Source organism: Paenibacillus sp. FSL P4-0081 (assembly GCF_000758565.1).
GTDB lineage: Bacteria > Bacillota > Bacilli > Paenibacillales > Paenibacillaceae > Paenibacillus_AQ > Paenibacillus_AQ phytohabitans.
In genome coordinates, this window is the sequence record NZ_CP009280.1 from 4,726,390 (window position 1) to 4,784,060 (window position 57,671).

Sequence of the window (57,671 nt, forward strand, 5' to 3'; positions counted from 1 at the left end):
ACGAACAGCACAAATGCGCCGCTGAGCACGATCATCAGCTTGGACACCCGGTCAGCAATGGTTAACGCAGGATTGCCCAGCAGATCATCTACTACATACTTCAAAATCATCGGCAGCGTCAGCGGAATACTGAATTTGATCATCCCGATAATTAATGTGAGCACTATCCATTTCATGTAAGGCCGTACGAAGGTATAATAAGATTTCCATTGTTTCACAGCCTCTTACGCCCTTTCCCGTTAATTGGTTTACCCGGACACTGTTGACATTTGCGCTCCGCAGTGTTTTTATAATTTTATTAGTTACGATCGCAGTACCTGAAATCCAGGAGGATAATGATGCCCAGACAATTTGTGACGGAAGCCGTCATGATGGCGATTTACGGCCAGCTTCTCGCACCGCGGAGCCCTGTAGAATATATAGTGCCTTACACTACTATTATGGAATTGTACGAACTACGGGACAGTGATGAGCCGGTGATGAGCCACGCTGACGATGACCAGCATGTGAAGCTGAGAATCCGCGAGCTGATCAACTATTTCGAGGAACCGCTCAATTCCAAGAAGATCAACCGCTGCCTCAATGTCCCGTGGGCCAAAAGCTCCGGCATTCTGCTCGGCGGACAGGCGCAGATTACCATCATCAACAGCCTCGACAACGCTTCCTACGGGGAAACCTTTGATCCGATCGAGACGGAGCTGCTGCTGGCCTCCCAGCGTGAGCAGGTACCGATTCTCACCGACCAGTTCGAGCTGATTCAGCGTATCATCGAAGGCGGAGTGCCGGTACAGGTGTTTGATATTGATGATTTCGAGTTCGCGATGGAAGAAGAAACATTCCGCAGCTCACCCTGAAGCCGCAGCAGCTGATGTAGGCAGAATGCCTATCCGCTATGCGTTCTCACGTAAAATCCCTTGCCACTTGGCAAGGGATTTTGACATCTTTCACCGTAACGGGGCCTGCACCATTCCTCACTTCCGGGTTATTCCTTTACGCCTCCGGCGACCGGCACAGGCTCATACTTATACTCGATATCATCCTCAGCCTCCGAATAGACAATCGACAGGCTATACCCCTCCATGTACCACAGATCCTGCTCTTCCATATAGAAAATAAGGCTTCCCTGCTCAAACTGAACAGCGGGACGGCCCGGCGGTTCTGTAGCGATTCCCAGCGAGAATCCGGGATGCAGTCCGCCCCCTGAGCTATACCGGGGAAACAAACGGACATACGCTCCATTCTGGAGGCTCAGCTCTCTCTTGAACCAGGCGGCAGCTTCCGTGCTAATTAACATGTTCATCTCTCCACTCCTCCCGATTAAGTTTATTTTATCATACAGCTTATTCGCTATTTGTTCAAAATTACATTTGACAATCCTTGAAGGGGGATGATAAACTCGGAACATAACGAAGCGTCTTCAAGTTATTACCAAATCAAAGAAAGGGTGAGCGCGGTGTTTACTATTGTTCCAGCATATTTCCTAACTATTGTCGGCAAATCCACACAACTGAATACCGAAGCAGCCCGAGTAATGGATAATTCCTGAGTATCATGCGTGTTACGCGTACCGTATGAATTCAGGCTAAGCAATTCTCTTCCATGTCTCTGTGCTGCGACAAGCACCGTGGACATGATAGTCGTAAATGACAGGCGTATCATCCGTTTTCGGATGGTACGCTTTTTTGCATGCTTTGAGAGAGTTATCCATTGTCCTGAAGCTTCATAATATCCTTACCCAAGCCGGCAAACAACATTCTCAACACGAAAGGAAGGGATTTCCCTTGTTCTCCGTTCTCCGCGATCTCGGCTGGTTCTTCCGCCGGGAAAAAAGGCGCTATGCTATAGGCCTTATACTGCTAATTGTGGTAGGTGTGCTTGAATTGCTGCCTCCCCGTCTCCTCGGTAACGCCATCGACGATATTGTCAGCGGCTCCATTACTGCAGGTTCACTAATGAAATATATAGGCATGATCGTGCTCATGCTGCTGGTAATTTACTGGATCACCTACATATGGATGCACAAGCTGTTCGGAGGTTCAAACCTGGTGGAGCGCCTGCTGCGCTCGCGCTTCATGAATCATCTCATGACGATGACACCGGCCTTCTTCGAGCGCAACCGCACCGGTGATCTGATGGCCCGGGCCACCAATGATATCCGTGCGGTATCAGCTACCGTAGGCTTTGGTATGCTGACCCTCGTCGATTCGACAGTCTATCTGACAGTAGTGCTGTTCGCCATGGGGTTCCTGGTCAGCTGGAAGCTGACACTTGCCGCAGTTATCCCGCTTCCGCTAATCGCGATAGCTATGGTCTTCTACGGCAAAGCCATTCACGACCGCTACAGTCTGGCGCAGGATGCTTTCGGTGACATGAATGATCAGGTGCTCGAATCCGTATCCGGTATCCGCGTTATCCGTGCCTATGTGCAGGAACGCCAGGATGAGAAGCGTTTCTCTGATATCACCGAAGATGTATACCGCAAGAATATGGCCGTAGCCCGGGTCGATGCCTTCTTCGAGCCGACGATCCGCTTTTGCGTAGGCCTCAGTTATATTATTGCACTGACCTACGGAATCTATCTGGTCTTCCGCAATCAGATCACTCTTGGAGACCTTGTCTCCTTCAATATGTATCTCGGCATGATCGTCTGGCCGATGTTCGCCATCGGCGAGCTGATTAACATTATGCAGCGCGGCGGCGCCTCGCTGGAGCGGATCGATGAGACACTGCATGCCATACCTGATGTGCAGGATGTTCCTCATCCAACCCCGGTAGAACATCCGTCATCTATTGAACTGAAGGATGTGACCTTCCGCTATCCGACCTCAACCATCGACAACCTGAGTGGAGTCAGCCTTTCCTTGTCGCAGGGCCAGACACTCGGTGTGGTCGGACGGACCGGCAGCGGCAAATCGACCCTGCTGAAGCAGCTGCTGCATGAATATCCGACCGGCCAGGGTGAGATATTGATCTCAGGTGTTCCGATCGGGCAGATTGCCCTGGATCAGCTGCACAGCTGGATGGGGTATGTCCCGCAGGAACAGATTCTGTTCTCCAAATCGGTACGCGAGAACATACAGTTCGGCCATTCGGGAGCCAGCGATGAGCTCATTATGCAGGCTATAACGGCTGCAGCATTCCAAAATGATCTCGGCACCTTGTCCGACGGGCTCGACACGATGGTTGGCGAACGTGGTGTCTCCCTGTCCGGAGGACAGAAGCAGCGGGTCTCGATCTCCAGAGCCTTCATCTCTAATCCGGATATTTTGATTCTGGATGATGCATTGTCTGCTGTTGACGCGAGGACAGAAGCCAAGATCATCGAGAACATCCGTGAAGAGCGCAGCGGTAAAACCACGCTCATCTCCACCCACCGCCTCTCGGCTATTGAACACGCCGATCTGATCGTGGTGCTTGACGGAGGACATATTACGGAGCGGGGTACCCACCAGGAGCTGCTTGAATTGAACGGCTGGTACCGTGAGCAGTTCGACCGTCAGCAGGTTGAGAATAACCTGACGAATGAATAACCCAAAAACAAGTTATAACGTGCATCATATCTATTATAATGTTCTGAAATATAGGAGGTGTCACCGTTGACACAGAGTACAGGCAAACGTCTGCTGCAGTACGCACTGACTGCCAAAAAAACATTCATAGCAGCCCTTCTGCTCCTCACCATCGGGGTAGCGGCTGAGCTGGCGGGGCCTTTCATCGCCAAGAGTATGATTGACAATCACCTGCTCGCGATTGAGAAGCCTTATTTCGAGACTGCTTCGCCTGAAGATGCTGCTGAATATAACAACAACTATTACAAGCGCGGTGACCGGTTTGCCGCAGATGAAGTCAAAGGCCAGGAAATCCGCCTGCTTCAGGCTGGCAGAAGCTTCTATTTCATTAATGAAGCTGTAGCCCAGACCGAAGGCGAACGGAGTTTCTCGGACGGGAGCCTGCGCATCCAATATGGCGACCAGGCAACGGTCTATCCGGCCGTCAGACTGTCGGCTGATGACCTGTTTTCATTTTACAAACCGGAGTTCCCCGGGATTTATAAACTGGTCGCTCTATACGCCATGTTCCTCGTCATCTCCATAATTGCGGAGTTCGGCAAAACCTACTGGCTGCAATCATCAGCCAACCAGGTTATCCGCAAGCTGCGGACGGATGTGTATGCGCATATCCAGCGCCTCCCGGTGCATTTCTTCGATAATCTGCCTGCAGGCAAGGTGGTGTCCCGGGTCACCAATGATACGGAAGCAGTCAAGGATCTGTTCATTGCTGTATTGTCCAACTTCGCAACAGGGATTATTAATATTACGGGTGTATATGTTGCCCTCTTCCTATTGGACGTGAAGCTGGGTCTTGTCAGCTTGTTCATCGTGCCGATTATCATTGTCTGGATTGTGCTCTACCGCAAGATTGCAACGAAATATAATACGATCATCCGCTCACGCCTTAGTGAGATCAATGCCATTATCAATGAATCCATTCAAGGGATGTCCATTATCCGGATCTTCCGCCGCCAGAAGCAGAGTAGTGCGGAATTCGAACAGCTGAATGATGATTATCTGAAATACCAGAACAAAATGCTTAACCTGAATGCCTTCACGTCCCACAACCTGGTGAACTCCCTGCGCAGTCTCTCCTTCGTGCTCGTGCTGTGGTACTTCGGCTTCGGCAGTCTTGACGGTTCAACCTTCGTCTCTCTGGGCGTCCTTTACGCCTTCGTCGATGTACTGGGACGGATGTTCCAGCCGATTACAGGGATGGTCAACCAGCTGGCGAACCTCGACAGCTCGATGGTATCCGCAGGGCGCGTCTTCACCCTGATGGATGAGCCTGGAGAGCCGGTAACCGACGGTTCGATGCCGCGTTATAAAGGTGATGTTGTCTTCAAGGATGTATCCTTCGCCTACAAAAAAGACTTCGTCCTGCGCGATATCTCCTTCGAGGCGCGTCCGGGCGAGACTGTCGCTCTGGTCGGTCATACCGGCTCGGGCAAAAGCTCGATCATCAATCTGCTGTTCCGCTTCTATGATCCGCAAGCCGGAAGCATCACTATTGACGGCCAGGAGGTCAAGGATCTGCCGAAACAGTGGCTGCGCAGCCATATGGGCATTGTGCTGCAGGATCCTTACCTCTTCACCGGAACGATTGCCTCGAATGTCAGTCTCGGGGATGAACGCATCAGCCGGGAACGTGTAGAGCGTGCCTTGCGTGAAGTAGGGGCTGACAAATTGCTGTCCCATCTGCCGAAAGGCTTCGACGAACCGGTAATTGAGAAAGGCAGCACATTGTCCGCCGGCCAGCGGCAGCTGATCTCCTTCGCCAGAGCGTTATCGTTCGATCCGGCGATCCTGATTCTGGATGAAGCGACCTCCAACATCGATACCGAAACGGAGAGCATCATCCAGCAGGCGCTGGAGGTGCTGAAGAAGGGCCGGACTACATTCATCATTGCCCACCGGCTGTCCACCATCCGCAGCGCAGACCAGATTCTGGTGCTGCACCGGGGTGAGATTGTTGAACGGGGCAGCCATGATGAGCTGATGGCACTTGGCGGACGTTACTTCCGCATGTATCAGCTTCAGCTGGGTGCCGGTGCCGGTAACGGTGCGGAGGCACCGGCCTCAGGCGCTGTCTCCTCTTCTACTTCCGCTGCCGGACTGCGTCCGTCACTGGAGCAGATTTAATCTTTGAGGATCAGCCAGCCTCTCTGCTGTTAACAAGCCCTCCTGATGCTGTAGAAGCTTCAGGGGGGTTCTTTCGCTTGAGTTCAGAACATTTGTTCCGTATAATGGAAAGCAATACATACGGATGGGGTGAAGGACTTGATGACCTATAGTCTGAGCAAGCGGCAAGCCCGGCTGTTCCTGCTGCGTCACCAGCGGCTGGTCACGGGAGGACTGAAGGAGGGCAAGATGAGCATCCACGAGTTCGTCCGCCACGTGGGCTGTATCCAATATGATCCGCTCAGCATCGCCGGACATAATCATGAGCTTGTGCTACAGGCCAGACTCCCGGGATTCCGGCCGGAAATGGCCACGGAGCTGCTCTATAAGGACAGGCTGCTGATTGACGGCTGGGACAAGAATATGTCGATCTACTGCACAGAGGACTGGCCTTATTTCCAGAGGCGCAGAGAAGCCGCCGCCAGGCATCAGGACAATGAAGCTATGGCTCCCATGGTCACCCATGTCCGTGAGGAGCTGAACTCGCGGGGTCCGCTCTCTTCGCTCGATCTGGAGAGCAAAGAGAAGATCGACTGGTCCTGGGCTCCGGCGAGACTATCCCGGGCAGCGATGGAGAGCATGTATTTCTGGGGAGAGCTCTCCATTCACCACCGGGTGCATACCCGCCGTTATTATGATTTTACGGCTAAGCTGCTGCCGGCCGGACTGCTCAGTGCAAGCGATCCGAATGTAACTATGGATCAGCACCATGACTGGTATGTACTGAGACGGATCGGCAGCATCGGTCTGCAATGGAACAAATCTGGGGACGGCTGGCTCGGAATCTCCGGCCTTAAGAGCAAGGAGCGGACAGCAGCCGTGCAGCGCCTGCTGCTAAGCGATAAGCTCCGCGAGGTACGGGTCGAGGGCATCAAGCTTCCGTTGTATATGCGGACAATAGATGCTCCCGAGCTGGAAGCGGTACTGCAGCTGGAAGACGCCGCTGATACAGGCACTGGCACACAAGAGATTACATTCGCAGCGGCGCTGGCTCCGCTCGACAACCTGCTGTGGGACAGAGAGCTGATCCGCCAGCTGTTTGGCTTCCATTACCGCTGGGAGGTATACAAGCCGGTGCTTGAGCGGGAATACGGTTACTATGTACTTCCCCTTCTATATGGCGACCGCTTTATCGCCCGGCTTGAACCGGTGATGGATAAGAAGAGCGGAATTCTTACCATTGTCCGCTGGTGGTGGGAAACCGGAGAATCGCTTGTTCCGGGCATGCTTCCCGCGCTCGTCAAGGCTCTTACTTCACTTGCCCGATCAACCGGAGCATCCGGTATCCGGTTTGCGCCGGAAACTGTCCAGTCCTGCGGGCTGCAGGAGCTGGAATCCGCGCTGTCCTCTCCACAATAACCGCACAACGTAAAGAGACTCCTCTTATCCGCAGGGTTTATCTGCGTAAAGAGTGAGTCTCTTTGGTATGAACTGATAGGATGGCGTTACTTGATATGCTCTTCTTCAAGACCCAGCTTGCTGTACATTTCTGTACAATAGCCCTGCAACTTAATCTCCAATCTGCTTGCCTTGTTCTTAAACCGTTTCAATTCGCGGATCATATGGGCCCGTCCCGCCGGAGTGAACGTTTCTTGAATCCGTTCCTTGAAATAATCATGGACAATGTGGTTGCGTTCTTTCCATACTGCCTGAAGCTGGCTCGTTTCTTCCTCCGAGAATGGAAAGTGATGCTGGATTTCTTTGATGAGCTGGCCGAGTGAATTGCTAAGCTTGCGTTGATACAATTCTGATATCTCTGCGTCGGTTGGCGTTTTGCCCTGTGACAGCTTGGTCAGCAGCAGCAGATTGGTCAATTGCTGCTCCAGCGCCTGGCAATAATAAACGGCCAGCCCGAAATAAGCAAATAGCTCTTTGGATTGTTCACTCTCCGGTACTTGTGTATCCTTCATCTTTCCTCCCGTTCCTGATCTGTTTATTAGCTCATGTTATTTTGTTATAGTCCATGCGGCCGGAGCGGTAAATGTAGAATCCGGTCAGCAATATTATGTATACCAGCGCGTGGGCATAGGCGCCAAGCAGGGTCGGCACCGGCAGCGTATCCGCATTCATCATTGCATCCATCACCGGAAATACGGGCGGCAGCAGCACCGGGACAACGGGTCCGGGCACCAGCTCAGCAACCTTGCTGGCGCTGATGGACAAAATGATGGTGATCAGCATCAAGCCGGCGGCGTAGCTGGTTCTGGACACCCACGAGGACTGCAGGTACAGGGAGACCGCAATACCCAACATCCCAAGTAGAGCATGTCCGGTAAAAGCAAGCAGGATCCGGTCCAGCCCGGCCGGTTCATTGAAACTCCCGGTCAACACCGGATAGATGACAATGAAGAGGTCCAGCAGCAGGGTGAGCAGACCCAATGTAAGTATACCGCCGATACTGTAGCGGCGGGCACTGCGGAGCTGGACGATAACCACCTGCTTCTGTACCGCATGCTCATGATTCAGAAAGCTTAACCCCAGCCAGCAGCAGGCTACAAATAGAAAGACTGCCGTAGCGGAGTAGCTGTTCATTACAGGATTAGGCTTATAGGAATACAAAATTAACACGGCTATAATAATGCCGGCAACCGGACCGAAATACCGCTGGGAGACACTGTAGCTGCGCAAAAAATATCCGATGAGAGCCTTCACCCGCGTCCACTCCCGTTCTCTTCCTTCGGGTCCATCCACTCTGTTATACCGCTTAAGCCCCCGAGACGTTCAACCGAAACAATTGAACCTCCTGCGGCAAGAATCTGCTGCAGGCAAGTATCCGACATCTTCTGCTCTACAGTCAATCCTGTACAGGCTGCACCTGCAGAATCCGGCACTTGCAGCATATGGAGCACACCAGGCAACGCCATTACCGCTTGTTGTTCCACTGGCGGAAGGTCTGTGTAGACGATATGTACTGACGGCACCGTCCGCAGGTTCTCTGCTCCATGGATTGTCCGGATAATCCGCCCTTCCTGCAGCACATACACGGCATCCGCCAGAGCTTCTACGGTCTGGGGCTCGTGCACGGAGAAGACCAGTGCCGTCCCTTCCGACTTCAGCTCCTGCAGCAGTTCGGTCAGCGTATGCTGCGCCGGAAGATCCAGCCCGGACATAGGCTCGTCCAGCAGCAGAAGCTGCGGACGGATCAGCAGGCTCTGGATCAGATTGACCTTCTGCAGCATGCCCTTGGAGAAGCCTGCCAAAGGGTGGCTGCGGGACGCTCCCAGCTTAAAGATATCCAGAAGTTCGCTCACCCGCGATACCGCTGCCGCCCGGGAGAGCCCGGCAATACGGCCCATGTCGTGCAGATAATCTTCTGCTGTTAATTTCAGTCCCGGAAACGCTTCGGGTGCATAACCCGTAGTCAGCCCTTGACGGCCGTATGTAAGTTCACCGGAGGACAGCCTCAGCAGTCCCGCGAGAATGGAGAGCAGTGTACTCTTGCCGGAGCCGTTCCGGCCGATGAGCGCCGTGGCCGTGCCAGGGCGGACAATCATTGATATTTCATGAAGAACCGGGCGGCCTCCATACCGCTTGGCTCCCCGGGTGAGTGTAATAAGCGGCGGTGCATCCGCCGCATCTTCCGGCCTATTAATTCTGTCTGTACTCTGAAGGAACATCCGCTTAAAGCCTCCATCAATTTACTTTAGGACACAGGCCGCATGGAATCACAGCCAAAGTTCTCTATTTACTACATTCGCCGGAAGTCTCCTTTTCTCCTGTTGGATTTCGCAGATTACTGAATATCGGATACAAAAAAGCCAGACAGGTGCAGAATGATTCCCGCACCTGTCTGGCCCCTGCTTTTATATAAGGAAGTGCTTAAATCTGTATTATGCGTATACCTCAACAGCTCCGCTTACCAGTCTGCAGGCCATTGCCGCACTGCGGCAGGCATCGATGCATTTCTGGCAGTGTATATGCTCATGTCTGCTGCTCGCATCCGCACAGCGCTCACAGATATCAGCACATAACCGGAGAATCTCCACCACGAACGGGCTCTGCCGGGTCATTGCCTGGATTGCGAAAGAACACATGTCAGCACATTCGCGGTCAAGCTGGATAGTCTCCCTTAGTGCTGCCAAATCATATTCTTTCAGGCTTGAGACATAGCTATAGTTACAGGCATCCATACATTTCATACAAGCATCAATGCATTCCTGATATTGAATTCGGGTCATAGCCTTAAACCTCCTGCAATTATTATAGGGTATGCCTATGTATTAACCTGCAAGAAAAGGAACGAACCAATCCCCCGGCTTCAGGGGAAGGTATTACAGGCTTCTTTTGACGGCAGCCGGTCTTGCCAGCAGACGTTTCTCCAACCGCAGAAGTTCCGTGCGCAGTTCGCTGGAGGAGAAATGTTCACCGATAAATACGGCAACATCAGGCACTTCGCCCTGGGGGGTGATTTTCATGAAATCCGCTTCCCGGTATGCATACTGAAACAGAAACCGGCTGGAGGTATCGTTAAAGGATACAATTCCCTTAGCCCGGTACACATCACGCGGCAAGTCCTTAACAAACCGTTCGAAGGCCTCGCTGTTCACGGAATTCTTGAAATAATGCGTGTACGCCATCACATGATCATGCGAAGCATGCATCTGCCTGGCATCTCCATCCTGTTCACTATGCTCATTCTCTTCTGTTACACCACGTTCTTCCGAATAGACTCCACCGATATTGCCGAGCAGGGCATCCGGCTCCAGCTCACAGCGTACAGCGGGCATTATCTCTGCATACGCATTCCATTTGCGCAGCACAACCGTGATCTCTTCAGCCTCTTCAGCACTGATCCGGTCTGTCTTATTCAGAATAAGCACGGATGCGCAGCGGATCTGCTCCTGCATGAGGCGGTAGGTAGCCCCCTGCTGGGAACGGTACAGCTCCAGGAGATGGGCGGCATCGACAACAGTAATCAGGCCTTTAAGCTCCACCTGCTGATACAGTGAAGTTTCAGTAACTGCATCGACAATCTCCAGCGGATTAGCTGCGCCTGTCGCTTCAATGACGACTACATCCGGTGATTCTTTTTTGACCAGAGTGGTCAGTTCTGTACTTAAATCTCCCCTGCTTGTGCAGCAGATACACCCGCCCAGCATCTCTGCCATCGGCACAGACTGCTCTACCAGCAGACCATCCAGATTAACCTCGCCAAGCTCGTTCATGATGACCGCCGGCCGGAGCCCTTGCGTCTTCCAGTGCTCCAGCAGCCGCTGCAGTAATGTAGTCTTGCCGCTGCCGAGAAATCCCGACAATATATAAACTGGTAATGACTGTTCCAAGTTCAATCGCTCCCCGCAAAAATCAGTTATGGTAGCGAGTGTACTACAATGACCGCCTCTGTGCAAGACACAGGCCCCTTCCGGCGCTTCTGCCTGTCCGGCACGAACTTGTCTTTGCTTCCTTCATCCCCTATCATGGGGGTTATAAAGCGTTCATTACAGACAAAAGGAGCTGGTTCGCATGACATCCGTAGAAGAACACCGGCGTGAAGCCCCCGATTCAGTAGCTTGTTATATCATTACGGTCTCGGACACCCGGACCCTGGAGACGGACACCGGCGGGCCGCTGATCCAGAATATGCTGGAGGAAGCGGGCTACACTGTTACCGGCCGCACGATCGTCAAGGATGATTATGAGGATATCCGTGAACTGGTCTACAAAAGCTCCGTCCATTCCGGCATTGAAGCCGTACTGCTGACTGGAGGGACAGGCATTTCACCCCGCGATACGACTTATGAGGCGGTTGCTTCACTGCTTGACAAATCGCTTCCGGGTTTCGGGGAGATTTTCCGGCTGCTTAGCTTCACGGAAGATATCGGCTCTGCCGCCATGCTTAGCCGGGCTATTGCCGGCACGATCGGCAGTACGGCAGTATTCTCGATGCCCGGCTCCACCGGTGCAATCAGGCTTGCCATGGAACGGCTGATCCTTCCCGAACTGCGCCATGTCATGCGTGAAATCTACAAACGTTCCTGATCTAGTGTACCGGATAGTCGTACGCCCATTTATCGGGAATATGGACAAATGAACAAGCAGACCCTTGTACAGCGCGTATACTGGCATAAGTCCAATCGCGAAAGAGCTGAATGTAATGAGAAATTGTCCAAAATGCCCTGTTCAAACGGTTACAGACCCTACAGAGGTCGTATATGAAGATTACTATCACCCCCAGGTAGTCCAGCTAGTCCACCATGTTGAAGTGGTCCGGCGCCATGTGTTCCGGTCCCGCAGCATATCTACACTTATTCCGTCCGGGATGAAATGTGCGGTATTTCCGGAATTAGCACGGCAGAAGAAGATAGAACTCCCTCCCCGCTTATACTTTACCGTTAACAGCAGAAGGCAGACCTGCCAACCGCGTCTCTAATGAGGCGCGCGCTGGCAGGTTTGCCTTTTTTGAGCTGCCCTCAAATGACATTGACAACTTCTGGAGTTGTAATTATACTATTGAACACTTTACGCGAAAGTGGTTTTTGATTAACCATATGGTTAACCGGAAAGGAAAGAGATGAGCTCACTCCAACGATTGCAACGCAAGATCAAAACCGTTGTCTGCCCCTATCACGAAATGCTGTGCAGCCTGCATGTGCTCTATCAGCCGGAGCATCACCCCAAACGCCTGCACTGGGCTAAGGAACTGTTAAGCAGAATGTCCCCTTCCCTTGTGGAGGGAATACAGGCGATCGGGAGGCTGTCCGACAGCTGGACGGGCCTCACGCTTATGGACCGCCTTGGCTCTTTCTCCTCCAGCCAGGAAGGCATCCGGGTGCTTAAGGCGCTGCCGGACACTGAGCTTATTCATGTGATGCTGAACGGCAGGATATCACTGGGTACGATTCTGGAATGGCAGCATGGACTGCCGCCGGGGCACGGCAAACCTGTAACTCCGCCGGATGAACCTGCCCGCTACCTGCTGCAGCATCTGGAGTCTGTACGCAACCTGCTGATCACCACCCTGGAGGATTACGAACAGGAATACTTCCGCAAGGAGTGGGAGTATATTCAGCCTTGGATCCATACCGCAGCGGCACAGTTTCAGGAAGCAGCCTCACGCTCTGCGGAGAAAGCGCTGAATTCGCTGCATCCCCGGCTGCAGGCCGCCGATGGGACCATTACTGCACAGAAAGCGTTCACCTATCATTTTGAATATGAACAATTGCAGCAGATCTTTGTGCTATCCTCCACCTTCATTTTCCCCCATCTGCTGATCGATTGGACCGGGGACAAGGGAAGGCTTATGCTGCCGCTTGCTGTTGATATTCCCGGGCTGGCCTTCAATGAAGCGCCGCCGGAAGATCTGCTGCGCCAGTTCAGGGGGCTCGGCGATGCAACGCGCCTGCGCATGCTTAAGCTGCTCTGGCAGGCACCGCACTGCACGAAGCAGCTCGCTCCGGTGCTTGGCATCTCGGAGGCTGCCGTATCGAAGCAGCTTAAGCTGCTCAGCGAAGCCGGACTCGTCACTTCGGAGCGCAAGGGAAATTATTTGTTTTACTCCAGCAGCAAGGAGGCGTTTGACAGCCTGATTGTTCTTCAGCGGCAGTATTTTGAACAATGAGTCTGATTCCCGAGTAAGGAGATGTCCGCCCGTGTGGCAAACCGCCATTGCAACCGCTGTAAGAAACCAGAGGTCCAACCTCAGAGCGTTTCCCTGGAATTTCACCCTGGGTCACATTATTGAAGGAGCCTATCTCGTCCTGGTCGCCTATTTCTCGTATGTTTATTTGATTCAAGGGGATTTGGATGACAAATTCGCCCTTTATACCGGAACAAATAACTATCTCGCATTTGCCATCATCGGCGGCACTTTGAATATTTTTTGCGTCAGCATGATGATGAATGTCTCCAGGTCACTAATCACCGAATGGAGGGAAGGCACTCTTGAGGCGCTGCTGCTCTCTCCTTCCAGCAGGAACGGCTATTTCCTCGGAACGGCCGTGCAGCAATTTTACCGCAGCGGGTTAATCCTGGCGGCTGTTCTCGCTTTCGGCATTCTGGCCGGCTTGCGGCTTCCAGCTCCCCATCTGCTGTCTGTGTTGGCCGGAGCCTTCCTCTTTATCCTGTCTACCTATGCAATGGCACTGGTGATGGGCAGTGTGATGCTGCTTACACGTGATACATACATCGTGCAGAATACGTTGTTCACCGTAATGACCCTGCTCTGCGGCTTCCAGTTCCCGCGCCAGTATCTGCCAAGGTTCCTGCAGATGGCGGCGGAGGTCTTCCCGCTTACCACTTCGCTCCAGCTACTGCGCGGTGCACTGCTGACCGGGGAGACGGTATCTTTGACGGACCTCCTGCCTGCACTGCTGCTTAGTCTGGTCTATATTACTGTAGGGTTATGGTGCATCTCCAGGGTGGAACGACGTTTATTCGAGCAATTCTAAATAAGGGAGGCTGATGTCCAAGTGATCCGCATGAATGAGGTTACCAAAATCTATCAGACCAAAAACAGGCTTGGCCTGTTCCGCTCTGAAATTAAGCTTCATACCGCTGTCAAGGCACTGTCGCTAACCATTGAACCGGGTGAGGTTGTCGGACTGCTCGGCCTGAACGGAGCAGGCAAAACCACAACCATCCGCATGCTCTCCACCTTGCTCGATCCGACTTCGGGGAGTATAGAGGTGGATGGCCTCTCTATGGATGATAATCGGAAAGCTATCCAATCGAAGGTGAACATGATTCCCGGCGGTGAACGGATGCTGTACTGGCGGCTAACCGGCAGGGAGAACCTGGAGTATTTCGGCAGGCTGTATGGACTCAGCAGCCTGGCAATCCGCCGGGAAAGCAGCAGGCTGCTGGAGGAGGTCGGACTGGCTGAAGCGGCTGACCAGCCGGTCGAGCAGTACTCCAAAGGGATGAAGCAGCGGCTGCAGATTGCCCGCGGATTAATCAATGATCCGGCTTACTTATTCCTAGATGAACCTACACTGGGGCTGGATGCACCCATTGCACGGCAGCTGCGCGGAACGGTACGGAAGCTCGCCAAGGAACAAGGCAAAGGCATTCTGCTGACCAGCCATTATCTGCAGGAGGTTGAAGAGCTGTGTGACCGGGTGTATATCCTGCGCCGCGGCGAGCTGCTGCTCTGCGACAAACCGGAGGCTATCGTCTCGCAGATTGCCGGTTCGCAGACCGCGCATCTGGATGTAAGCGGATGGGACGAGTGCCTCCGGCCGTTGCTGCTTGCCCATCTGGGAGCACTGGGTCATCCGGCGAAGCTAGCGGGCGGGCAACACGCTGCCGGACTAATCTCTTCCAGCCCGGAAGAAGCCTATCGAATTTCTGTACAAACTCCCCAAGCGGACAGGCTCATTACAGAGCTGCTTCCCTGGGTGAGTGATCACGGTCTGCACATCCACAGCTTTTCCTGCGAAAAGCCCACCTTGGAGGATGCTATTATACTCCTCTCCGAAGAGCGGGCCTCATGAGACCCGGCGGCCTATGGATGACAATTGCCGCTGAACTTAAGAAGCAGCACAGAAACCGCCGGAAGGGACGGGCTACCTTCTTCTCCCTGCTCTTCTGGCCTATCATCAGCTTCTTGACCTCTTATTACACGATGAAGCCCTACCGGACCGGGGAAGGCTCTGTGTTATCACGGGTCATCCCGGACGAACGTATCCCGTTGTTTTTGCTGAGCGGCTACTTAGTATTCCAGCTGTTCTGGACGGTGGTGGAAGCGGCCTGGATTTTTGAGCAGGAACGCAAGGACGGTACTGTTGAGACCGTCTTCCTCACTCCGGCATCCAAAATAGCCTTCCTGTATGGACGCTCCCTCTATTCCTTATTGCATGGAATATGGATGTTCGCGGCCTTCTCCATTCTGACGTTTGTGTTTGTTTCAGATACCGCTTCAGTTAATTGGACGGCGCTAACCCTTGCTCTGCTGCTGATTATAATTGCCGCTATCATCTGGGGGGCAATGCTGAGCGCGGTGTCGCTGTTCTCCCGGGAATCCTCATTTCTCTATTATATTTTTCAGACTCCTATGGAGCTGTTCGGGGGAGTCCGTATTCCTCCAGCCGTCTTCCCGGCCTGGGCAACGGGGCTGTCCGCCCTGTTCCCCGTGACATACAGTCTGATCCTTGTACGCGGAGCATTGTACGGCACTACCGGCCGGACCTGGTGGCTGGCGCTGACCGTTCTGGTGGCGGGCAGTCTTCTGCTTGCCGGATGCACCCGGTATATCCTGTACCGCGCTGAGCGCCATGCCCGCCTGAAGGGTAACTGGAGCATGTTCTAGACAAGATCCCCCCGCAAAGGGGGGCTTTAACTTCGAGGATGATCCAGGAACTTTACGGGGATCCCCAAACATAATAAGTCTTCACTTTCCGGTAGAAACGGCTACGCGTCCTTAAGAGGGTAGCCGTTTTCACCGAGTAATATAAGGAATCGGCTTCTGAGGAGGAATGAGATTCCGCTACTTGGCCAAATCTGCAGGAATTTGGGATCATCCTGACTGAGATTCCCTTAAGCGTCTTGAAATGCCTCATTTCAAGCTCTTTAGAACAAGTTAAAGGATTCTCAGTCCGCTTCAACATCTAAGACCTTACAGGGAAATCGGACGGGAATCCGAATATTGACCTGAGCCATAGCTCGATAACCGCCTTTTGACCAAATTCAACATAGCCATTTCAAAAAACTGAGCCCTGACCGAATGGTTATCACGCAATGAATCCAGCAGTGTAGGTATGTATTCTCCGCCCCTCAGCGTATTGGTGGAATCGCTTTTGGGAGCACAGCCGAATTGCATGACCTTGTAGCCTGCCACCCAACAGCGCAGTACTGATATTGGAAGTGATTGTCGACTTGCCGATTCCTCCTTTGCCGTAAATTGCGATCTGCTTCAACTTCTTAGTCATGTCCGACACTCCTTTGATGTAATATGCAATAATTCACTGCAGAATAGCACCCCTGCCTGAGCGGAGAAAATGCTCCAGACGCTTCAGCGCCTGTTCAATCGGAGCCTCGACCGCCATAGCCTGAATTCCCCGCTCGTAGAGCAGCGCTCTCGCTCCCGGTCCAATGTGGCTGACCAGGACAAACTGCAGTCTGCAAGGAGGGCGGCGGTATTCTGCATCGAATGCGTGTCATGGCCTGCTGCTTCCGCTTGCCGGTCATAACTCCGGTCCTCTATAATGCTGTAACTTCCCTCCGGCTCCATCCTATAGATCAGGAACCGGTCACATCGCCCAAAATGCTGATTGATGTGGATGCGTCCACACTTCCGATAGCAATCTTCCACGTCACTCCCATCTCCTCCTATTCTGCGATACACAAAGAGGCCAAACCGCTCACCTCCCAGGTGTATGGTTTGACCTCCGGATTGTGGTCCAGTCGGCCCAATCTCAGCAGATGCTGCGCTATACTCTTGGTGTATGCTTCCTGCTTAAGGCTGTTATGCAGTCATTGCTTTGTTGTGAACTTGTTCACATAGGTGTATAAAAGAAAAGGCCGGCACCCCACCCGCTTACGGATGTTGAGACCGGCATGCGGTGAACCGCTCGGCTAATTAAACAAATACCAATTGAATTACTTTGTATTAAAATACCTAACCGCTGCCTAAAAATTAATCCCCTGAATGGTGAATATTGTGTGATCTTTTAATGGGCGTGTGTACCCAGGTGCTCCAGAAGTCCGCTAAACAGGTCCTTTACCTTCTTCGAATACTTCCCCTTCTCTTTGCCCATGGAGGTATACACCAGAGAAGTATTATCCTTGTTATAGACCTCTGTTCTCGCCCCGGACGTCTCCGCCAGCTCTATACCGCCGTACCAATCCGTAATCCGGCTCACCCGCTCAGGGCGGCTGGTGAATACATGCAGCGTGATATTCTGCGCGGGCTGGTTGTTGATCAGGTACTGATAGCTTGTATTTCCGCGGTTGTCTTCGGTGAACTTCTCATCGGTCAGCGCAAGCTGTTCAATGGCAAAAGCCCGCCGCATCGCCTTGCGGAACCGGCCGTCCAGCCCTTTTCCCTGCGAGTAAGCCAGCATTGACCCGTCCTGATACGCTTGCATCGTATAGCTTCCCGCTTCCTTCTTGTTCTGCTCCCCGGAGCAGCCTGCGAGCAGTGTGCCTGCAGTCAATACCGCAGCCAGCATACCTGCTAATCGGCGCTTCATAACTATTCCCCCTTCACAAACACTCAGATTCTTCCTGTTGGGTATAGGATGGCTGAGTACGTGAAAAGTATGCAAAGAGCCGATTGTCTTACCGCAAATTGCTGGAATGATTCCGTGCACCGGGAGATTAACGTACTGGCGGGTCCGTATGCACATCGGTATCAGGAGCTGAAGCAGCCCACCGTGTGAAGGTTACCTGAAATCCCGGCCGGGTTGGAGCACACAGGAAGGGTCCTGCCTGCTTACCGGTCACATACGGAAAACGGGCGACCCGGATCGTCCTCCAGGGATGATTCTCCGTTCTGGCTCTGAGGATTACGGCATCCTTCATCCGCGAAGCCCGGAGGGTGATCACCTCACCCGTCCATTCCGGAACAGGTGACAGCGACCAGTCGGAGTAGCCATCGGTCACAACGGCGCCCACATGCGGAATACCATCATTCAGCTCAATACCGGCTTTGATCCAGACTTCCTCACTATACCACAGCATAATGCCTGCCTGATCATACAGCTCTGTGAACCCGTCCAGCGAAAAGCTGACCTCTATAGCTTCCGCATCCCCCCAGGGTGCGAGCAAGGCGTGCCCATTGTCATGCTGGAAGCCGTACATCGTTTTTTGCCAATAATCACTGCCTTCTGCAGCTTCCGCCACAAGTGCTCCTGCTACAACTCTGCTGGACACCGGTTCGTTACTCCATGCTCCATCCTGCCACGCTACTATTCTCATTACAGGCTCACCTCTTCTTTCCGTTTTTTCATCATACTGTTGATCTGCTCAGAGCTTAGAATCATAACAATAATATACCCGATCATCACCAGCGGAAGAATCATAAAGCTGCTGCGCGCTGCCACCCAGCCCAGAAGCGGGGGCAGAAAAGCTCCACCGGTATAGGCCAGAGCCATCTGATAGCCCATAATCTTCTGGGAGTTCGCTTGTCCGAACCGGGCTGGTGTCTCATGCAGCATACAGGGAAAGATCGGTGCCGAGCCCAATCCAATCAGGATAAATGCAACCAGTGAAAAGACCGCCGGAAGCGGTAAAGCCAGCACCAGCGCACCCAGCATGGATATAACCAGACCGCCGCGGATGAGCTCCTTGTTGCTGAACCGGAAGGTAATAAACCCGGTAAGCAGCCGCCCGGCCGTAATTCCGCCGTAATACAATGACACCCAGCCAGCAGCAGTTGCTGCTGAGACACCCTTGACATTAACCAGATAGCTGCTGCCCCAGAGTCCTACCGTGGCTTCCACTCCACAATAGAACAGGAAGGTAATCATCGCCAGCTTCACGCCTTTGATCCGCAGCACATTGCCGGAAGCAGCCTCCGCTGCCATTACCGTCTCTGGCTCATTCCTGACGTTCTCAGCCTGCGGACTGCCGCTCTTGCCTGCCCTTTTCCATAGCGGCAGACTGATGAACAGCAGCACCACAAGCGAAAACTGGATCATGCTGACAGTAAAGTATCCCGTTCTCCAGGAATCGCCGCCTGCGATATAACGCGACATAATGATCGGTCCGAGCATTGCCCCGATGCCCCAGAAGCAGTGCAGCCAGCTCATATGATGCGCCTTATAGTGGGTAGCCACATAATTGTTCAGCCCTGTATCGATAGAACCGGCACCCAGCCCCAGCGGCAAGGCCAGCACAGCCAGCCAAACTACGGAAGAAGAGTAAGAGAAGCCGAGCAAGGCCAGAGCCGTCACAGCCACGCTGATAAAAGTAACCATCCCCGTACCCAGCCGTTTCAGCACGGCACTGCTGGCTAAACTAGAAATAATCGTCCCCGCAACTACAATCATGGAGAGCAGTCCCGCTGTCTCAACCGGCGCCCCATAATCCAGCCTCATGATCGGCCAGGCCGCTCCCAGCATGGAGTCCGGCAGACCTAAGCTGATAAATGCCATATAAATAATGATCAAGAATACCGTTGCCATCTCTTCCCCGCCTAACCTTCTATTTTCGTTAAATACAGTCTTTGTTCCAAAGTGCCCAGCGTCTGCACAATCATGCCCTGAATATAGTCAGCAGCGAAATCGTCTGACATTCTCACCCTTGGAATTGCAGGATAAGGCAGCGAGGCGCTGCATTTCTTCTCCACGGATAGAAGATGCTCTTCCTTCAGGAAGCTGCCGTACAGCACAACAATATCCGGATTCAGCACACTGCTGACAGCAGCCGCCAGCTTGGCAATTGCATCCGTAAGTGCCTCAAAAGAAGCAATCAGTCCGCCATCTCCCCAGGCAATGCCGAGCGGAATGTTGGCTACCTCTCCGGCGAAGCCGCGTTTCCCCTTATACAGCTTGCCTCCTATAAATATGCCGGCTCCCGGAGCGAAGCGGTCCGGAAAATACAAATAGACAACTGAAGCTGTCTCCTCCTTCATCCTTCGGCAATAGCCAATCACGGCAGCGTTGACATCGTTCTCGATCACAACAGGTTTGCCGTACCGCTGCCGGAAATGCTCTGCCACCGGAACACCGCGCAAGGCTTTGTAATCGGATACAACCATTAGGCCTTCTACTTCCGCACCAGGCAGGCCCAGCCCGATAGCCTGTATCAGGGGGTACATCTGCAGCGAGCTGTCAATCACCGCTTCAAAGGCCGCCAGATCGACGCCTGAGACCGCTGTATTATCCTCAAACAGTGTACGTCCGGCAAGTGTAACGACCGTTCTGTGAATGTAGATCACATCCTGCTCTTCATGCGTGAACAGAATCAGCGCCAGGGCATACTCGTCATTGTATATGTATTGCTGTGCAGGTCTCCCTCCGCTGGAGGACACCTGTGCTCCAGCCAGCACCTCATTCTGCGCTTCCAATAGCTGCAGCACAGTGCCCACTGTAACGACACTAAGGCCGCTAACTCCGGCAATCTGCCGTTTGGTTGCCTGCCCGTGTTCCTTCAGCACCTGCCGCACCAGGTTCATATTCACTTCGCGAATGACTAACGCATTGCCGCCAATCTTCTGCATCTGCTTTCACCTCGTTATAATAATACTTTAATAAAGTATTTTAATAAATGGTTATTTTGAAAAAAATTATTGAAATGTTGAAATAGCCCGGCAGAGAATCTCTGCCGGGCGGATAGGAACGATTGCTAATTATAGTGGTGCTTAGGTTAAGCCTTACAAATCAGGATGCTCATGTTTCGCTTTGAGACGGCTCCAGCGGCGCTGTACCTCATTCTCGAAGCTGCGCAGCGCAGGCTCGTTCTCCGGCTTCAGCAGATGGCGGGTTTTGCCCATAGTCTTCAGCCAGGCGGAGACTTCGATCCGTTTCTCCTTGTCTTCCGGGTTATACGTAATGTTGGTCATGCCCTGCTCTACTTCATAGAGCGGGAAGAAGCAGGACTCAACAGCCAGGGAGACGATATCTGTTCCGTCTTTGTCTTCACTCATCCAGTTGAGCGGGCAGGCGATCAGGATCTTGCCGTAGACGAGACCTTCATTCTGAGCATACCACTGAGCCTTCGCAGCCTTCTTCAGCAGATCCTGAGGATAAGCTTCACAGCCGGTGAAGACATAAGGAATATTGGTCGCAGCCATAATCTGCGCAGTATCCTTATGCTGGGTCAGCTTGCCCTGCTGGGTTTTGCCGATGCTCGAAGTTGAAGTACGGTGTCCAAGCGGTGTGGAATAAGACTGCTGTGCACCTGTATTCATATAGCCTTCGTTATCGTATTCCACGATGATCATCTTGTGGCCGCGCAGTGCAGCGCCGATCGCCGGACCCATACCAATGTCCATACCGCCGTCACCCGTTACCATAACGAAGGTGAAGTCATCCTGCAGCCCCAGGCCGTCCAGCTCGCCGCGGCGTTTGCGTTCCCAGAACATTTCGACCACACCGGACAGTGTAGCTGCACCGTTCTGGAAGAGGTTGTGGATGAACGTTGATTTATGTGACGAATAAGGATAGCCGGTAGTTGTAACCATGGCACAGCCGGTGTGATACAGCGCTACGATATCCCCTTCAATCCCTTTGAAGAACAGCTCAAGGCCTGAGAAAATACCACAGCCCGGACATGCACCATGTCCCGGAGACAAGCGTCTTGGCTTCTTCATCAGGGAGCGGATCGGCGGAATCTTCACGGCCAGCTTACCAGTTTCTTCATTCTTATTCACCGTAATCAGGCCGGTCTTCAACAGATCAAAGTTCATCGGCTTCAGCAGACGCTTCGGCGCATTCTCCGGCGCTCCCGGATTGTGGCCGTAGTAATCAAACGGCACTTCTACGCGGTCTGCTACCACGGCATCCATTGCGAGCTGGAAGAAATGATGGCCGTCTTCAGCATAGAAGTCTTTACCGCCCAGTCCGTAGATACGGCTGATTACCTTAGTGGTCGTGTTGCCGTACGTGAACAATGCAGCCTTGATTTCGTTAACCATGTTGCCGCCGTGTCCGCCGACGGAATCCGCACGGTCACCGACAGTGATGGCTTTGACGTTCTTCAGCGCTTCAGCAATCTGCTTCTGCGGGAAGGGGCGGATCATGTTCGGGGAGATGGCACCCGCTTTAATTCCTTGCAGACGCAGCTGGTCGACCACATCCTTGATAATCTCCGAAGCGGAGTTCATCAGGAATACGGCCACATCGGCATCCTCCATCCGGTACTGCTCGATCATCGGATAATGCCGGCCTGTCAGTACAGCGAATTCCGCTGCGATCTCTTCAAACACTTCACCGGCATTGTACATGGCTACCGACTGCTGATAACGGTTGTTGATATAATCCGGTTCATTCATATAAGGACCTACAGTAACAGGGTTATTGCGGTCCAGCGTATCGGTGAAGCCAACTGGCGGCTGCTCGCCTACGAACTTGTGAACATCCTCGCGGTGGGCAAAAGCCTGCACACGGCGCTTCTGGTGAGAAGTGAAATAACCGTCAGAAGCAACCATTACCGGAAGGCGGACCTTGGCATGCTCCGCAAGCTTCAATGCCATCAGGTTCATGTCGTAGACGGACTGCGGATCACGGCACATCAGGATCGGCCAGCCGGTGTTCAGGGCGAAATACAAATCGGAATGGTCACCGTGAATATTCAGCGGACCCGAGATCGAACGGCAGATCAGGTTCATGACCATAGGCATCCGCGTACCTGCTTGTACAGGCAGCTGCTCCAGCATGAACATATACCCTTGCGCACTGGTAGCATTGAACACGCGGCCGCCTGCTGTGGAAGCGCCGTAACAGATCCCGGCGGAGCTGTGCTCACCATCGGAAGGCACCAGCATAATATCATGCTGTCCGCTGGCTTTCATGGTATCGAGGAACTGGGCAACCTCCGTCGACGGGGAGATCGGGAAATACCCCATAACATGATAGTTAATCTGATGGGCGGCATAAGCAGCCATTTCATTGCCGGATTCATATAGGAATTTCTGCTCCACTTTGGCGGAGCCTACTTCTTTTTCATAATCAATAGCCACAATTCATTCCACCTTTCTTCCGAAATTTAGACTTGAGTAACCAGATCAAACGTATGCTTCACGGTATGGCTGTCTGCATAGCCTTCCTTCTCCCGGGTGCTGGAGAGCGCCGAGGTCGGGCAGGCGCCGATGCATTTCAGGCAGCCTTTGCAGTATTGATAGTCAATGCCGAGCAGGAACATCTGCGAACGGCCCTTGCGGTCCAGCCGCTCTTCCCAGACGAAGCATTGATCCGGACATACCGTGTCACACTGTGCGCAATTGATACAGGACTCATTCTCATACACCGGAAGCATACCGGAACGGGAGATGCTGAGGTTCTTCAGGAAACTGCCGCCCGGGTTCGTGATGGTGCCGCCTATCGGCTGAGTCTCGTAGCCGAGAGCGGAAATATCGGAGCGGACATACACCGGCATGCTGTCACCGGCAGCGAGCTCGAAATGCATGAATTTCACTTCATTATAACCACGGTCAAAGGTCGTAATGGCCGACTGGACCGCCTGCGGATATTTCTTGCCGAGCGATTTCTCAATAACGCCCTTCATAATATCGGTATCCAGGAACGGACAGAGCCGGAACAGCGCGCCTAGCATCGCCATATTCACGCGGTTCTTCTCTTTCAGTGCGATGCTGGTGGCATCGATTACTGCAATCGTACCGGCCTTCATCTTCAGCAGTTCTTTGAGTTCTTCCGGCGTCTTGGCCGAGTTCACAAGAACGGTACTGTGTTCATGAATTCCGCTGGTTACGTTAACGGTCTTGGCAAGCGCTTCGTGAAAAACACCGACAACATGCGGACGCTCTACCGGGGATGTATCACGGATATGAGTGTCCATATCGCAGAAACGGATATGAGCTTTAACCGCCGACCCCTTCTTCTCCGAACCATACGATGAAAAGCTGACGCCATTGAGTCCTGCGCCGACTACACCCGCTTCCGCGAGCATTTTACCGGCAAGGTTCGCTCCCAGGCCCCCAATAGATTCGAGACGAATCTCAAAGAAGCCGAGCTCATTTACTTTTGGCAATTGTACCACCGACATAACCCCTTTCTTAGTGTCAAGAAGAATAACATCCTTTTGACTTTTTCAACGATTGTAACTTGAAATTGCAAGCCGCGAAGTGACATATCTTGCATTATCCACGCTTTGGGAATCACAATTCTTTATGGATTTCAATGGATTTCTTTATACGCGACAGCGCGGCGTTACTTCAATAGAAGGTAATCTGCCATAAAAACGACAAATTGTGAAAATTGTGTGTAATTCCGCGTTTTCCCAAGGATGATGTGGAACCAATGTCACCCTTAATTTAGCAATAAAATTAAAAATTAAGATGTTAAATTTATCACAGAAATCATGATAAATGTCACAGGCGCCCATTATGAAAAAAGACGAAACCCGTGATCAGTGATCATCAGGATTTCGTCTTTGGATCATATCAAGAATAACAACGCTTAGTAAGTCCACCAGTTGCCGGACATCACGATCATGGAGAACAGCTTGATGCTGTCTTCATAATAATCCTCTGCCGCGCTGCCTGACGTATGGCTCCAGAGTGAATTCAGCCAGCTCTGGTTCCCTGATGAGGTCATTGCGCTTACGCCAAACGGAGCATAGAACGCACCGCTGTTGTAGCTGCCAAAGGTGGTTCCGTTCAGCTTGTAGCCGTCCTTGATGTTGCCCGGAGTACTGCTTACCTTGGTCTTGATCCAGCTGTTTAACTGATTCAGCTGTGACAAGGCGCGGTTATCGCCTGTGAGCAAATAATCGGTGGTAATCCGCCACGGTGTACGGCATGAATTGTAGTTATAATGGCCGTCGTTGGCGTCCTCCAGGAAATTCGCTGCGGCCGGTTTATAGGTGCTACTGGAGTAGACTACGAAATCCGGCAGCAGACCGGTGGTAGAGCTATAACCAGTATAGAGGCTGTTAATAATCGTATAAGTCTTATCCGTTACATTCTGCCAGCGGGCATCCCCGGTAGCGGACTGGAAGGCCTTCAAATGGCTGAGCATGAAATCGGAAGGACGGGTTGCTGTATTGTATGAACCACTGTTCGCCCAGTCCCCCAGGCGGATGGTCCACTGGGTCTGATTGATCTCATTATCCATGATTGCATTAATGATGCTGGTTGCTGCCTGCAAATAGTTAACTGTTCCCGTGCTTCCCCATTGTCTGTGAGCCAGCAGCAGCGAGTACGCAATATCCATATCACCGTCCGTTGCGGAATCCTCGCCTTCGATATTCTGGAAGCTGCTATTCTGTTTCCAGGACATCAGATAAGGATTGATGGAGCTTGGATGTGCTGTGTAATAATTGTAGAGTCCGTTATAGTACGTCTGCGCATTGGTGTCGTAACCGGCCATCAGGACAGTGAACAGCATGCCGTAGCCATGCGCTTCGGAGACGGTCTCACCGTCTGAATTATATTTGACATAATATTTGCCTGTCCCGGCCGGTTTGAGATAAGCGCCTTTCCAGGCATCCCATTTGGTCTTAACCGCATTATCCATAACCGTCTGTGTGACATTATTCGGTTTGATGGTTCCGGCCGTATAAGTCGTATGCTGCGGGAACGGTTTGTTCACTGCGGCGAAAGCGGACCCGGCAGGCAGGATAAAGAGCGCCAGACAAAGAAGCATCAGACTTTTCCAGTGCAGCTTGCGTTTCCCTTGCTTATTCATAACGCATTCACTCCTCATGATTTGGTGGATACGGCTTCGAATCCATTGCAATCACAAACGAACTGCCGTAGGAAAAGTTCACCTCCTCACATAGAGTATCCGCCTAACTGTCGCCGGGCTAAAGTTAAAGCGCTTTAACTTTAGCCCCAAAAAAAATAATTATTCCTGTAAAAATTGTATTTAAGAACATATTTAATATATTATTCCAGAGAGTTCGTGTCAATGAGCATATGGTCCTGCGTATTACATGTCTATGAAGATATACGCAGGGGGCAGGGGGATGAGCCTGCCTGTCTTCTGCCCTTCTGTCCTCGCCCCGGCAAAAAGCCCTCCCGGTCGTGGATTATCCACCAATTGAGAGGGCTAAGTATTAATAAGTCTATGCTTCTGTGGCGATCAGGCTAGTCCACATCAGGCATCATATGCTCCGCAATCAGCTGCTGCTTGCGGTTCCACAGCTGCTCGCTGAGATTCACGCGGAATACTTCAGGGTTCAGCTTACGCAGGTACTCCGGCCAGAACAGATCAAGCTGCTCCTGATGGTAGCGGCGGATCTCGTTCAGATCCGGCAGCTGATAGACCTGGAAGCCGTTCACCACAATCGGCTCCAGCATCGGCAGCGCCTCGTAGTGCTCCACATGTTTTCTCATATACGGATGCAGCGGATTGAACAGCTTGAGCCGGACACCGTTACGCGGCGCCTCTTCCCCGGAGAAGCTGATGTAATCCGCCAAAGCTTTGCCGTTCTGCCCGATAATGCGGTAAACGGCCTTTTTGCCGGGAGTCGATACCTTCTCGGGATTGGAGGAAATCTTGATTGTTGGAATCATCTCTCCGCTTGGAGATTCAATCTCGACCAGCTTGTAGACTCCGCCCAGAGAAGGCTGATCGGAAGCTGTAATCAGCTGGGTTCCAACCCCCCAAGTATCAATAGCCGCGCCTTGCGACTTCAAGTTCATGATCGTGTTCTCATCCAGGTCATTGGAGGCAACGATCTTCACATACTGCAGGCCGGCTTCATCAAGCATTTGCCGGGCTTTGCGGGACAGATAGGCCAAGTCACCGCTGTCGAGCCGGATGCCGTTCATCCGTTTGCCCTGCGCCTCCAGCTTCTTGGCAGTATTTATTGCATTCGGCACACCGCTGCGCAGGGTATCGAAGGTATCGACTAGCAGGGTAACGCCGTCCGGCATGACTCTGGCGTAAGCGTCGAAGGCTTCCTGTTCGCTCGGGAAGCTCTGCACCCAGGAATGGGCATGGGTGCCCTTCGTAGGAATGCCGAACATTTTGCCGGCCAGCATGTTGGAGGTCGCATGGAAGCCACCCACATACGCTGCACGGGCTCCCCATACGGCCGCATCTGCTTCCTGCGCACGCCGCGTCCCGAATTCAAGCAGCGTATCATTCGGAGCCACCTGCTTGATCCGGGAGGCCTTGGTCGCAATCAGCGTCTGGTAGTTCATGAAGTTCAGGATGGCTGTCTCCACCAGCTGAGCCTCCATAATCGTGCCTTCCACGCGGATCAGCGGCTCATCCGGGAAGACAAGCGCGCCTTCCTTCATCGAATGAATGCTGCCCTGGAAATGGAACTGCAGCAGCTCCTCCAGAAACGCCGGGGCATAATTCTCCTCCTGCTCCGACAAGTAGCGGATATCATCCTCTGTAAACCGCAGTTCAGCGATATACTGGGCGATCCGCTCCAGGCCTGCAAATACCGCGAACCCGTTGCCGAACGGCAGCTTGCGGAAATAAGCTTCAAACACAGCCCGGCGTTTGTGTGTGCCGTTAACCCAATGGGCGTACATCATATTAATCTGATATTTGTCTGTATGTAGAGCAAGTTCTCTCCTCAAGTCCTCATCTCCTAATAGTTGCACTGCTGTAGCGGGATCTGCAGTTGCTGTTGTGTTATATAATCCAAATTTCCCCTTCGTTCCTTACAGCTTTTGATATTATCTACGTTCAATTATATTTTTATCTATGTGGAAGCGACCACCTTCGCTCCGAGGCTGCCCCGGAAATGTCCCAGCGCCCAAGTGTGGCCGTCCGGGTTGAAGCTGGCTACCGCATCCTCGTGAACAATAATGCTGAATCCCAGATTGTACGCATCTACTGCCGTATGCAGCACACAGATATCCGTACATACTCCGATCAGGTGCAGCTCGGTAATGCCGCGTTCACGCAGCTTCAGCGCCAGATCCGTGCCGCTAAAAGCGCTGTAACGGGTTTTGTCCATCCAATAGATGGCTTCGCGGTTCGCTTCGTATACGGCCTTCAGGCTGCCGTAGAGCTCACGCCCCTGACTGCCCCGCAGATTATGCGGCGGGAATAACTTACTCTCCGGATGATATGGATCATCTGCTTCATGCAAATCTACAGCCATCACAACATAATCCCCGCTCTGCACGAACTGTTCCGTGAGCTGGCTAACCCTTGGTGCAATGTCGATACCGGGCTGCCCAACCGGCAGACTTCCGTCAATGAAATCATTGGTGAAATCAATTACGATGAGTGCTCTCATAAGCAGACCGCCTCCTAAAAGTGTTGTGAGCTTAAGCTTTCCTGCAGCTTAGGTATAAATCGATAATAAAGGTTCATGGTCCGTGAACATATAGAGCTGTGCCGGACGCTGGGAGTATTGATTGGAGCTGAGCGGATTGCCCGCTTCATCACTTACTTCCTTTAATATACCCTGCCGGCTGCGTGTTGACGTAATTTTACGGATAAAATTCGGTTCTTTGAATTCAGGCACGACCGTCTGGATCACCTGATACAGCTCACTCAGTGTGAAATGGCGCGGCAGAAACTGCCGTGCAATCGTAGTCTGCAGCATTTGCTGCTGAATCCGCAGATAAGCATCGGTAATAATATCATGGTGGTCAAAAGCCAGCTCCAGCTCCTCCAGCGCTTCCTGCAGGGTGAACAGGCCAACCTCACCTGCATCATCAGAGGCCTGCCGCTGCTCCAGCATCCACTCCTCGACCAGTGCAAAAAACGCATGGCTGATGATCCAGCCGCGCGGATCGCGCCCCGGCTTGCTGTAGACACCGAGATATTCCAAATGGCCGCCGTCTACGCCGGTCTCTTCCTTCAGCTCGCGCGTAGCCGCATCATAGATCGATTCATCTTCCTGGCAAAAGCCGCCCGGCAAGGCCCACATGCCTGCATAGGGCCATTTCTTGCGCCGGATCAGCATAACTTTCAGCTCCCGCAGCGGGAGTGTCTTCGTGACCGTCTTCCGTTCGCGTTTGGTCAGCGTAAACATGACAATATCCGCCGGAACGCCGTCCGGAGTGCGGTATTTTTTGGCGTTATAGGTTTGTTCCACGTTCTCGCTCACTTTAGATCATCCTTTGCCGCAGCTATATTTGCTGTTCGTATCTTTTAATGTACCAAACCTGTCCTCTTAAAATCAACCGCAGTTCGCGCTATATATGAAAAAGGGACGGATTCTCATCCGCCCCGGGGGTATTCAATTAGTCACCGCAAGTGGATGGAGGCGCTTCTGTGCCTGCTTCCACATTGATTTTGTCCGAGACGGTATCCCTGATGACGGAGATGACCAGCTGCAGCAGGTAGTTAATGTCGCTCTGGCTCTGCTGGAACTCATTCACGACCGGAATACTGTCGATTTCATCCTGCAGCACTTCGATTTCCTGTTCAATCTTGGCGACCATTGCCTGATTCTTGAAGCTCTCAAAGGCCACAATCTCCTTCTGCTTCTTCTTAATGGTAGCTATCAAACCCTGCACACGATCGTGATTCAGAATCTTCTGCTCGGCCTGCTGGAAATGCCGGACCTCTTCACTGGTGGAGATGAGTGTAGCCAGCTCCTTCGCTTTGCCCATAATATCCTCTCTTACGATTAAATCACGGGTGTTGTGGGTCTGCATGCCGTATTCATTCAAACGCGCTTCTTCCTGGCTCATTCTTCTCGCCCCATTTCTCTATAATTAGACGACTGCTGCGGCTTCCGCCAGATAGTCCCCTTTGATGTACCATGTCTTCGTACTGGTAATTCTCACCTGCACCATCGTGCCGATCAGTGACGGCGGGCCTTCGAAATGCACCAGCTTGCTGTCACGGGTACGTCCGGCGAGTACATTGACGTTGTTCTTGCTCTCGCCTTCCACCAGCACCTCGACCAGCTTGCCGAGCATCCGCTCGTTCCCCAGCCGGCTCTGCTCTTTGATCAGATCGTTCAGACGCTGCAGGCGTGCGCTCTTGACCTCTGCCGGAACGTTATCTTCCATTGCAGCAGCCGGAGTACCTTCACGCGGAGAATAAATGAAGGTATATGCCATATCATACCCTACTTCGCGCACCAGCGACAGTGTCTCCTCGAACTGAGCTTCAGTTTCACCGGGGAATCCGACGATAATATCTGTAGTCAGCACCGCATCCGGCACACCTGCTTTGATCTTGCGGACCAGCTCCAGATAAGCTTCACGGGTATATTTGCGGCTCATCCGCTTCAGTACTGCTGTGCTTCCCGACTGCACCGGCAGGTGAATATGCTCCACCAGATTACCGCCTTTGCCGAGCACATGAATCAATTTATCGTCAAAATCACGGGGATGCGACGTCATGAAGCGGATACGCGGAATATCGATCCCCCGCATGTCGTCCATCAGGTCCCCGAATGTATAGTCTATGTCCGTAAAATCCTTCCCGTAGGCGTTTACATTCTGCCCCAGCAGCGTAACTTCCTTGAACCCCTGGCGGGCCAGCTCGCGGACTTCGGCAATGACATCTTCAGGACGCCGGCTGCGCTCCTTGCCCCGTGTAAACGGCACAATGCAGTATGTACAGAACTTGTCACAGCCGTACATAATATTCACCCAGGCGCGCAAACCCTCTCTTTTCTTCGGCAGATTCTCAATAATGTCGCCTTCCTTGGACCAGACCTCGATCACAAGCTCCCTGCTGAACACCGCTTCCTTAATCAGCTCCGGCAACCGGTGGATATTATGCGTACCAAAAATCATATCCACGAAACCATACCGGTTCATGATCCGGTTAACAACGCCTTCTTCCTGGGACATGCAGCCGCAGATCCCGAGCAGCAGCCCCGGCTTCTCCAGCTTGAGCGATTTGAGATGGCCCAGCTCTCCGAACACCTTATCTTCCGCATTCTCGCGGATTGCACATGTATTTAATAGAATAAGATCAGCATCTCTGCGGTCATCAGCCGGCCGGTAACCCAGTTGCTCCAGCATACCCTTCATCGTTTCGGTATCATGCTCATTCATTTGGCAGCCGTAGGTGGTGATATGATAGGTTTTGCCTTGGCCGAAATCCTCCATCTCCGGCGGAATCTCGAAATGGTAGAGCACCTCGATCTCTTCCTTGCCGCGGCGCTTGCCTTCCCTGTAATCGGGCTGGCTGTTTATCTGAACGTTTCTTCCTTTTATGCGATAGGTGGTCTTGCCCTCTTGCTCACTTATCACTTTAGCATCGGTAAAATCAAAATACTTGGAGTAATCCTTGCCCTTGGTGGAGTTGAAGTCCGCTGAGTTCCGGTTCTCCTTCGTCATCAGATTTACACTTCCTTTATAAGTAATTCATGAATTCAGATACACCCGCAATCAATTCAAAATTATATCACAGATAAGGATAATCTAACCATCTAATCCATTGATCCGATTCAGCCTTTTGTACAAAAATTCTGGATTTGGGCCGGCAGGATGAGGAAAATGTGCTATGCGAAAAAATTTCCTGAATGACAAAAAAAAGCCCGCGACAAGGCAGAGCTTTTCCTGAATCTTACGTTTAATGATGCGGCATAAGCTCTTGGATACTGTACTTCTCCACTCCATTTCCTGTTTGCACCAGAACCTGAATATCCGGCGCATAACGTACCAGCATCTCCCGGCAATTGCCGCATGGAGGAAGCAGAATCCCTCCCTCGCTTTGCGTTCTGGTTGCAACGATGGTCTCGAATTCCCGTTCCCCTGCCGTAATCGCAGCACCGATGGCAATAAACTCTGCACAGGAGCCATGAATGGAATAGAGATTCACTCCTGTATATACTTTGCCATTAACGCAGCGTACTGCTGCACCTACCGTGTGACGTTCATTCACTTCATCAAAGTTGCGGTCTATTACCTTAATGGCTTCCTGGATCAGTTCCAGATCTCTCTGCTCAACTTGCATTGTATTAGTCTCCTTATGTATCAATTTCACTCACTTCCTTATAATACTAAATATTCTTAATATTTCATCGAAGAATATCACTGCATCCTTCCATTCTATCCACAGCAATAAGCCCGGCCCAAGCTTATGGTTCCGGACTTATTCATTAAACACTGCTTGCCATAACCGGGCTCAGCCTCCAAGCCTATAGATCAGAATCGATGCATTGGAGTTGATCTGTGTTCCTCCAGCTAAGGTCTGCAATGTGACTGCTGCGGCACTGGAATGGTTCCTTAAAGTGATTACATCACCAGTGACTGCAGAGATAATCACCATACCCGGATTAGGCTGGGTTCCCGCTCCTGAACCGTAGACGCTGCCTCCTACTGGAGCACCATTCAGATACAAAGTGAACTGATTCGCTTCAACTGCATTGACAATGAAGATTACCGCATAATCTCCGGAATTCTCCACGTTAATAGCGGCTGTATTAGGGGTATGGCTGAAGCCGACAAGACTCTCATTGCTGTCAAAAGTAACATCCGCTTCGGTCGCGACACTCTGGGCACCTGTGTTGAAAATATAGGCATAGGACGATGAAACACTGCCTGTGGCTCCAGTAGCACCCGGTAATCCCGTCGCGCCTGTACCCCCTGTCAACCCTATAGCACCCGTCAACCCCGTAGCACCGATAGTCCCTGGCAATCCTGTAGCTCCTGTAGCTCCTGTAGCACCCGTAAACCCTGTAGCTCCCGTAGCTCCTGTAGCTCCCGGTAATCCCGTAGCACCCGTCAACCCCGTGGCTCCGGTTGCGCCAGTGATCCCTCCCCCGGTTTCACCCAGTAACTCCTGGGATACCAGCCGGTGTGCGGTCACCAGCTGTCCTGCGGCATTTTTGCCCCATACGGACACCTGGGCTTCGGGTTCTGCGCTTCCTGTTGTGCTGAACACAAACTCGAATGCGTCCAGATCCGCAAAGTAATCCCTGGTGATCACCTGAAACGGTCCGACACTTAATTCTTCTTGCACATACAAGGTACGGAATCCAATCAGGCTGTAGCCCAAGATAAGAACATCGAATTCTTCGGTTGTATTGCGGCCGTCTATTTTGACCGTTACCGATTGAGTCGGGCGGGCACCTGTGCTGTTTACCACATTGTTCTCGATAGGTCCCGTCGATAGAATCGCCATATCTCACTCTCCTTCTTCTGAATTTACAAAGGTCCTCCTTATAGCAATATTCGAGAGAAAGGTAAGGGTGCTCGGACAATGGCATTATTTCAGGAAATTGGACAGGAGTACAGCTTAATGGGGCTAATCTGCGCAAAAAACACCCGATGTAGATGGACATTAGCGGATAAACACGAGGTTCGCCGCAATTTCCAATACATCGGGTGTTCTGGCTCAAACTATATTAATTAGTATTCTTAGTATAATGTCTTGATTGCGTCGGAGGTGAAATGAATGATCTCACCAATTCTGCCAGCCTGCACTTTAGCAGCCCACGCCGGATCGCTGATCAGAGCTCTGCCTACCGCAACAAGATCGAACTCTGCCTTGTCCAGCCGCTCCAGCAGAAGGTCAATATTATCTTCCTGATTCTTCTCGGTTACCGGGCTAGGAAAAGCACTGTCGAGTCCCACAGAGCCTACCGTGATCGTCGGTTTGCCGGTTATCTTCTTCGTCCAGCCTGCCAGATTAAGATCAGACCCTTCGAACTCCGGCTGCCAGAAACGCCGGGTGGAGCAGTGGAAGATATCCACACCCGCATTGCTGAGCGGTGTCAGGAAGCGGGCCAGATCTTCAGGCGTCTCCACAAGTCTGGCGTCATAATGGCCGCCCTTCCACTGCGAGAAGCGGAGCACAATCGGGAAGTCCGGTCCTACCGCACGGCGGCAGGCATCGATCACTTCAACCGCAAAGGTGGTCCGTGCCTCAAGATCACCGCCATATTCGTCGTTACGGCGGTTAGTCTTCTCCCAGAAGAACTGGTCGATCAGATAACCGTGGGCCCCGTGTAATTCAATGCCGTCGAAGCCAATGGCCTTGGCATCTTTGGCCGCCTTGGCAAAGGCGCTGACAATCCCCTGGATTTCATTCTTGGTCATCGGCTCGGTAACTTGCTCTCCGGCCAGATTAAGCCCTGAAGGACCGATAGGAAGCGCTGAAGCATTAGGCAATTCACCGATGCTCCGGGCCATGCCGACATGCCACAGCTGCGGAATAATCTTGCCTCCGGCAGCATGCACTTCCTTGACTACCTGCGCCCATCCCTCCAGAGAGGCTTCGCCGTGGATATTCGGAATATCCGGGTGGCTGACCGCCGCCGGATGATCGATAGCTGTTCCTTCGGTAATGATCAGACCGACGCCGCCTTCCGCCCGGCGGCGGTAATAAGCCGCTACCTCCGGACTAGCCACGCCTCCCGGAGATTGCACCCGTGTCATCGGTGCCATTACTACACGGTTGGTCAGGGACAGGCCCCCTCCCTCAAAGGGTTCAAACAATTTATCGGTATTCATGATCGGCCTCCATTTCATACTTTGATTACTTTAAGTAAGTATAGTATGACTGTTCTCAGCGGCAAATGCAAATGAACTAGCACCGGAAATATGCCAAAAAGCCGGAAACTAGCAGCCATGCTGCATTGTCCGGCTTTCGTAGCATTCTCAAGACTTCATGATCCTAATTAACCTACAGGTTCAGAACGCCGGCTTTCGGAGTTACACGGAATGCTGCGGCCAGATCGGCCAGCTGCTGATCAGTGATTTTCTGTTTGATTTCACGTCCGCCGATCAGGTTGTAGACAATTGCCGCTTTTTCAATGGTTTCTACCAGACCGAAGGTAGCATCCATGGTAGCGCCCGTAACAAAGATACCGTGCTGCGGCCAAATCACCACACGATAGTCTTTCATTTTATCCGCAGTAGCCCGGCCGATATCACTGCTGCCCGGAACCATCCAAGGAATGACACTGACGCCATCCGGGAAGACAACCAGACATTCTGTGCACATTTCCCACAGCGTCTTGGTGAACTTCAGTTCATCCAGATCATGGGTAAAGGTCATGGCAATCACATTCGTTGCATGGGTATGCAGCACGATGCGGTGCGAAGGATCTACCTTCAGCCGTTCAATATGGCTCATGAAGTGGGAAGCAAGCTCACTGGTCGGTACTGCACCATTCCGCAGACCCCACAGAACCTCTACACTCTCACCGCTGTCACTGACACGCAGCACACCTAGGTTGGCTTCCGGGTCCTTAATGACATTACGGAAGTATTTGCCGGAGCCGGTTACGATGAAGTATTTGCCGGACAGCTCAGTTACAGGGAAGGTAAGGGCGATTGTACGCAGCGGCTCGCGGATGTTAATATACTTGGCTACTTCTTCTTCATCCAGCAGATAACTGACGTTGCCTCCGTTCAGCTCATCCCAGCCCAGGGACCACATGTGGTGGGTGATTTCGGACATTTCCCGGATAAACGGTGCTTCAACGCCGGCGATATAACCTTTGGATTCTACTACTGAAGTACTCATATGTTATCTCTCCTCTATATGCACGTATAAGTGCGTGGATACTTGTCATTCGGTAATTACAAAAGTGCTAATCTATCTTGCAGCCAGTACTTCCTGCTCGTAGCTCTTCACTTCAGCCAGCCATTGCTCCCGGACCGGAGTGCCCTGTGATGCGCAGTAGTAATCCCAGACTGCGCCGAACGGATAGGACTTGAATTCTTCTACCAGCGCGAGGCGTGAAGTATAGTCACCTGCCAGTTCAATGGCGCGAAGCTCCTCAACCGGCTCCAGCATTGCGCGCAGCAAAGCCTTAATGGTGTTGCGCGTACCGATTACCCAAGCTGCGAGATGATTGATGCTGCCGTCGAAGAAATCAAGGCCGATGTTCGTGCGCGGCAGCAAATCTCCGCGAACCAGTTCACGGGCGATTTCCAGCAGCTCATCGTCCATCGTGACGACATGATCGCTGTCCCAGCGTACCGGTCTGCTGACATGCAGCAGCAGCTGTTCGCTGAACATCAGGATCGAGCTAAGCTTATTGGAGATCACTTCAGTCGGATGGAAATGTCCGGCATCGAGGCAGATCGCTTTGCCGCGGGTCAGGCCATAACCCATGTAGAATTCATGTGATCCGACAACATAGCTCTCAGAACCAATCCCGAACAGCTTGCTCTCAAGTGCATCAATATTGTACTGCGGATCAATTTCCTCACTGAAAATATCATCCAGAGATTCCTTAAGACGCACACGCGGTGCCAGGCGGTCAACCGGAGTATCCTTGTAGCCGTCCGGTACCCAGAAATTCGTTACACAGGGCTGTCCCAGCTCGCGGCCGAAATACTCGGCAATCCGGCGGGAAGCCTTGCAGTGTTTGATCCAGAAATTGCGGATTTCGTCATTGGCATGACTCAGGGTGAAGCCGTCAGCAGCCTTAGGATGCGAGAAACAGGTTGGATTGAAATCCAATCCCAGTCCCTGCTCTTTCGCCCACTCTACCCAGCTTGCGAAGTGGCGCGGTTCCAGCTCATCGAGATCGACCTGTTCGTCCGTATCAGCATAGATTGCATGCAGATTGACTTTATGTTTACCCGGAATCAGCGACAGGGCTTTCTCCAAATCCTTGCGCAGCTCATCCGGTGTGCCGGCACGTCCGGGATAGCTGCCAGTTACAGCAATCCCGCCGCTGAGCTCTTTGTCTTTGAACAGGAATCCTTGAACATCATCGCCTTGCCAGCAATGCACTGAAATTTTGATCTTCGCAAGCTTCTCCAGCACCTCATCTACGTTAATTCCATGGGCTGCATATAATTTTTTGGCTTCGTTATAGCTGTTTGTGATGCTCTGATCCATGTCGTTGCCTCCTAAAAGTTTTATATATTCTCATTCGTACTTGCCGCAGAATGGAGCTCATCCCAGCGGGCCAGCAGCTGATTCAGCCGGGGAACCGGCCGCGGCAGATACGACTTGATTGCAAAGGAAGTGCCGACGACGTCCCGGGCTTCATGGATGTCGGCCATACGGCCTGACTGAATCATCTGTACGGCCAGGTTGCCCAGTGCCGTTGATTCTGTCGGGCCTGCCAGTACTTCTCTGCCGATAATATCGGCGGTCAACTGACACAGCAGTTCATTATTGGCGCCGCCGCCGACGATCTGCAGAACTTCGATCTCTTGGCCTGTAAGGCCTTCAAGCTCGGCCAGATAGCTGCGGTAGGATAGGGCCAGACTGTCAAAGATACAACGGGCTAATTCACCCGGCGTCTCTGGAACAGGCTGGCCGCTCTCCGCGCAGGCCTGGCGAATTTCTTCTATCATATGGTCCGGATTCAGGAAACGCGGGTGGTTGCATGGAATCAGGCTGCGGAAGCCTTCGCTGCCCGCGGCCATTGACGCCAGCTCAGCGAAGCTGTATCTTCCCCCATCCAGTCTCCGTACTTCCTGGATCAGCCAAAGGCCCATAATGTTCTTCAGGAAACGGTAGGTGCCGTATGCTCCCCACTCGTTCGTATAATTGGCTGCCAGAGCTTTGCTGTCATTAATCGGGTGATCCAGCTCCACCCCGAGCAGTGACCAGGTGCCGCTGCTGATGTAAGCTGAGGATCTGCCTTGCTGCGCAGGCACGCCGAGCACGGCCGAAGCCGTATCATGCGTGGCGGCACAGATTAGGCGGCACTGCGGCAGATTATGCTGCTGCACCAGCTCTGCCGTAATGAAGCCGAGATCTTCTCCCGGCTCCGTAAGCGGTGCGAACTGCTCTCTGCGGAGATGCAGGAAGGACAGCAGCTCCGGATCAAAGTCACGGGTGGCAAGGTTCAGCAGCTGCATCGTGGAGGCATTGGTCACCTCGTTGATTTTGCGGCCGCTGAGTCTATAGTAGAGATAATCCGGCACCATCAGAATCTGATCGGCCGCTTCCAGCTCTACCCGGTCATGCGCATACAGCTGATACAGTGTATTGAAGCTCAGCTGCTGAATCCCTGTCTTGGCGTAAACCTTCTCAGGGGAGAGCAGCTTGCCGACTTCCTCCATAACCCCATCAGTGCGGCGGTCACGGTAGGCGTATACTTCCCTGATCCGCTTGCCTTCCGCATCCAGCAGTACATAATCCACGGCCCAGGTATCAATCCCGAGTGTACATTCAGTAATTCCCGCGGTTTTCGCTTGATGAAGACCGCTGATAATTTCATTAAACAAATACTCAATGTCCCAGAAGCAGGAGCCCTCCTGCTCGGTGAATCCATTGCTGAATCGGTGAAGCTCCTCCAGCTTGAGACTCCCGTCCACGAGGGTTCCGAGTACAAGCCGCCCGCTGGAGGCGCCGATATCGACGGCGATATGATTGTTCATAGGGAATCTCCTTATCTATAGAAGGTAAATTACAGAATTTTGCGGAACAAGGCAATAACCTCTTCTTTGGTAGGAATGAACGGGTTGCCCGGTGCGCAGGCATCCTTCATCGCATTCTCAGCCAGCAGATCCAAATCTACTTCATCTACACCAAGTTCAGACAGTTTGGCCGGAATGCCAACTTCCTTGGACAGGGCTTTGATCGATTCGATGACAAAATCCGCGCATTCCTTGTCGCTTTTGCCTTGTACCTGCAGTCCGATCGCTTTGGCAATCGCTCTGAATTTCTCAGGCACATATTTGGCATTCTCTTCTTCCACATATGGCAGCAGCATCGCATTACAGACGCCATGCGGCAGATCATACACGCCGCCGAGCTGATGCGCCATGGCATGCACATAACCAAGTCCGGCATTATTGAAGGCCAGGCCTCCCAGGAAGATCGCATACACCATCTGCTCACGTGCTTCAATATCATGTCCGTCTGTTACGGTCCGGGCCAGGTTGCCAAAAATCAGTTCAACAGCAGCCAGAGCAGTAGCATCAGTTACAGGGTAAGCACCCGGAGTGACCAGAGCTTCGATCGCATGCGTCAATGCATCCATACCTGTAGCCGCTGTAAGTGCAGCAGGCTTGTCGACCATCAGTTCAGGATCATTCACCGAAATGGTGGCGATACTGTTCTTGTCGACCATTACCATCTTGATCTTGCGTTCTTCATCCGTAATGACATAGTTAATTGTAACTTCACTTGAGGTTCCTGCAGTAGTGTTCACGGCTACGATCGGCAAGGATTTGTTCTTGGACTTGTGAACGCCTTCATAGTCGGCAATGTACCCGCCGTTGGTCGCTACAATCCCGATTGCCTTCGCTGTATCCTGAGGCGAACCGCCGCCGATAGAGATCAGATAGTCGCATTCATGATCATTCAGGAAATCAACGCCGTCATGGACGTTTTTGCAGGTCGGGTTCGGTTTCACTTCATCATATACCACATAGTTAATTCCCGCTTCATCCAGCACAGCCAGCAGCTTGCCGGCGATTCCGCTCTTCGTCAGGAACTTATCCGTAACCACGAGCGCTTTCTTCAGGTTCAGTTCTTGAATATAGGGAGCGATTTCCTTCAGACAGCCCTTACCCATAATGTTGATAGACGGAACATAATAGACATGAGTACTCATTGCTTGACCAGCCTCCCAGGCAAATTAGTATAGAACGATTACAGAAAGCTAAGTATCTCCACTGATAGTAGGATGTACATTCTGGCTGTGGCGCCTCAGGCTGGTCACTGAGGTTAAGCAGCAGACCGGCTCCGGCGCTTCCGTTGGGAACCGGCATACGCTTTCAAAGGGATTATTAGCACCCTCATCGTATCGCCGATAATCTTTGTTGTCAACAAATAAAATATTAATTATGTTGTTTTTATTTGTTTAATGTCTGTTTTACAAAGATTATATTAGAATAAATGTTGTTTTTCTTAAATTCATTGTACAACACAGAAATAACGGTCTATATTTAAATATAAGAAGCTACCGGAAAGGTGATACCTATGCTTGCTGCCGAAAGACGCAAAAAAATAATAGATCTTGTCCATCAGGATAAACGTGTGCTTGTGTCTGATTTGAGCCGGATGTTCGAGGTCACAGAGGAAACGATACGCAGAGATCTGGAGAAGCTGGAGAAGGACGGAATTGTCAGCCGCACCTACGGCGGAGCCATGCTGAACAGACATACCAATGAAGATCTGCCGTTCCTGACCCGGGGGGCGCTCAATACGGATATCAAACGCAATATTGCGATCAAAGCACTCAATCTGATTAACGACGGGGATACGCTTATGGTGGACCCCAGTTCCACCTCGTTTGAATTCCTTAAGCTGCTGGGCAATAAAAGCAATCTGACAATCATCACGAATTCGATCAACATTCTGCATGAATTCGCGAATTCCAGCCTGAACATTATATCCACCGGGGGTTCGCTGCGCCACCGCTCCCTGTCGCTGGTCGGCCCTGTAGCCCACGACACCACCCAGCGCTATAATGTGGATATCGCAGTGATCAGCTGTAAAGGCATTGATATGGAGCACGGAGTTACCGATTCCAATGAACCGGAATGCGAGCTGAAGAAATATATGCTGCGCCAGGCGGAAAAGGTAGTGCTGCTGGCCGACCATACCAAGTTTGACAAAACCGCCTTCGCCAAGCTGGTCGAGCTGAGCCGGATCGATGTGCTGATTACCGACCGCAAACCTTCGGATACATGGCTTAAGCTGCTGTCTGGGAAGAATGTGGAAGTGTTATATTAAGTAGACCTGGCGCAGGAATCAACAGACCAGTCCCCTATATAAGTGTATAAAAGCAAAAGGCAAACCCTCTCTTCCCGGATTCGGGATCAGAAGCTTTGCCTTTTTGCATACTCTCCGTTACATTGCAGTCTATTCCTGACTCTATTGGAATTCACTTCCCCTATATGATAAACTTGCAGAAATTATCTGCTATTCATAAAGGAGCGGAAAAATGCTATGGGGAAAAAGAAGCAAACCTTACCCGCCGATTTTGGCGAGCGGGTCAAAACGAATGATATCGCAGCGCTCAAGGCCATCTTTGAGGAGTGCGAATGGGATGCCCGCGGGGGCTACAGCAAAGGAACCGCGCTCAGCTTCCGGCAAATCCCGGATGAGCTGGTCCGCTGGCTTGTAGAGCAGGGTGCCGACATCAACGCCCGGGACAAATATGAGCACACCCCGCTGCACTCCCAGGCTGCAACCTGGTCCGGAAATATCCCGTTACTGCTGGAATTAGGCGCGGACCCGGATGCCCTGGATTATCAGAATGAGACACCGCTGCACGCAGCGGCAGGTTATTACCGGACCCGGGCCATACAGGACCTGGTCGCCCATGGTGCAAACATCCATGCGGAGAATAAACGGAAACAAACACCGCTTGCTAAGGGATTATCCCAATGCCGGAATATCGATATTGCCCACATGGTGGAAATCTCAAAAATCCTGCTGGATGCCGGAGCCGCAATCACACCGGAGATGAAGGATTCCGTGCAGCGGATCGGCAAGGATCTGGAATTCGTCAGAGCCAGCCACAGTAACGATGAGCTGGATCAAAAAGCATCCGCACTGCTGGAGCTGTACCGGCTATTCGATGTCGAGCCTGTAGCGAAACAGGTGAAGCACGATGGAACCTCCCCCATCAAGGCTGCTACAGCGGCATGGTCCGCCCAGCATCAGGAGCTCTGGGATTACCTTGTCCCTGCTTCAGGGCACGCGCAAACTGTACAGGGAGAGGTTATCCGCATCACCGGACGGGTCTCTCATGAAATCCTGGATAACGGCGGAGGCAACTGGGATGACAATTTCCGTAAAATGCTGGATGCCCTTATCCGGCATCTGGGCACAGGTACACCGTTATCTCCTGCCCTCCTCCAGGAGGCAGCTTCATTAACCAATAGGCTGCGTAAGGGTTCCGGCTACGATGAACCGGCAAGATTAAGTGAACTGGCAGTGCAGTGGGTACTGGCCAATCCTCAGCCTGTCTCTATGGAACAACCGGATTATACCCGTTAAGTCTAATATATACGGACGTATTACGATACCGCTCCTTTGGAGAGCATAATGTTCAGGATGGCCTGGTCGGTTGCCGCAAGCCCTTCCTGGACCAGTGTCTCCATATTCTTGATTGTATCTTCAACCTTCTCAAAGATTACCCCGTCATTCAGACTGGCTGAAATGTCGTTCATCGCCAGTGTTGCGGATTGGATTGCCGCGTTCGTGGCGGTTGAGATTTTGAGCGCGCAGGTCGGTTTCGCACCATCGCAGATCATTCCGGAAGTAGAAGCAATAGTGTTCTGGATGGAGCGCTTGATCTGCTCCAGCGTGCCGCCCATCAGGTAGACAATACCGCTCCCTGCCCCTACTCCGCCGGCAATTCCCGATCCGCACAGCGGGGACAGACGGCCGATATAATGCTTGACATGAATGGTAATCAGATTGCTGAGCGCCATCGCTCTTGCCAGTGTCTCCTCATCTTTGCCGAGGAGCTCTGCAAGGGCAATTACCGGCATCGTGCAGGCAATGCCCTGATTTCCGCTTCCCGCAGTGGTCATGACAGGCATGGCGCTGCCGTCCATCCGCGCATCGGAGGCCGCTGCCGTCGCGGCAATAATCCGGTTCGCCACATCATTACCGAACAGATTGACAGCCGACTGCTGGCTCATCTTCCTGCCCACCTGCAGGCCATACTCTCCGCGCAGCCCCTCATCCGAAATCGCCTTATTCATCCGCGCTCCTTCCAGCAGAAACCGCAGCTCAGAGAAATCCGCAGTCTGGATGAACTCATATATTTCTTCTAATGAAACCGAATATACCTCCGGGTCCAGCGTGTCTGACTCCTCGCAATCCGCCTTGTCAATCCCCTGCTCCAGCTTAACGCCGTCTTTGGACAGGAATACTACATTCGTATGCTCTTTGGCTACAATTGCAGTCGCTGTATGATTCAAGCTGCATACCCTGGCTTCAATATACAATTTCTCAGGGGTATCCTTCAGTTCCACATAGAGCAGCTTCTGCTCGATCATCGCATTAGCCTTCGCCAGCTCTTCGGGAGTAAGTCCGGAGAGAATCTCCAGCTTGCGGTGAGAACGGCGGATCACTGCGCCCAAGGCTGCCGCTATCGGCAGACCGGTCTGCCCGGTGCCCGGAATCCCTACACCCATCGCATTCTTCACAATATTCCCGCTGAGGAACAGCTGAATCGAAGTAATCTCTCCCTCAACCTGTTCAGCCGCCAAAGAGACTGCATAGGCAACCGCAATCGGCTCGGTGCAGCCTTCTGCCGGAACAATTTCTTTTATCAATACTTCCAGTAGGTTAACCATACGCGAATCACCATTCCTCTATCTCTCTCTATATAACTATTCCTATATAGTACCTCAGATTGATAGCCTGGGGGAATCCCCGTTATTAACCATTAACCAGCGGGTCACTTCATTTCCATCCGGCTGAAATCGTGAATTCTTTTATTTCCCAAGTAACAACCCGAGTTTTCCCAGCCGCTTCAGCCCTTCAGTACAGGCCCATCCCCCCGCACCTGCCAGAATAGCATTATGAAAAATCTTCAGTGCCAGTGAATACGTCATGCTGCCAATGACAATTTCAACTGCAATAAACCGGATGATATCACCCTTAGTGATCAGATACACTGTAAATTCCTGATTACGAGACACTGGTTCATCCCCCGTCTGCTTCGTGTTTCTGTACCTATATGCTCCGTGCGGGTTGTCTAATTCCGGATGCCGCAGGGTTGAGCCGCTATCAGCCGGCTGCCTCCGACTCAAAGACACTGCCCGGGCACCAAAAAAGCAGCAAATCCCCTAAGGATCTGCTGCTCTTCACACTGCTATTATCTTATAGAACCAGAGTCAGGCAACTGCCGCCCCTGCCGCTTCCTTTACTTCGCTTCCACAGCATGGCCGCCGAATTCATTACGCAGCGCAGCAACTACTTTGCCGGTGAAGGTATCGGTCTCCAGCGACCGGTAGCGCATCAGCAGCGCCATGGCGATAACCGGCGTAGCCGCCTGCAGATCAAACGCGGTCTCCAGCGTCCATCTGCCTTCCCCGGAGGAATGCATGATTCCCTTGATCTCATCCAGCTTGGCATCCTTGGAGAAGGCGCGTTCGATCAGCTCCATCAGCCAGGAGCGGACGACCGAGCCGTTGTTCCAGACGCGGGCCACCTGCTCGAAGTCGAAGTCATAGCCGCTTTTCTCCAGCACCTCAAAGCCCTCGCCGATGGCAGCCATCATGCCGTACTCAATCCCGTTGTGGACCATCTTCAGGAAGTGTCCGCTTCCGGATTTGCCGGCATACAGGTACCCGTTCTCGACCGCAGTATCACGGAAAACCGGCTCGACGGCCGCCCACGCTTCCTCATCTCCGCCGATCATATAACAAGCGCCATTGCGTGCGCCTTCCATTCCTCCTGAGGTTCCGGCATCCATGAAATAAATCCCGTGGGCACTAAGCTCATCGTGACGGCGGATTGACTCCTTATAATGAGAATTCCCGGCTTCGATAATGATATCCCCCTCCGACAACAGCGGCGTCAGTTCTGAGATCACCGAGTCCACAAAGGTGTGCGGGACCATGATCCAGAGGATACGCGGGGATTCCAGCTTGCCTGTAAGCTCCGCCAGACTTCCCGCACCTGCAGCTCCTTTCGCTTCCAGCTCCTGCACCGCAGCGGCGTTCACATCATAAGCCACGACTTCATGTTCGTGCTCCAATAGATTCTGGCCGAGATTGAAGCCCATTTTGCCTAGTCCAATTAAACCGACTTTCATTGCATATCCCTCCGAATGTTATAGATTAGATGATTATGCCGCCGCTCACGCACCAGGCCGGACGGCTTCCGGATTCAGCTCCTGTGTCTGGCGGACCCCGGAATGCTCCACAGCCTCCGGTTCATCAAGCCACCAGTGATGCTCTCCAAGCAGTTCATCGGCAGCCTGGGGTCCAAAGGAACCGGCTGGATACAGATGAAGCGGAAGCGTCCCTTCTGCTGTTGCTTCGATTATAGGCTGAACCCACTGCCAGGACAACTCAACTTCATCCCAATGGGCAAAGAAGGTGGCATCTCCCAGTAAAGCATCATAAATCAGGTTCTCATAGGCTTCCGGCAGATCGGGGTTGCCCGACTCATGCTTAATGCTGACCGGCTCGAGCTGTCCGTGCTGGCGCGGATTTTTGGTATTCAAGGTAAGGGAGATCCCTTCGTTCGGACCAATATCAATCACCAGCAGGTTAGGGTCCAGGGCAAGCTTGCTTCTGTTCTTATTATGCAAATCATTAAGCGGCTCTTTGAATTCTATAACAATCCGCGTCGATTTCTCCTTCATGCGTTTGCCGGTGCGGATATAGAAAGGCACGTCCTTCCAAAGCGGGTCATCAATCCACAGCCGGGCGGCGATGTAGGTCTCATTCTGTGAAGAGGCTTCTATGCCGGGTTCAGCCGTATAAGCGGGAACCTGCTGCCCGCGCAGCTCACCCGCTGCATACTGGCCGCGTACCACATGCTGCGTCACTTCCTCACGGAGCAATGGCCGTACCGAACGGATCACATGGCGCTTCTTGCTGCGGACATCTTCCGGGGTGCTGCCTTTGGGCAATTGCATGGCCATCATCATAAGCAGCTGCAGCATGTGGTTCTGGAACATATCGCGCAGCGCGCCAGCCTTGTCATAATACCCTGCCCGCTCTTCCACACCGACCGTTTCACTGGCCGTAATCTGCACGCTCTCGATATACCGGTTCTGCCACAATGCCCGCAGTACAGGATTGGAATATTTCAGCACCTCAAGGTTCTGCACCATCGGTTTGCCGAGGAAGTGGTCAATCCGGAAGATCTCTTCCTCCTTAAAAGCAGCGTTCAGGCTGTCATTAAGCACCCGTGCCGACTGCAGATCCCGTCCGAACGGTTTCTCGATAATCAGCCGCTTCCATCCCTTCGTGTCACCAAGTCCGCTGAAGTTAATGTTACGGGCAATCTCACCGAAGAATTCAGGACCGACGGATAGATAGAACATCCGGTTCTGCGGAAGTCCCAGCTCTTCCTCACGGCGCTGCACATGGCCCAGCAGCTTCACATAATCTTCGGGGCGTCCGACATCCAGCACGCTATATTCAAAAGCCAGCAGGAAATTCTGCAGCTCTGCTGAATCCTCAACCGGACGCCGCGAAAAGGTGCGCAGTGAATCCAGCACCTGATGCTGGAAGGTTTCATTCGACAGCTCTCTTCTGCCGAGGCCAATGACTGAGAGAGGACCAGAAAGCTTGCCATCCTTGAACAGGTTATATAGGGCGGGGTATATTTTGCGTTTGGCCAAATCCCCGGTTGCGCCAAATAGTACGAATGATGATGATTCCACTTTCATTCCTCCCGTAATTATCAAATGTTTATGTGGTTACTTATTATTACTCACAAACTTTATAACACTCATCATACGACTGCAGAATCCATTCGTCAACCTCATTTCGACATTTACGAAAAGTACTTATTTTCACGCACTTTTCACTATGTTATAGTAAGGTGGATATTAATAATAACTTTATAAGGTGGAATCCGCATGACACAGGAGCTTAAGCCCTTGCTCGCCAAAGTCGAGCATGTCCATCATATCATCGGCAAGAAGTGGGTGAATCTGATCATCCATGTGTTAATGGAGGGCACCAAACGGTTCAGTGAGCTGCACACGGTCATCCCCGATCTAAGCAAACGTATGCTCAACGAGCGCCTGAAGGAGCTTGAAGAATGCGGCCTGATCAGCCGCGAGGTCATTCCTGACCGACCGGTACGGACGGAATATTCGCTCACTGCCAAGGGGCAGGAGCTGGGCACGGCGCTCCTGCCCGTCGAGGCATGGGCGATGAAATGGCTGTAATGCCGCTGCCCTGAACACGCTAAACAGCAGATCTCCGGGAAGAAGACCTGCTGTTGTTAGCTTTTATAGTATAAATTAAGCCTCTCAGAATCAGGACACCAGTGTCTTCTCTCCGTCTGCTCCGCTGCCTGCCCGTACATACTTAGTGTTGAAATAGAGCAGCACGACATTGGATCCCAGCAGTGAGGCGGCCGCAAAGCACCAGATGAAGGCATACCCGAGATTCTTGGCCATGATCCCCAGGATCAGCGTAATCAGGAACCCGGCGAGTGATTTGAGTGCTGACAGTCCGGAGGAGAAGGTCGCCCGCTTGGCCCCGGGAATGAAATCCTGTACCCAGACACCTGAAGAAGACATATCCATCCCGAGCCCGAATTCAAACAGCACCAGACCGGCAATAAATACAGCCTTATGCGGAAACAATCCAACCAGCAGCAGTCCGAGTGCAGAGATTACAGTTCCGCAGACGATGATCCGGACGGCAGCAACCTCTTTTTTGGCCAGATAGGAGACCAGGAAGCTCGATACACTGATTACTCCCATGAACAGAATCAGAAGGACCCCGAGGGCACTGACCGGAAATTCCAGCTCATTCACCCCATATACCTGCCAGGACAACAGAAAGGCCAGCAAGGCGGTATGTGTCAGGATGCTGCGCAGAAGAATAAACCGCATCTCTGTGCTGCGGGCGAAATCGGCCGAGCTGGCATAGATCTCCCTGAGGATGCTGCTCTGCGTTCTGCTTCCGTAGTTGTCGCTGAAGCTGAGCCAGGTATAAATGCCCAGGCCTACCGCCAGCACGCCGGCAATTGCCACCGGAAGAACATAATGAACGCTGCTGCTCACCGTACCCAGCAATGCGCCGACGATGGCAAATGCCGAGACAAACCCGCTGATGCGGGGCAGGGCAATTTTTTTATAATCCGGCATTCCCAGCTCTTCCAGCTGATCAATGTACCAGGCCTGGGGAGAATCCGAGATCATCGCTACACCCAAAGACATCACTATGGAGGCGAGGATGAATAAAGCGAGACCCTCAGCAGCAGCAAAAAACCAAAGTCCCGCTCCCCACACTATGAACCCGGCCGCCGTCATGCGCTTTCTCCCATAGATGTCGGACAGATTCCCGCTCGGATAATCAAAGACAGCCATGGACAGTGAAGAAACGGCAAACACGATACTTATCTGAAAGGCATCCACGCCGCGCAAGCTCATCAAAATGATAAAAACCGCGCCATAGAGCTTATCAGCCACATTATACCCCGACAATATGACGCCCAGAAATACACTGTATTTCCGTTGAAGCTGATTGTTCTCCACTTTGCATCCCGCCTTTCACCTCGCTGATATTCCAGCCCGAGTTAATTATTGGGATTATATTATAATTGTTACCTTTTCAAAGTGAATTTTTGCACAGCTGGGCGGTCCTCTCATCCCGCTCCCGGGTCAACGGGTTAGAACCATGATGCCACGAGATCATTGATCGGCTTGTAGATGACTATAATGAGCAGCAGCGGGCTTGGGACCTGAATCCGCAGCAGTGTGCAGATCGTCGCCGCCAATCCGCCAATCCAGAGTACGCCGTAAACCATAAGATCACGCCGCTTAGCCCTGCCCTTCAGGGAGGGCAAATCCGCCGCAATACAGCCTGCGGCTATAATGACAAACAACAGCACCAGCAACATACAGGCTCACTCCTTGATATCGTCAAGAAAAGAATTGTCTATCGTACCGATCCGGTTGATTGTCACACTGGCATCGTAATGAATAGGCAGCGTTTTGAGGTAGCCTTCCTTGTTCTGCTCCAGCAGCTTGGCCCAAATTCGGGGGTGGGACCGGTAAATGGATTGGCCGAAGCCAAAAATATCAGCATTAAAGCGTTCGTTGACCTTCTCAACCGATCGCCTCATCCGCTCAATAATCCGGTCCTCCGATTCCTCCTCCAACTGTCTAATCTTGTTCTCCGAATCCAGCTTGCCGGAACCCTCTACTTCCTCCACATTGCTTACAGCTTCGACCTTCAGATAAATATGCGGCTCTCCGCCGATGATTTTCACTTTGCGCCTGGTTGTAGTCGACAGTGCCTCGATGATTACCAGGCTTCCGTTATCTTTGTCTTTGATGTGCCCTGTATTTTTGCTTACGTTATCAATAACATAGTTGTATCCTACAATCTCGTTGTCATCCAGCCAGCCAAGCATTTTCGCCCTTTTGAATACAGCCACCCCATTATAGCTAAGCCTTGCACGCGGAATGGTTTGTTCAATATTTATTTTCTCACCGCCTGCCTCGGGACTTCCCTGCACTTCTACTCCGGTCAACACCGGATTCTCTCCCTCGCAGAGCGCATCCTCTATGAATTTGTCCAGTGTAACCGCAGCTGTCTTGGCGGAGACCTTATAGGACTTGTCCAGTGCGTTGAATAATTTATTCGCCGGCAGCCTGTCCAGGGGCGTCAGGACTTTGAGCACATTCTCTGCGGTCGTATTCCGCGCCACAAGCATGAAGAAGTCCATACGCGGCTCGCGGCTTCTTTTGAGTACATCCAGCGTTTCACCGAGCCCTTCACGAGCCAGCTCTTCTCCGATAACGAGTACACGGATATGCCCCAGATAAGGCGAACGCGAACTGACCAGATTGAACTTGCGGAGCGATTCATAGATCGTCGGCACTGTAAAATCATAGGTGACTACCGGAACCCCGCCTGCCCCTGAACCCCCGGCCCCCTGTGATGTAATCGAAGACGGAATGACGACCTGCATAGATACCTTGTAGCCCGACTCGGCTTTATCCAGCCCCAGAGCCAGCACAAAAGCCAGTTCATTTAACTCCTTCCGTTCCCAGCAGCCGCTGAGCAGCATCGGAAGCACCAATAGGGGAATGCATGTCGTCAAGACTTTCCTGATTCTTGTATACATATTAAGGTTCCTCACGCTTGGAAGTGTTCATCCGCTGCAGATTCTGCGTTTTATTCTCCTTCGGCCTTGTCTTCAGCAGCGGCCAGGGAAGCCTGAAGATGGAATCCTTAAGGTCTGCCGCCCTGAAGGGGCCAATCGGACTCATGTAAGGAACGCCGAAGGAACGCAGGCTGACCAGATGCAGCACCAGCAGGAACACTCCGCACAAAATTCCGTACAGCCCCATGAACCCGGCGAGTCCAATCAGGGCAAACCGGATAATTCTCGCGGCAATGGCCATCCCTGCTTCGGGAATGACAAAGCTTGAGATCGCTGTGATCGACACAATGATAACCATAGCCGAGGAGATGAAGCCTGCTGCAACCGCCGCTTGCCCGATGACCAGCGTGCCGACGATAGAGACAGCCTGACCGACATTCTTGGGAATTCTCACACCTGCTTCGCGCAGGATTTCATAGGTGAATTCCATCAGCAGCGCCTCGATAAAAGCCGGAAACGGCACTGTTTCCCGCTGGGCCGCAAGACTGATTACCAGATTGGTCGGGATCATCTCCTGATGATAGGTTGTAATGGCTACATAGAACGCAGGCGCAAACAAGGTAACAAAGAAGGCCAGGAACCGTACGCACCGCAGCAATGTGGAGATATCCGCCCGCTGATAGTAATCTTCCGCCGACTGAAAAAACGATACAAAAATCGTAGGCGCAAGCAGTACAAAAGGCGTCCCGTCGACCAGGATTGCCACCTTCCCCTCCAATATCCCTGCAGCAATGGTGTCGGGACGGTCACTGTTATAAATCGTGGGAAAAGGCGTCGCCGCCGTATCCTGAATGAACTCTTCGATATAGCCGCTCTCCAGGATACTGTCCGTATCAATGCTGTTCAGGCGCCGCTTAACCTCCTGCACCAGCTCTTCATTCGCGATGTGGCTGAGATACATAATCGACACACTGGTCTGCGTCACGCGGCCGATCTGGATGGTTTCCAGCCACAGCTGGCTATCTTTGATTTTGCGGCGGATTAAAGCAGTGTTCGTTCTGAGATTCTCTGTGAAGCCTTCCATGGGTCCCCGGACCACAGATTGCGAGATTGGTTCACTCACGTTGCGGTCTTCCCAGCCGGGCAGTCCGATCCGCAGCGCTGAAGCGCTCCCCTCCACCATGAGCATCACATTCCCGGATAACAAATCGTGAACGAAATTCTTATAGTCATGGATCACAGTAAGATCGCCGGCCATAAGCACGCGTTTTCTCAGCATCTCTATTTTGCCGTCAGGAACCAGTTCTTCCAGCAGACCGGAAACCCGGCCCTCCTGGAGCGAGTACAGAATTGAGTTATGCAGCAGCTGTGTATCTATCAGACCATCGATATAAAAAATAGCAAGCTCCGTACGTTCCCCCAGCTGCAGACGTTTCCGCACCAGATCTGAGCTCTGCCCAAGCAGCTTGTACAAGTGATCATCATTGTCTTCCAGCCGGCAGGATAACTCACCGTTAACCGCATCTTTCAATTTCGTTCCCCTCCACCCTTCCCTATCCATTCACTCTGTTGTAGTTTGGTAGCACCGCTTGATAATTATTCCTGAATCGTTGCCATCGCTTGAAACACATAATTCTGGAAGGAGATGCCATACTAAGATGGTTTCCGGAAAGATATAACCTGCGGGCTATAGTAAGGTGTAAATGGAGGATAGACATGAGTATTGAAAAAGATCGGATCAGTACGGCGCAGATGGTAATCCTCGGACTTTTCACTTTTATTGGGGATATGGCCCTAGTCTACCCGGCAGCCATGACTGCTGTAGCTCATCAGGATGCCTGGATTGCTGCCCTGATCAGCATTCCGCCGGGAATCGCATTGGTCTTCCTGTTCGTCACTGTTGCGAATATAAATCCGGACAAAAACATTATTGAGCTCAGCCAGCAGATTCTGGGGAAGTGGATTGGCAGTGCGGTAGGCGTATATTATCTGTTCTTCTTCATCATCGCGGCCTCTACCTATGTCAGAGAGATCGAGGACTTCATGTGTACTCAGATCTATGAGGGAACTCCGGGCGGTGTCATCCGGTTCATGAGTATTGTTATACTTGTCTACGGGCTGCGTCTGGGCCTTGAGACGGTCGGCAGAGCGGCTCAGGTGTTTTTTCCGCTGTTCGCTTTATTCCTCGTTTGCCTGATGGTGCTCTTATTTCCGCAGGTCCAGCTGGAGCGAGTCCAGCCCATTCTGAATACGCCTTTTCCGGATATGCTGCATGCTGTCTTGTTCGGCGTGTTTTATCCGTTTGGGGAATTATGTGTTTTTTTCATGGTCTATCCCTACACCCGCAAGAGCCGTAAGATCAACCGGGATATCTTCCTTGCCCTCATCCTTGGGGCGCTGGGTCTGAATCTGATTCTGTTCCTCTCTTTGACCGTTCTCGGCGTCTATTTCTCAGAGCATAATTTCTATGCAGCCTATATCCTGGCCCAGAAGATTAATATAGGCAACTTTCTGCAGCGTCTTGAAGCATTGATGGCTACGGCGTGGATTATCACAACCTATTTCAAAACAGCGCTCTACTTCTATGCCTTCGTTCTCGGAACCGCCCAGTTATTCAAATTAAAAAGCCACCGTCCGCTTATCTTCCCTGTGGCCTTCCTGATCTACGGACTCTCCCAGCTCATCGCCAAGAACTTAATATTCTATGTAAAAGAGATCCCGGACTACTGGGTAGACTGGGATCTCACGCTTTCGCTCGTGCTGCCGCTGATTATGCTGATTGTATATAAAGTGAGACAGCGTACGGCTGCCTCATAAGCTGTATAGCTATAGGCTATGCCCGCCTCAGAAGTACAGGCCTGTATACTCGAAGTAGTCAAAATACGCCGCCTTCGCCTGCTGGTCCAGATCCTGGGCGCAGATTCCGGCATAAGAGCCGGTGAAGCCCAGCTTGCCGCCATGCTCATCCGAGAGGGTGCCGAAATCAAGCGGCGTACACATCGCCGTCCAGACCTCCCCGTCCGGTGAAGCGTAGAACATAATATCTCTGCCGTTAATCTCTGCCTTCAAATAGTAACGTTCCCAGTCCTTCACCGAAATCTGCATGGAGGAAATTTCCCCATATTTGCCGGCCTGACACATTACGACTCCTAAAGCTACCCCTCTGAGTTCATCCGCCGTTACACGCAGATAATAGTAGTCCTTGTCATCATAGTAGAGCACCAGTCCGGCCATCTGCATGAAGCTGTCCGGCTTGAATTCCAGGCAGGTAGTTACGGTGCAGGCGAAATGCTGAATCGGCCTCCCGATCAGACTCTGGTCAAACAGCGATGCCAGGGATTCCCGGCCGCGCAGCCGCAAGAAGCCGGGACGCTCCTGCAGGCTTACCCACGACTCCTCGAACGGCACGCGCAGACTCTGGTAAGGATAACCCAGCACGTGGCCGTCAAAATCATCGCGCTCCGGCAAGGCATCAAACGGGTGCGGGGGAAGCTCCGGCGCTTCGGTCCGCAGGGCCGGCAGCTTCCCACCATGCGCCAGGCGCAGCCAGCCGTCCTCGGTCCAGACGCAGTGCTGGATCGCCGTCTCCCGGCCCAGCGGATTCAGCTTGCCCGTACCCGGGATCGGGCGGGTGCACAGATGAGCCATATACCATTCCCCGGACTGCGTCTCCACCAGTGAGCCGTGCCCTGCCTGCTGGAAGGCATAGGTCAGATCATGAGCCGTAGTCATGACCGGGTAATCCGGATCGGTCTCATAAGGTCCGGTTAGGCTGCGGCTGCGGGCCATCGTGACCATATGATTCACTCCGGTGCCCCCTTCAGCAACCAGCAGATAGTAGTAATCTCCGCGCTTGTACAATTGCGGGCCTTCCGTTACACCTGTCGGAGTCCCCTTGTATATTTCATGAATAGGGCCGGTCAGCCTGCCGCTTTCATGGTTATACTCCTGCATCACGATACCGGAGAAATTGCTGTGATTCTGCCGGAAATCCCAGCGCATATTCAGCAGCCATTTGCGTCCGTCACTGTCATGAAACAGGAACGGATCGAACCCGCTGCCGTTCAGCCGCACCGGCGGGCTCCAGGGCCCTTCAAGACTGGTAGCCGTAATCAGGTAGTTATGCAGATCCTTATACACACTGGAGCGGGACTTCACATCCGTAAACAGCAGGTAGTACAAGCCGTTGTCATAGGATAGTGCCGGCGCCCAGATGGAGCCGGAGCTTCCGTTGCCGCGCAGGTCCACCTGTGAGGTCTCGGTCAGCACACGGGTGAGCGTATGCCAGTGCACCAGATCACGGGAATGATGAATCTCTACACCGGGGAACCATTCGAAGGTTGAGGTTGCGATATAATAATCATCGCCCACCCTAAGGAAAGACGGATCGGGATGAAAGCCGGTCAGCACCGGATTGACAATGGTTGGAGCCATAAATGTTACCCCCTGGTTAATGTAAGTTACAGATTGGATTGCACCGATTGGATTCTTAGAAGAACCCCTGTTTTTATTGTAGCGCCCGGGAGAACAGAAAGTTATAATGGGTTATAATAAAATGTTTGTATTTTGTCATGTTGGAGGCGTTAGCAAAGCGTTATGAAACAGCTATTCGAACCTGTTCTGTTTGCGAACCGGCAGTCTCTGATCTGGGATTACCGTATCTATACCGACGATCATTACAAGGGATATTACCACTGGCACCAGTGCTGTGAAATCATGTTCGTACACGGCGGACAGGGCAGCATTGTGGTCAATCAGCAGATGTATGATATCCGGCCGGGCATGCTGTTTTTTTTCCAGCCGTACCAGCTGCACCGGATCTATTCCGAAGTTTCACCTGAGTGTCCATTCGTACGCACGATCTTCTATCTAGACCCCCATATTGCCGAGAATCTGCTGCAGGGCTTCAGCAAGCGCAAAGCGGTCTTCTCTGCTCTCTGGCAGGGGAGCAACCCGTATTGCGGCTTTGATCTCGGGAACCGGATTGAAACCATAGAATGGTTCTACCAGAATTACAATGAATTAAGGATGAAATCGTCTGAGGAAGACCCTGAGGATATCTCGATGCTGCTCCTGCAGCTGCTCAGTTGTCTCGGAACAGGCGAGCAATCGGTCATCCATACCGGAGAACGCCGGAATCTCCGCTATTCGGAGCAGATCATGAACTGGATTGAGGCTCATTATCAGGAAGAGGTTAATCTGGATCAGCTTGCGGAGGAGACTCATCTGTCGAAATCCTATGTCTCGCGGATCTTCCATCAGGAGACAGGCGGCCGCCTGGTTGACTATCTCACTGCCAGGCGGCTCAAGCAGGCCTGCCGGCTGCTCGGAACGACCGATATGCCTGTGGAGCAGATCGGCATCGCCGTCGGATTCCCGAACGCCTCCTATTTCAATCAGCTGTTCAAACGGGTCCTCGGGACCACTCCGCTGAAATACCGGAAGGGGAACATGTAGATAAATGACAATATAACGATATTTCTTCATATCAAAGTGCAACTTTCCATAATCATAGGACGCTATACTGAGGCCATATTCTAATTAATGGAGGCATCAGTGATGAGTACAGCATATTGGCAGGAAGTTATGAACCGGCTGGATACGAAGGTTACGCGGATGATAGAGCAGATCGGCGGAAAATGTCCGCATTTCGCCGGAGAAGACGGTAAGTTCGATGATATCGCCTCCGACTGGTGGACGACCGGCTTCTGGCCGGGGATGCTCTGGATTATGCATGATATGACCGGCAAGGACCACTATAAGAATGCGGCCTGGCACTGGGATGAGACGCTGGAGCAATGGTTCGTTAAGCCGACCGTGGAGCTGCATCATGATGTTGGTTTTCAGTTCCTGCCTACAGCCGTAATCAAGAACGTTCTGACCGGGGACGAGGATGGCCTGCGCCGGGGCCTTGAGGCCGCTAACTTCCTGGCCGCACGCTATAATCCGGTTGGCAGGTTCATCCGCGCCTGGAATGAGGACAAACACGGCTGGGTGATCATTGACTGCATGCTGAACATCTCCCTGCTGTTCTGGGCAAGCAAGGTGACTGGCGATCCGCGCTATAGACATATTGCGGTCAGCCACGCGGAGACTGCGATGCAGTATGGTGTGCGTGAGGATGGATCGACCAAGCATATCCTCTCCTTCGATGCCGAGACTGGCGCATATATCGAGAATTTCGGCGGCCAGGGCTATTCCGCAGAATCCTGCTGGAGCCGGGGAGCAGCCTGGGGACTGTACGGATTCATTAATACTTACCGCCACACCGGGGATGAACGTTTCCTGAATACCGCGAAGCGGATTGCCCATTATTTCATCTCCGCCCTTCCGGAGGATCATGTGCCGTACTGGGACTTCCGGCTGGCAGACGACAAGCGGATGTTCCGAGACAGCTCCGCCGCATCGATCGCTGCCTCAGGCTTGCTGGAGCTGGCTGCCATCGTGCCGCTAGGCGAGAAAAGCCTCTACGCAAATGCCGCGGAGCGGATTCTGCGTTCACTGACCGAGAACTATGCCACCTGGGACCAGCCGGAGCATGAAGCGATTCTGCTGCATGGTACAGGCAGCGGCGACTCCTTCATCGATGTATCGCTGATCTACGGCGACTATTACTATGTCGAAGCCGTCGCCAAGCTGAACGGCTGGAAGCACCGTATTTTCTAGTCTGCGTATTGGATAACAACAAACAGCGGGCCCCCGCATGCTGGGGGACCCGTTGTTTGTTGTTTAGGATGCGCAGCAGAACAACCTGCTCACTCTGTCTGGCAATTGGACTTCACGCAATTCTTTCGGAGGTTAACTCAGCTTTAACTGCTGCGTCCAATACGCTCCGATAAATTAGCACCATTACTGTGCCGTATGCGTCCACGCTCCAGTAATCTCGAACTGTGACGTAATGTTTAAACAAAATTGCTTTCTTTTATTCGAACATTCATTCGTATATAATTATTTAAACACCAACTAAAGGAGACTAAATTAGTGAACTCAATTGATTTAATTATTTTAAATTTCAATGAAGTACGAAGAAGAAGTATTAAAGTTTGGACATCTATTCCTCAAGAAAAACTAATATGGAAACCGGATAACGAAGCAATGACTTGTATAGAGATGATTAGGCATGTTCTAGAAAGTGAATATTATTATCATCTCGCTATCCATAATCGAGGCAGTCTGGAGGTATTTGATTCTCCTTTCGAAAAACAACCTTTTTCTACCGTCAATGCGGAATTGAAATTTGCAGAACCATTTAGAAATCACTTCTTAGAATCTATTAAGTTATTTTCTGAAGAAGATTTAACAAGCATTAAAATTGATCGTTCTGATTCAGGTTATATAAGAAGTTTGGGTGACATGTTGCTAAGAGTCGCATATCATGAATCAGTCCATACCGGCCAATTGCTGGATTACTTAAGAACGGCAAACATTCCAAGAGTACGTGTTTGGGATTAATCTATCTCACAGGTGTAATCATTAAGGTGATACGCCTTTTCTTTTTTTAGTTACTACGCATTTTGCGTCTACTCTGCCTTTGGGAGAGAAGGGCTGCATCCCCTCTCTGTCCCTGCATCTTCGTACGGCGCAACAACCAAAAATTAAAATTTAGTGGAAACAAATACATTAATTAGATAAAATAGTTTGGAGGTGATTTTTATTTTAGAAAAATACATAGGTTTGTTTCTATTTCTAGCAATTATCTTTTTAGTAATAGTTTTCAATAAGTTTTTAATATGGTGGATAAAGGCGACCCTAGCGGCTTATTATTCTGTTATTTCCTATTTCTTTATCATAACCAGAAACAAAATTGATAGAGATTATAAGAATATTCATCCTGTACCAGATGCAT

General features: G+C 52.0%; 54 protein-coding genes (1 of these 54 running past the window's edge). 16 read left to right on the plus strand and 38 right to left on the minus strand.

All coding sequences use genetic code 11. The features are described 5' to 3' along the window. Positions 1-218 carry the 5' end (the start) of an ABC transporter ATP-binding protein gene (locus tag P40081_RS20035; RefSeq protein WP_042137935.1) on the minus strand. Its footprint begins 1,531 nt before the window's first position, so the window shows 218 of its 1,749 coding nt (coding positions 1-218); the start codon lies at positions 216-218; its stop codon lies off the left edge, out of view. Between the two features lie 120 nt (positions 219-338). Here P40081_RS20035 and P40081_RS20040 point away from each other — a divergent pair, with 120 nt between their 5' ends. Then, positions 339-854, plus strand: a complete 516-nt coding sequence (locus tag P40081_RS20040) for a hypothetical protein (RefSeq protein WP_039304650.1) — start codon at positions 339-341, stop codon at positions 852-854. Between the two features lie 128 nt (positions 855-982). On the opposite strand, the gene P40081_RS20045 is transcribed toward P40081_RS20040, so the two are convergent. Further along, positions 983-1,300, minus strand: a complete 318-nt coding sequence (locus tag P40081_RS20045) for a HesB/YadR/YfhF family protein (RefSeq protein ID WP_042137938.1) — start codon at positions 1,298-1,300, stop codon at positions 983-985. A 481-nt stretch (positions 1,301-1,781) separates the two neighbouring features. On the opposite strand from P40081_RS20045, the gene P40081_RS20050 reads away from it, so the two are divergent. The 3 genes from P40081_RS20050 to P40081_RS20060 all read left to right on the plus strand — a co-directional run bounded on the left by P40081_RS20050 (position 1,782) and on the right by P40081_RS20060 (position 7,091). After that, on the plus strand, positions 1,782-3,530 hold the full coding sequence (locus P40081_RS20050; protein ID WP_042137940.1) for an ABC transporter ATP-binding protein: 1,749 nt from the start codon (positions 1,782-1,784) through the stop codon (positions 3,528-3,530). Between the two features lie 66 nt (positions 3,531-3,596). Continuing rightward, positions 3,597-5,693: an ABC transporter ATP-binding protein gene (locus P40081_RS20055; RefSeq protein WP_156118655.1), complete on the plus strand. Its 2,097-nt coding sequence runs from the start codon at positions 3,597-3,599 to the stop codon at positions 5,691-5,693. Positions 5,694-5,834: 141 nt separating this feature from the next. Further along, the gene (locus tag P40081_RS20060; RefSeq protein WP_231575151.1) at positions 5,835-7,091 is read left to right on the plus strand and encodes a winged helix-turn-helix domain-containing protein; all 1,257 of its coding nucleotides are present in this window, start codon (positions 5,835-5,837) and stop codon (positions 7,089-7,091) included. 86 nt (positions 7,092-7,177) lie between these two features. Here the strand turns inward: P40081_RS20060 and P40081_RS20065 are convergent, their stop codons facing one another. The 5 genes from P40081_RS20065 to P40081_RS20085 all read right to left on the minus strand — a co-directional run bounded on the left by P40081_RS20065 (position 7,178) and on the right by P40081_RS20085 (position 11,014). After that, the gene (locus tag P40081_RS20065) at positions 7,178-7,642 is read right to left on the minus strand and encodes a hypothetical protein (RefSeq protein ID WP_042137943.1); all 465 of its coding nucleotides are present in this window, start codon (positions 7,640-7,642) and stop codon (positions 7,178-7,180) included. 31 nt (positions 7,643-7,673) lie between these two features. Continuing rightward, positions 7,674-8,384, minus strand: coding sequence for a hypothetical protein (locus P40081_RS20070; RefSeq protein ID WP_042137944.1), 711 nt, complete (start codon positions 8,382-8,384; stop codon positions 7,674-7,676). After that, a complete protein-coding gene (locus tag P40081_RS20075) occupies positions 8,381-9,349 on the minus strand; it encodes an ATP-binding cassette domain-containing protein (protein WP_052421914.1) in 969 nt (322 codons plus the stop codon). The genes P40081_RS20070 and P40081_RS20075 overlap by 4 nt, the downstream gene beginning before the upstream one ends. A gap of 213 nt (positions 9,350-9,562) precedes the next feature. Beyond that, positions 9,563-9,910, minus strand: coding sequence for a four-helix bundle copper-binding protein (locus P40081_RS20080; protein ID WP_039304665.1), 348 nt, complete (start codon positions 9,908-9,910; stop codon positions 9,563-9,565). Positions 9,911-10,003: 93 nt separating this feature from the next. Continuing rightward, the gene (locus tag P40081_RS20085) at positions 10,004-11,014 is read right to left on the minus strand and encodes a CobW family GTP-binding protein (protein ID WP_042137946.1); all 1,011 of its coding nucleotides are present in this window, start codon (positions 11,012-11,014) and stop codon (positions 10,004-10,006) included. 181 nt (positions 11,015-11,195) lie between these two features. On the opposite strand from P40081_RS20085, the gene P40081_RS20090 reads away from it, so the two are divergent. The 5 genes from P40081_RS20090 (at position 11,196) to P40081_RS20110 (ending at position 15,978) form a co-directional block, all read left to right on the plus strand. Continuing rightward, complete coding sequence (locus tag P40081_RS20090; protein WP_042137947.1) at positions 11,196-11,711, plus strand: MogA/MoaB family molybdenum cofactor biosynthesis protein; 516 nt, start codon at positions 11,196-11,198, stop codon at positions 11,709-11,711. 532 nt (positions 11,712-12,243) lie between these two features. Further along, entirely contained in the window at positions 12,244-13,290 is a 1,047-nt protein-coding gene (locus tag P40081_RS36515) for an ArsR/SmtB family transcription factor (RefSeq protein WP_081970039.1), read from the plus strand. Between the two features lie 31 nt (positions 13,291-13,321). Continuing rightward, positions 13,322-14,119 carry an ABC transporter permease gene (locus tag P40081_RS20100; protein WP_042137949.1) on the plus strand — a complete coding sequence of 266 codons (798 nt, stop codon included), beginning with the start codon at positions 13,322-13,324 and terminating at the stop codon, positions 14,117-14,119. Between the two features lie 30 nt (positions 14,120-14,149). Further along, positions 14,150-15,163, plus strand: coding sequence for an ABC transporter ATP-binding protein (locus tag P40081_RS20105; RefSeq protein WP_042141267.1), 1,014 nt, complete (start codon positions 14,150-14,152; stop codon positions 15,161-15,163). Then, positions 15,160-15,978, plus strand: a complete 819-nt coding sequence (locus P40081_RS20110; protein WP_042137951.1) for an ABC transporter permease — start codon at positions 15,160-15,162, stop codon at positions 15,976-15,978. Before P40081_RS20105 ends, P40081_RS20110 begins: the two co-directional genes overlap by 4 nt. Before the next feature lie 306 nt (positions 15,979-16,284). On the opposite strand, the gene P40081_RS40080 is transcribed toward P40081_RS20110, so the two are convergent. The 22 genes from P40081_RS40080 to P40081_RS20210 form a co-directional block, all read right to left on the minus strand. Next, positions 16,285-16,488: a hypothetical protein gene (locus P40081_RS40080; RefSeq protein ID WP_256703772.1), complete on the minus strand. Its 204-nt coding sequence runs from the start codon at positions 16,486-16,488 to the stop codon at positions 16,285-16,287. Then, positions 16,400-16,597 (minus strand): hypothetical protein, encoded by a 198-nt coding sequence (locus P40081_RS39795; protein ID WP_042137953.1) that lies wholly within the window; start codon positions 16,595-16,597, stop codon positions 16,400-16,402. Before P40081_RS39795 ends, P40081_RS40080 begins: the two co-directional genes overlap by 89 nt. Before the next feature lie 83 nt (positions 16,598-16,680). After that, the gene (locus P40081_RS40085) at positions 16,681-17,013 is read right to left on the minus strand and encodes a NifB/NifX family molybdenum-iron cluster-binding protein (RefSeq protein ID WP_442950215.1); all 333 of its coding nucleotides are present in this window, start codon (positions 17,011-17,013) and stop codon (positions 16,681-16,683) included. Positions 17,014-17,338: 325 nt separating this feature from the next. Continuing rightward, positions 17,339-17,860 (minus strand): hypothetical protein, encoded by a 522-nt coding sequence (locus P40081_RS20120; protein ID WP_042137954.1) that lies wholly within the window; start codon positions 17,858-17,860, stop codon positions 17,339-17,341. A gap of 127 nt (positions 17,861-17,987) precedes the next feature. Continuing rightward, positions 17,988-18,587: a DUF1349 domain-containing protein gene (locus P40081_RS20125; protein ID WP_042137955.1), complete on the minus strand. Its 600-nt coding sequence runs from the start codon at positions 18,585-18,587 to the stop codon at positions 17,988-17,990. Beyond that, the gene (locus P40081_RS20130) at positions 18,587-19,795 is read right to left on the minus strand and encodes an MFS transporter (protein WP_042137956.1); all 1,209 of its coding nucleotides are present in this window, start codon (positions 19,793-19,795) and stop codon (positions 18,587-18,589) included. Before P40081_RS20130 ends, P40081_RS20125 begins: the two co-directional genes overlap by 1 nt. Positions 19,796-19,806: 11 nt before the next feature. Beyond that, positions 19,807-20,832, minus strand: coding sequence for an ROK family transcriptional regulator (locus P40081_RS20135; RefSeq protein ID WP_042137957.1), 1,026 nt, complete (start codon positions 20,830-20,832; stop codon positions 19,807-19,809). Positions 20,833-20,985: 153 nt separating this feature from the next. Beyond that, positions 20,986-23,292, minus strand: a complete 2,307-nt coding sequence (locus tag P40081_RS20140; RefSeq protein WP_042137959.1) for a thiamine pyrophosphate-dependent enzyme — start codon at positions 23,290-23,292, stop codon at positions 20,986-20,988. A gap of 26 nt (positions 23,293-23,318) precedes the next feature. Continuing rightward, on the minus strand, positions 23,319-24,329 hold the full coding sequence (locus P40081_RS20145; protein ID WP_042137960.1) for a 2-oxoacid:acceptor oxidoreductase family protein: 1,011 nt from the start codon (positions 24,327-24,329) through the stop codon (positions 23,319-23,321). A gap of 419 nt (positions 24,330-24,748) precedes the next feature. Beyond that, positions 24,749-25,978: a family 8 glycosyl hydrolase gene (locus P40081_RS20150; RefSeq protein ID WP_042137963.1), complete on the minus strand. Its 1,230-nt coding sequence runs from the start codon at positions 25,976-25,978 to the stop codon at positions 24,749-24,751. Positions 25,979-26,379: 401 nt separating this feature from the next. After that, positions 26,380-27,831, minus strand: a complete 1,452-nt coding sequence (locus P40081_RS20155; RefSeq protein ID WP_076242884.1) for a nicotinate phosphoribosyltransferase — start codon at positions 27,829-27,831, stop codon at positions 26,380-26,382. 125 nt (positions 27,832-27,956) lie between these two features. Next, positions 27,957-28,499, minus strand: coding sequence for a cysteine hydrolase family protein (locus P40081_RS20160; RefSeq protein WP_042137965.1), 543 nt, complete (start codon positions 28,497-28,499; stop codon positions 27,957-27,959). Between the two features lie 48 nt (positions 28,500-28,547). Beyond that, the gene (locus P40081_RS20165; protein WP_039304691.1) at positions 28,548-29,318 is read right to left on the minus strand and encodes an NUDIX domain-containing protein; all 771 of its coding nucleotides are present in this window, start codon (positions 29,316-29,318) and stop codon (positions 28,548-28,550) included. Positions 29,319-29,454: 136 nt separating this feature from the next. Beyond that, positions 29,455-29,907, minus strand: coding sequence for a YlbF/YmcA family competence regulator (locus tag P40081_RS20170; protein WP_039304693.1), 453 nt, complete (start codon positions 29,905-29,907; stop codon positions 29,455-29,457). 24 nt (positions 29,908-29,931) lie between these two features. Next, entirely contained in the window at positions 29,932-31,515 is a 1,584-nt protein-coding gene (gene miaB / locus P40081_RS20175) for a tRNA (N6-isopentenyl adenosine(37)-C2)-methylthiotransferase MiaB (protein WP_042137967.1), read from the minus strand. 235 nt (positions 31,516-31,750) lie between these two features. After that, positions 31,751-32,134 (minus strand): cytidine/deoxycytidylate deaminase family protein, encoded by a 384-nt coding sequence (locus tag P40081_RS20180; RefSeq protein ID WP_042137969.1) that lies wholly within the window; start codon positions 32,132-32,134, stop codon positions 31,751-31,753. A gap of 171 nt (positions 32,135-32,305) precedes the next feature. Next, a complete protein-coding gene (locus P40081_RS20185; RefSeq protein ID WP_081970042.1) occupies positions 32,306-33,304 on the minus strand; it encodes a BclA C-terminal domain-containing protein in 999 nt (332 codons plus the stop codon). A 236-nt stretch (positions 33,305-33,540) separates the two neighbouring features. Further along, the gene (locus P40081_RS20190; protein ID WP_042137971.1) at positions 33,541-34,635 is read right to left on the minus strand and encodes an NADH:flavin oxidoreductase; all 1,095 of its coding nucleotides are present in this window, start codon (positions 34,633-34,635) and stop codon (positions 33,541-33,543) included. A 172-nt stretch (positions 34,636-34,807) separates the two neighbouring features. Further along, positions 34,808-35,653 (minus strand): rhamnulose-1-phosphate aldolase, encoded by an 846-nt coding sequence (rhaD, locus tag P40081_RS20195; protein WP_042137973.1) that lies wholly within the window; start codon positions 35,651-35,653, stop codon positions 34,808-34,810. Between the two features lie 72 nt (positions 35,654-35,725). Continuing rightward, a complete protein-coding gene (rhaA, locus tag P40081_RS20200; protein ID WP_042137975.1) occupies positions 35,726-36,982 on the minus strand; it encodes an L-rhamnose isomerase in 1,257 nt (418 codons plus the stop codon). Between the two features lie 20 nt (positions 36,983-37,002). Continuing rightward, positions 37,003-38,478, minus strand: a complete 1,476-nt coding sequence (gene rhaB, locus P40081_RS20205; protein WP_042137977.1) for a rhamnulokinase — start codon at positions 38,476-38,478, stop codon at positions 37,003-37,005. 29 nt (positions 38,479-38,507) lie between these two features. Next, complete coding sequence (locus P40081_RS20210; RefSeq protein ID WP_039294619.1) at positions 38,508-39,659, minus strand: iron-containing alcohol dehydrogenase; 1,152 nt, start codon at positions 39,657-39,659, stop codon at positions 38,508-38,510. A gap of 368 nt (positions 39,660-40,027) precedes the next feature. On the opposite strand from P40081_RS20210, the gene P40081_RS20215 reads away from it, so the two are divergent. Both P40081_RS20215 and P40081_RS20220 read left to right on the plus strand, forming a co-directional pair. Next, positions 40,028-40,783: a DeoR/GlpR family DNA-binding transcription regulator gene (locus P40081_RS20215; protein ID WP_042137981.1), complete on the plus strand. Its 756-nt coding sequence runs from the start codon at positions 40,028-40,030 to the stop codon at positions 40,781-40,783. Between the two features lie 216 nt (positions 40,784-40,999). Further along, on the plus strand, positions 41,000-42,055 hold the full coding sequence (locus P40081_RS20220; RefSeq protein ID WP_042137982.1) for an ankyrin repeat domain-containing protein: 1,056 nt from the start codon (positions 41,000-41,002) through the stop codon (positions 42,053-42,055). Between the two features lie 20 nt (positions 42,056-42,075). Here P40081_RS20220 and P40081_RS20225 read toward each other — a convergent pair whose 3' ends face one another. The 4 genes from P40081_RS20225 to zwf all read right to left on the minus strand — a co-directional run bounded on the left by P40081_RS20225 (position 42,076) and on the right by zwf (position 46,415). After that, positions 42,076-43,365, minus strand: coding sequence for an L-cysteine desulfidase family protein (locus P40081_RS20225; RefSeq protein WP_042137984.1), 1,290 nt, complete (start codon positions 43,363-43,365; stop codon positions 42,076-42,078). A 141-nt stretch (positions 43,366-43,506) separates the two neighbouring features. Then, on the minus strand, positions 43,507-43,713 hold the full coding sequence (locus P40081_RS20230) for a hypothetical protein (protein WP_039294632.1): 207 nt from the start codon (positions 43,711-43,713) through the stop codon (positions 43,507-43,509). Between the two features lie 224 nt (positions 43,714-43,937). Continuing rightward, the gene (gnd, locus tag P40081_RS20235; RefSeq protein ID WP_042137986.1) at positions 43,938-44,831 is read right to left on the minus strand and encodes a phosphogluconate dehydrogenase (NAD(+)-dependent, decarboxylating); all 894 of its coding nucleotides are present in this window, start codon (positions 44,829-44,831) and stop codon (positions 43,938-43,940) included. Between the two features lie 45 nt (positions 44,832-44,876). After that, positions 44,877-46,415, minus strand: coding sequence for a glucose-6-phosphate dehydrogenase (gene zwf, locus P40081_RS20240; RefSeq protein ID WP_042137988.1), 1,539 nt, complete (start codon positions 46,413-46,415; stop codon positions 44,877-44,879). A gap of 198 nt (positions 46,416-46,613) precedes the next feature. Here zwf and P40081_RS20245 point away from each other — a divergent pair, with 198 nt between their 5' ends. After that, positions 46,614-46,928 (plus strand): winged helix-turn-helix transcriptional regulator, encoded by a 315-nt coding sequence (locus P40081_RS20245; RefSeq protein ID WP_042137990.1) that lies wholly within the window; start codon positions 46,614-46,616, stop codon positions 46,926-46,928. Between the two features lie 90 nt (positions 46,929-47,018). Here P40081_RS20245 and P40081_RS20250 read toward each other — a convergent pair whose 3' ends face one another. From P40081_RS20250 to P40081_RS20265, 4 genes are all read right to left on the minus strand, one after another. Further along, complete coding sequence (locus P40081_RS20250) at positions 47,019-48,248, minus strand: MFS transporter (protein ID WP_042137992.1); 1,230 nt, start codon at positions 48,246-48,248, stop codon at positions 47,019-47,021. 134 nt (positions 48,249-48,382) lie between these two features. Beyond that, positions 48,383-48,613, minus strand: a complete 231-nt coding sequence (locus P40081_RS20255; RefSeq protein WP_231575152.1) for a hypothetical protein — start codon at positions 48,611-48,613, stop codon at positions 48,383-48,385. Between the two features lie 6 nt (positions 48,614-48,619). Then, positions 48,620-49,822: a Ger(x)C family spore germination protein gene (locus tag P40081_RS20260; protein WP_231575153.1), complete on the minus strand. Its 1,203-nt coding sequence runs from the start codon at positions 49,820-49,822 to the stop codon at positions 48,620-48,622. 25 nt (positions 49,823-49,847) lie between these two features. Beyond that, positions 49,848-51,356 carry a spore germination protein gene (locus P40081_RS20265; protein WP_052421916.1) on the minus strand — a complete coding sequence of 503 codons (1,509 nt, stop codon included), beginning with the start codon at positions 51,354-51,356 and terminating at the stop codon, positions 49,848-49,850. 185 nt (positions 51,357-51,541) lie between these two features. On the opposite strand from P40081_RS20265, the gene P40081_RS20270 reads away from it, so the two are divergent. Next, positions 51,542-52,642 carry a GerAB/ArcD/ProY family transporter gene (locus tag P40081_RS20270; protein ID WP_042137997.1) on the plus strand — a complete coding sequence of 367 codons (1,101 nt, stop codon included), beginning with the start codon at positions 51,542-51,544 and terminating at the stop codon, positions 52,640-52,642. A 27-nt stretch (positions 52,643-52,669) separates the two neighbouring features. On the opposite strand, the gene P40081_RS20275 is transcribed toward P40081_RS20270, so the two are convergent. Further along, on the minus strand, positions 52,670-54,259 hold the full coding sequence (locus tag P40081_RS20275; protein WP_042137999.1) for a glycoside hydrolase family 43 protein: 1,590 nt from the start codon (positions 54,257-54,259) through the stop codon (positions 52,670-52,672). 162 nt (positions 54,260-54,421) lie between these two features. On the opposite strand from P40081_RS20275, the gene P40081_RS20280 reads away from it, so the two are divergent. From P40081_RS20280 to P40081_RS20290, 3 genes are all read left to right on the plus strand, one after another. Then, entirely contained in the window at positions 54,422-55,282 is an 861-nt protein-coding gene (locus P40081_RS20280; RefSeq protein WP_042138001.1) for an AraC family transcriptional regulator, read from the plus strand. 102 nt (positions 55,283-55,384) lie between these two features. Continuing rightward, positions 55,385-56,491 carry a glycoside hydrolase family 88 protein gene (locus P40081_RS20285; protein WP_042138003.1) on the plus strand — a complete coding sequence of 369 codons (1,107 nt, stop codon included), beginning with the start codon at positions 55,385-55,387 and terminating at the stop codon, positions 56,489-56,491. 315 nt (positions 56,492-56,806) lie between these two features. Further along, a complete protein-coding gene (locus P40081_RS20290; protein ID WP_042138005.1) occupies positions 56,807-57,277 on the plus strand; it encodes a DinB family protein in 471 nt (156 codons plus the stop codon). The last annotated feature ends 394 nt before the right edge of the window (positions 57,278-57,671 follow it).

Coding starts and splice junctions, on each gene's coding strand:
- P40081_RS20040 (WP_039304650.1), top strand. CDS start 339: ATGCCCAGACAATTTGTGACGGAAGCCGTCATGATGGCGATTTACGGC.
- P40081_RS20045 (WP_042137938.1), bottom strand. CDS start 1,300: ATGAACATGTTAATTAGCACGGAAGCTGCCGCCTGGTTCAAGAGAGAG.
- P40081_RS20060 (WP_231575151.1), top strand. CDS start 5,835: ATGACCTATAGTCTGAGCAAGCGGCAAGCCCGGCTGTTCCTGCTGCGT.
- P40081_RS20065 (WP_042137943.1), bottom strand. CDS start 7,642: ATGAAGGATACACAAGTACCGGAGAGTGAACAATCCAAAGAGCTATTT.
- P40081_RS20075 (WP_052421914.1), bottom strand. CDS start 9,349: ATGTTCCTTCAGAGTACAGACAGAATTAATAGGCCGGAAGATGCGGCG.
- P40081_RS20080 (WP_039304665.1), bottom strand. CDS start 9,910: ATGACCCGAATTCAATATCAGGAATGCATTGATGCTTGTATGAAATGT.
- P40081_RS20090 (WP_042137947.1), top strand. CDS start 11,196: ATGACATCCGTAGAAGAACACCGGCGTGAAGCCCCCGATTCAGTAGCT.
- P40081_RS36515 (WP_081970039.1), top strand. CDS start 12,244: ATGAGCTCACTCCAACGATTGCAACGCAAGATCAAAACCGTTGTCTGC.
- P40081_RS20105 (WP_042141267.1), top strand. CDS start 14,150: ATGAATGAGGTTACCAAAATCTATCAGACCAAAAACAGGCTTGGCCTG.
- P40081_RS20110 (WP_042137951.1), top strand. CDS start 15,160: ATGAGACCCGGCGGCCTATGGATGACAATTGCCGCTGAACTTAAGAAG.
- P40081_RS40080 (WP_256703772.1), bottom strand. CDS start 16,488: ATGCAATTCGGCTGTGCTCCCAAAAGCGATTCCACCAATACGCTGAGG.
- P40081_RS39795 (WP_042137953.1), bottom strand. CDS start 16,597: ATGACTAAGAAGTTGAAGCAGATCGCAATTTACGGCAAAGGAGGAATC.
- P40081_RS20120 (WP_042137954.1), bottom strand. CDS start 17,860: ATGAAGCGCCGATTAGCAGGTATGCTGGCTGCGGTATTGACTGCAGGC.
- P40081_RS20125 (WP_042137955.1), bottom strand. CDS start 18,587: ATGAGAATAGTAGCGTGGCAGGATGGAGCATGGAGTAACGAACCGGTG.
- P40081_RS20130 (WP_042137956.1), bottom strand. CDS start 19,795: ATGGCAACGGTATTCTTGATCATTATTTATATGGCATTTATCAGCTTA.
- P40081_RS20135 (WP_042137957.1), bottom strand. CDS start 20,832: ATGCAGAAGATTGGCGGCAATGCGTTAGTCATTCGCGAAGTGAATATG.
- P40081_RS20150 (WP_042137963.1), bottom strand. CDS start 25,978: ATGAATAAGCAAGGGAAACGCAAGCTGCACTGGAAAAGTCTGATGCTT.
- P40081_RS20160 (WP_042137965.1), bottom strand. CDS start 28,499: ATGAGAGCACTCATCGTAATTGATTTCACCAATGATTTCATTGACGGA.
- P40081_RS20170 (WP_039304693.1), bottom strand. CDS start 29,907: ATGAGCCAGGAAGAAGCGCGTTTGAATGAATACGGCATGCAGACCCAC.
- miaB (WP_042137967.1), bottom strand. CDS start 31,515: ATGACGAAGGAGAACCGGAACTCAGCGGACTTCAACTCCACCAAGGGC.
- P40081_RS20180 (WP_042137969.1), bottom strand. CDS start 32,134: ATGCAAGTTGAGCAGAGAGATCTGGAACTGATCCAGGAAGCCATTAAG.
- P40081_RS20185 (WP_081970042.1), bottom strand. CDS start 33,304: ATGGCGATTCTATCGACGGGACCTATCGAGAACAATGTGGTAAACAGC.
- P40081_RS20190 (WP_042137971.1), bottom strand. CDS start 34,635: ATGAATACCGATAAATTGTTTGAACCCTTTGAGGGAGGGGGCCTGTCC.
- rhaD (WP_042137973.1), bottom strand. CDS start 35,653: ATGAGTACTTCAGTAGTAGAATCCAAAGGTTATATCGCCGGCGTTGAA.
- rhaA (WP_042137975.1), bottom strand. CDS start 36,982: ATGGATCAGAGCATCACAAACAGCTATAACGAAGCCAAAAAATTATAT.
- rhaB (WP_042137977.1), bottom strand. CDS start 38,478: ATGAACAATCATATCGCCGTCGATATCGGCGCCTCCAGCGGGCGGCTT.
- P40081_RS20210 (WP_039294619.1), bottom strand. CDS start 39,659: ATGAGTACTCATGTCTATTATGTTCCGTCTATCAACATTATGGGTAAG.
- P40081_RS20215 (WP_042137981.1), top strand. CDS start 40,028: ATGCTTGCTGCCGAAAGACGCAAAAAAATAATAGATCTTGTCCATCAG.
- P40081_RS20220 (WP_042137982.1), top strand. CDS start 41,000: ATGGGGAAAAAGAAGCAAACCTTACCCGCCGATTTTGGCGAGCGGGTC.
- P40081_RS20225 (WP_042137984.1), bottom strand. CDS start 43,365: ATGGTTAACCTACTGGAAGTATTGATAAAAGAAATTGTTCCGGCAGAA.
- gnd (WP_042137986.1), bottom strand. CDS start 44,831: ATGAAAGTCGGTTTAATTGGACTAGGCAAAATGGGCTTCAATCTCGGC.
- P40081_RS20245 (WP_042137990.1), top strand. CDS start 46,614: ATGACACAGGAGCTTAAGCCCTTGCTCGCCAAAGTCGAGCATGTCCAT.
- P40081_RS20255 (WP_231575152.1), bottom strand. CDS start 48,613: ATGTTGCTGGTGCTGTTGTTTGTCATTATAGCCGCAGGCTGTATTGCG.
- P40081_RS20270 (WP_042137997.1), top strand. CDS start 51,542: ATGAGTATTGAAAAAGATCGGATCAGTACGGCGCAGATGGTAATCCTC.
- P40081_RS20275 (WP_042137999.1), bottom strand. CDS start 54,259: ATGGCTCCAACCATTGTCAATCCGGTGCTGACCGGCTTTCATCCCGAT.
- P40081_RS20280 (WP_042138001.1), top strand. CDS start 54,422: ATGAAACAGCTATTCGAACCTGTTCTGTTTGCGAACCGGCAGTCTCTG.
- P40081_RS20285 (WP_042138003.1), top strand. CDS start 55,385: ATGAGTACAGCATATTGGCAGGAAGTTATGAACCGGCTGGATACGAAG.